Origin of the sequence: Teichococcus deserti (assembly GCF_001982615.1) — a bacterium.
Classification (GTDB): Bacteria; Pseudomonadota; Alphaproteobacteria; order Acetobacterales; family Acetobacteraceae; genus Pseudoroseomonas; species Pseudoroseomonas deserti.
In genome coordinates, this window is sequence record NZ_MLCO01000066.1 from 1 (window position 1) to 51,623 (window position 51,623).

The 51,623-nt window shown below is 71.7% G+C and carries 46 protein-coding genes and 1 pseudogene; 26 read left to right on the plus strand and 21 right to left on the minus strand.

Translation table 11 applies throughout. From position 1 onward, the window contains the following. Positions 1 to 1,439: penicillin-binding transpeptidase domain-containing protein (locus tag BKE38_RS08390; RefSeq protein WP_278247611.1), on the plus strand; the 1,439-nt coding region annotated here is incomplete at its 5' end. 51 nt (positions 1,440 to 1,490) lie between these two features. Here the strand turns inward: BKE38_RS08390 and BKE38_RS08395 are convergent. Together BKE38_RS08395 and BKE38_RS08400 are read right to left on the minus strand one after the other, a co-directional pair. Further along, entirely contained in the window at positions 1,491 to 3,680 is a 2,190-nt protein-coding gene (locus BKE38_RS08395; RefSeq protein ID WP_076956874.1) for a TonB-dependent siderophore receptor, read from the minus strand. Between the two features lie 304 nt (positions 3,681 to 3,984). Continuing rightward, positions 3,985 to 5,367 (minus strand): GDSL-type esterase/lipase family protein, encoded by a 1,383-nt coding sequence (locus BKE38_RS08400; RefSeq protein WP_207553530.1) that lies wholly within the window; start codon positions 5,365 to 5,367, stop codon positions 3,985 to 3,987. Positions 5,368 to 5,563: 196 nt separating this feature from the next. Between BKE38_RS08400 and BKE38_RS08405 the strand changes: the two genes are divergently transcribed. From BKE38_RS08405 to lon, 3 genes are all read left to right on the plus strand, one after another. Beyond that, positions 5,564 to 6,766, plus strand: coding sequence for an MFS transporter (locus BKE38_RS08405; protein ID WP_076956876.1), 1,203 nt, complete (start codon positions 5,564 to 5,566; stop codon positions 6,764 to 6,766). A 225-nt stretch (positions 6,767 to 6,991) separates the two neighbouring features. Beyond that, positions 6,992 to 7,381 (plus strand): Hsp20/alpha crystallin family protein, encoded by a 390-nt coding sequence (locus tag BKE38_RS08410; RefSeq protein WP_076956877.1) that lies wholly within the window; start codon positions 6,992 to 6,994, stop codon positions 7,379 to 7,381. Position 7,382: 1 nt separating this feature from the next. Continuing rightward, positions 7,383 to 9,740, plus strand: a complete 2,358-nt coding sequence (gene lon, locus BKE38_RS08415; protein ID WP_076956878.1) for an endopeptidase La — start codon at positions 7,383 to 7,385, stop codon at positions 9,738 to 9,740. A gap of 24 nt (positions 9,741 to 9,764) precedes the next feature. Here lon and BKE38_RS08420 read toward each other — a convergent pair whose 3' ends face one another. Both BKE38_RS08420 and BKE38_RS08425 read right to left on the minus strand, forming a co-directional pair. Then, positions 9,765 to 10,685: a heme-dependent oxidative N-demethylase family protein gene (locus BKE38_RS08420; RefSeq protein WP_076956879.1), complete on the minus strand. Its 921-nt coding sequence runs from the start codon at positions 10,683 to 10,685 to the stop codon at positions 9,765 to 9,767. Between the two features lie 65 nt (positions 10,686 to 10,750). Then, entirely contained in the window at positions 10,751 to 11,269 is a 519-nt protein-coding gene (locus tag BKE38_RS08425; protein ID WP_083747387.1) for a thermonuclease family protein, read from the minus strand. An 88-nt stretch (positions 11,270 to 11,357) separates the two neighbouring features. Between BKE38_RS08425 and BKE38_RS08430 the strand changes: the two genes are divergently transcribed. Next, positions 11,358 to 12,395, plus strand: coding sequence for a Bug family tripartite tricarboxylate transporter substrate binding protein (locus BKE38_RS08430; RefSeq protein ID WP_076956880.1), 1,038 nt, complete (start codon positions 11,358 to 11,360; stop codon positions 12,393 to 12,395). A 15-nt stretch (positions 12,396 to 12,410) separates the two neighbouring features. Here the strand turns inward: BKE38_RS08430 and BKE38_RS08435 are convergent, their stop codons facing one another. After that, complete coding sequence (locus BKE38_RS08435) at positions 12,411 to 13,133, minus strand: cupin domain-containing protein (RefSeq protein WP_076956881.1); 723 nt, start codon at positions 13,131 to 13,133, stop codon at positions 12,411 to 12,413. A 136-nt stretch (positions 13,134 to 13,269) separates the two neighbouring features. Here BKE38_RS08435 and BKE38_RS08440 point away from each other — a divergent pair, with 136 nt between their 5' ends. The 7 genes from BKE38_RS08440 (at position 13,270) to BKE38_RS08470 (ending at position 19,902) form a co-directional block, all read left to right on the plus strand. Next, the gene (locus BKE38_RS08440) at positions 13,270 to 14,007 is read left to right on the plus strand and encodes a GntR family transcriptional regulator (RefSeq protein WP_076956882.1); all 738 of its coding nucleotides are present in this window, start codon (positions 13,270 to 13,272) and stop codon (positions 14,005 to 14,007) included. Between the two features lie 14 nt (positions 14,008 to 14,021). Beyond that, on the plus strand, positions 14,022 to 14,933 hold the full coding sequence (locus BKE38_RS08445) for an NAD(P)-dependent oxidoreductase (RefSeq protein ID WP_076956883.1): 912 nt from the start codon (positions 14,022 to 14,024) through the stop codon (positions 14,931 to 14,933). Between the two features lie 65 nt (positions 14,934 to 14,998). Then, positions 14,999 to 15,349 carry a RidA family protein gene (locus tag BKE38_RS08450; RefSeq protein ID WP_076956884.1) on the plus strand — a complete coding sequence of 117 codons (351 nt, stop codon included), beginning with the start codon at positions 14,999 to 15,001 and terminating at the stop codon, positions 15,347 to 15,349. Then, a complete protein-coding gene (locus BKE38_RS08455) occupies positions 15,349 to 16,611 on the plus strand; it encodes an NAD(P)/FAD-dependent oxidoreductase (RefSeq protein ID WP_076956885.1) in 1,263 nt (420 codons plus the stop codon). The genes BKE38_RS08450 and BKE38_RS08455 overlap by 1 nt, the downstream gene beginning before the upstream one ends. A 93-nt stretch (positions 16,612 to 16,704) precedes the next feature. After that, positions 16,705 to 17,739 carry an amino acid ABC transporter substrate-binding protein gene (locus BKE38_RS08460; RefSeq protein WP_076956886.1) on the plus strand — a complete coding sequence of 345 codons (1,035 nt, stop codon included), beginning with the start codon at positions 16,705 to 16,707 and terminating at the stop codon, positions 17,737 to 17,739. 16 nt (positions 17,740 to 17,755) lie between these two features. Beyond that, complete coding sequence (locus BKE38_RS08465; RefSeq protein ID WP_076956887.1) at positions 17,756 to 18,493, plus strand: aspartate/glutamate racemase family protein; 738 nt, start codon at positions 17,756 to 17,758, stop codon at positions 18,491 to 18,493. A gap of 95 nt (positions 18,494 to 18,588) precedes the next feature. After that, positions 18,589 to 19,902, plus strand: a complete 1,314-nt coding sequence (locus BKE38_RS08470; protein WP_076956888.1) for a hemolysin family protein — start codon at positions 18,589 to 18,591, stop codon at positions 19,900 to 19,902. Positions 19,903 to 19,951: 49 nt separating this feature from the next. On the opposite strand, the gene BKE38_RS08475 is transcribed toward BKE38_RS08470, so the two are convergent. Both BKE38_RS08475 and BKE38_RS08480 read right to left on the minus strand, forming a co-directional pair. Further along, complete coding sequence (locus BKE38_RS08475; RefSeq protein WP_076956889.1) at positions 19,952 to 20,683, minus strand: carbonic anhydrase; 732 nt, start codon at positions 20,681 to 20,683, stop codon at positions 19,952 to 19,954. A gap of 146 nt (positions 20,684 to 20,829) precedes the next feature. Then, entirely contained in the window at positions 20,830 to 21,846 is a 1,017-nt protein-coding gene (locus tag BKE38_RS08480) for a magnesium and cobalt transport protein CorA (protein WP_076956890.1), read from the minus strand. 171 nt (positions 21,847 to 22,017) lie between these two features. Here BKE38_RS08480 and BKE38_RS08485 point away from each other — a divergent pair, with 171 nt between their 5' ends. Then, positions 22,018 to 22,794, plus strand: a complete 777-nt coding sequence (locus BKE38_RS08485) for a lytic transglycosylase domain-containing protein (RefSeq protein WP_076956891.1) — start codon at positions 22,018 to 22,020, stop codon at positions 22,792 to 22,794. A gap of 4 nt (positions 22,795 to 22,798) precedes the next feature. On the opposite strand, the gene BKE38_RS08490 is transcribed toward BKE38_RS08485, so the two are convergent. Beyond that, on the minus strand, positions 22,799 to 23,515 hold the full coding sequence (locus tag BKE38_RS08490; protein WP_131829519.1) for a DUF6683 family protein: 717 nt from the start codon (positions 23,513 to 23,515) through the stop codon (positions 22,799 to 22,801). A gap of 67 nt (positions 23,516 to 23,582) precedes the next feature. Then, positions 23,583 to 25,358 (minus strand): ABC transporter transmembrane domain-containing protein, encoded by a 1,776-nt coding sequence (locus tag BKE38_RS08495; RefSeq protein ID WP_076956893.1) that lies wholly within the window; start codon positions 25,356 to 25,358, stop codon positions 23,583 to 23,585. A gap of 117 nt (positions 25,359 to 25,475) precedes the next feature. Here BKE38_RS08495 and BKE38_RS08500 point away from each other — a divergent pair, with 117 nt between their 5' ends. After that, entirely contained in the window at positions 25,476 to 26,453 is a 978-nt protein-coding gene (locus tag BKE38_RS08500; RefSeq protein WP_076956894.1) for a Bug family tripartite tricarboxylate transporter substrate binding protein, read from the plus strand. A 3-nt stretch (positions 26,454 to 26,456) separates the two neighbouring features. Here the strand turns inward: BKE38_RS08500 and BKE38_RS08505 are convergent, their stop codons facing one another. Further along, positions 26,457 to 27,362, minus strand: coding sequence for a LysR family transcriptional regulator (locus BKE38_RS08505; RefSeq protein WP_076956895.1), 906 nt, complete (start codon positions 27,360 to 27,362; stop codon positions 26,457 to 26,459). 112 nt (positions 27,363 to 27,474) lie between these two features. Between BKE38_RS08505 and BKE38_RS08510 the strand changes: the two genes are divergently transcribed. From BKE38_RS08510 to BKE38_RS08535, 6 genes are all read left to right on the plus strand, one after another. Then, on the plus strand, positions 27,475 to 28,584 hold the full coding sequence (locus BKE38_RS08510) for a mandelate racemase/muconate lactonizing enzyme family protein (RefSeq protein ID WP_076956896.1): 1,110 nt from the start codon (positions 27,475 to 27,477) through the stop codon (positions 28,582 to 28,584). Beyond that, positions 28,584 to 29,663, plus strand: coding sequence for a mandelate racemase/muconate lactonizing enzyme family protein (locus BKE38_RS08515; protein ID WP_076956897.1), 1,080 nt, complete (start codon positions 28,584 to 28,586; stop codon positions 29,661 to 29,663). Before BKE38_RS08510 ends, BKE38_RS08515 begins: the two co-directional genes overlap by 1 nt. Positions 29,664 to 29,788: 125 nt before the next feature. Further along, positions 29,789 to 30,976 carry an ABC transporter substrate-binding protein gene (locus BKE38_RS08520; protein WP_083747390.1) on the plus strand — a complete coding sequence of 396 codons (1,188 nt, stop codon included), beginning with the start codon at positions 29,789 to 29,791 and terminating at the stop codon, positions 30,974 to 30,976. Positions 30,977 to 30,994: 18 nt separating this feature from the next. Beyond that, positions 30,995 to 31,858 carry a branched-chain amino acid ABC transporter permease gene (locus BKE38_RS08525; RefSeq protein ID WP_076956898.1) on the plus strand — a complete coding sequence of 288 codons (864 nt, stop codon included), beginning with the start codon at positions 30,995 to 30,997 and terminating at the stop codon, positions 31,856 to 31,858. Next, positions 31,858 to 33,663, plus strand: a complete 1,806-nt coding sequence (locus BKE38_RS08530) for a branched-chain amino acid ABC transporter ATP-binding protein/permease (RefSeq protein WP_083747391.1) — start codon at positions 31,858 to 31,860, stop codon at positions 33,661 to 33,663. The genes BKE38_RS08525 and BKE38_RS08530 overlap by 1 nt, the downstream gene beginning before the upstream one ends. Beyond that, positions 33,644 to 34,393, plus strand: a complete 750-nt coding sequence (locus BKE38_RS08535; protein WP_207553531.1) for an ABC transporter ATP-binding protein — start codon at positions 33,644 to 33,646, stop codon at positions 34,391 to 34,393. Before BKE38_RS08530 ends, BKE38_RS08535 begins: the two co-directional genes overlap by 20 nt. Here BKE38_RS08535 and BKE38_RS08540 read toward each other — a convergent pair. Next, positions 34,354 to 35,823: an MDR family MFS transporter gene (locus tag BKE38_RS08540; protein WP_207553532.1), complete on the minus strand. Its 1,470-nt coding sequence runs from the start codon at positions 35,821 to 35,823 to the stop codon at positions 34,354 to 34,356. The genes BKE38_RS08535 and BKE38_RS08540 overlap by 40 nt on opposite strands. A 177-nt stretch (positions 35,824 to 36,000) precedes the next feature. Between BKE38_RS08540 and BKE38_RS33165 the strand changes: the two are divergent. Further along, positions 36,001 to 36,903: pseudogene (locus tag BKE38_RS33165) on the plus strand (fatty acid desaturase). Between the two features lie 6 nt (positions 36,904 to 36,909). Here the strand turns inward: BKE38_RS33165 and BKE38_RS08550 are convergent. The 3 genes from BKE38_RS08550 to BKE38_RS08560 form a co-directional block, all read right to left on the minus strand. Further along, positions 36,910 to 37,701 carry a tellurite resistance TerB family protein gene (locus BKE38_RS08550; RefSeq protein ID WP_083747395.1) on the minus strand — a complete coding sequence of 264 codons (792 nt, stop codon included), beginning with the start codon at positions 37,699 to 37,701 and terminating at the stop codon, positions 36,910 to 36,912. Between the two features lie 96 nt (positions 37,702 to 37,797). Beyond that, the gene (locus BKE38_RS08555; RefSeq protein ID WP_076956900.1) at positions 37,798 to 39,948 is read right to left on the minus strand and encodes a PBP1A family penicillin-binding protein; all 2,151 of its coding nucleotides are present in this window, start codon (positions 39,946 to 39,948) and stop codon (positions 37,798 to 37,800) included. Between the two features lie 81 nt (positions 39,949 to 40,029). Then, positions 40,030 to 40,632, minus strand: coding sequence for a 2-hydroxychromene-2-carboxylate isomerase (locus tag BKE38_RS08560; protein WP_076956901.1), 603 nt, complete (start codon positions 40,630 to 40,632; stop codon positions 40,030 to 40,032). 99 nt (positions 40,633 to 40,731) lie between these two features. Between BKE38_RS08560 and BKE38_RS08565 the strand changes: the two genes are divergently transcribed. Continuing rightward, a complete protein-coding gene (locus BKE38_RS08565) occupies positions 40,732 to 41,037 on the plus strand; it encodes a putative quinol monooxygenase (protein WP_076956902.1) in 306 nt (101 codons plus the stop codon). A gap of 45 nt (positions 41,038 to 41,082) precedes the next feature. On the opposite strand, the gene BKE38_RS08570 is transcribed toward BKE38_RS08565, so the two are convergent. After that, the gene (locus BKE38_RS08570) at positions 41,083 to 41,502 is read right to left on the minus strand and encodes a VOC family protein (RefSeq protein WP_076956903.1); all 420 of its coding nucleotides are present in this window, start codon (positions 41,500 to 41,502) and stop codon (positions 41,083 to 41,085) included. 159 nt (positions 41,503 to 41,661) lie between these two features. Here BKE38_RS08570 and BKE38_RS08575 point away from each other — a divergent pair, with 159 nt between their 5' ends. Together BKE38_RS08575 and BKE38_RS08580 are read left to right on the plus strand one after the other, a co-directional pair. Then, a complete protein-coding gene (locus tag BKE38_RS08575; protein WP_076956904.1) occupies positions 41,662 to 42,534 on the plus strand; it encodes an alpha/beta fold hydrolase in 873 nt (290 codons plus the stop codon). A 36-nt stretch (positions 42,535 to 42,570) separates the two neighbouring features. Further along, positions 42,571 to 43,149, plus strand: coding sequence for a DUF4893 domain-containing protein (locus tag BKE38_RS08580; RefSeq protein WP_076956905.1), 579 nt, complete (start codon positions 42,571 to 42,573; stop codon positions 43,147 to 43,149). A gap of 113 nt (positions 43,150 to 43,262) precedes the next feature. Here the strand turns inward: BKE38_RS08580 and BKE38_RS08585 are convergent, their stop codons facing one another. Further along, positions 43,263 to 44,525, minus strand: coding sequence for a diguanylate cyclase (locus BKE38_RS08585; protein WP_083747396.1), 1,263 nt, complete (start codon positions 44,523 to 44,525; stop codon positions 43,263 to 43,265). Positions 44,526 to 44,913: 388 nt separating this feature from the next. Here BKE38_RS08585 and BKE38_RS08590 point away from each other — a divergent pair, with 388 nt between their 5' ends. Further along, the gene (locus BKE38_RS08590; protein WP_076956907.1) at positions 44,914 to 45,375 is read left to right on the plus strand and encodes a hypothetical protein; all 462 of its coding nucleotides are present in this window, start codon (positions 44,914 to 44,916) and stop codon (positions 45,373 to 45,375) included. Further along, positions 45,372 to 46,724 carry an FAD-containing oxidoreductase gene (locus BKE38_RS08595; protein ID WP_076956908.1) on the plus strand — a complete coding sequence of 451 codons (1,353 nt, stop codon included), beginning with the start codon at positions 45,372 to 45,374 and terminating at the stop codon, positions 46,722 to 46,724. Before BKE38_RS08590 ends, BKE38_RS08595 begins: the two co-directional genes overlap by 4 nt. Positions 46,725 to 46,776: 52 nt before the next feature. Here the strand turns inward: BKE38_RS08595 and BKE38_RS08600 are convergent, their stop codons facing one another. The 5 genes from BKE38_RS08600 to BKE38_RS08620 all read right to left on the minus strand — a co-directional run. After that, complete coding sequence (locus BKE38_RS08600; protein ID WP_076956909.1) at positions 46,777 to 48,378, minus strand: M20/M25/M40 family metallo-hydrolase; 1,602 nt, start codon at positions 48,376 to 48,378, stop codon at positions 46,777 to 46,779. Between the two features lie 120 nt (positions 48,379 to 48,498). After that, positions 48,499 to 48,738, minus strand: coding sequence for a zinc-ribbon domain-containing protein (locus BKE38_RS08605; protein ID WP_076956910.1), 240 nt, complete (start codon positions 48,736 to 48,738; stop codon positions 48,499 to 48,501). Positions 48,739 to 48,756: 18 nt separating this feature from the next. Then, on the minus strand, positions 48,757 to 49,410 hold the full coding sequence (locus BKE38_RS08610) for an OmpA family protein (RefSeq protein WP_076956911.1): 654 nt from the start codon (positions 49,408 to 49,410) through the stop codon (positions 48,757 to 48,759). Beyond that, positions 49,407 to 49,832: a hypothetical protein gene (locus tag BKE38_RS08615; protein WP_131829520.1), complete on the minus strand. Its 426-nt coding sequence runs from the start codon at positions 49,830 to 49,832 to the stop codon at positions 49,407 to 49,409. Before BKE38_RS08615 ends, BKE38_RS08610 begins: the two co-directional genes overlap by 4 nt. 209 nt (positions 49,833 to 50,041) lie before the next feature. Continuing rightward, positions 50,042 to 51,623: methyl-accepting chemotaxis protein (locus BKE38_RS08620; RefSeq protein WP_131829521.1), on the minus strand; the 1,582-nt coding region annotated here is incomplete at its 5' end.

Consider the following 51,623-nt stretch of genomic DNA (forward strand, 5'->3'; position numbering starts at 1 on the left):
CGGCGCCGCGCCGGCCAGAGGATCTCGGCCTGGTGCTGCGGCTGCAACGGACGCTCGCGGAAGAAGGCGCCGAAGGCCTCGACCCCGCCGAGCCGCGGCTGCGCGCCAGCATCGATCTTGGATTGCAGGCGCGGCTGCGGCGGCTGGTGGCGACCCACTGGCCGCCCTTGGCCGAGGCCGGCGCCGAGCAATTCGCGCTGATGGCCGTCAGCCGCGCCGACAACCGGGTGCGGGTGGCGATCACCTCGGCGGGCGCCGGCACGCCCGGGGGCGGCTTCGACTATACCGCGGCGCTGCGCTCGCCGGGCAGCACGCTGAAGCCGTTTCTCTTCGGGCTGGCGCTGCAACGCGGACAGCTGACACCCACAGAGATCATGGCCGACGTGCCGGATGGCGCCTCGGGCATCGGCAATGCCGACGGGCAGTTCCTGGGGCCGCTGCTCCCGCGCCAGGCCCTGGCCAATTCGCGCAACGTGCCGGCGGTGACCCTGCTGCGCCGGGTCGGGCTGGAGACGGCGCTCGACCATTTTCATACGCTGGGCCTGACCACTGAAAAGAATACGGGGGCGTATTATGGGCTGGCGCTGGCGATCGGCGGGCTACCGACGCGGATGGACCGGCTGATGAGCGCCTATGCGGCGCTGGCGGATGACGGGGTGATGCAGGGCCTGCGCTGGTATGACGGCCAGCCGCGGCCCCGCCCCCAGCGCATCCTGGCGGCCGATGCGGCGCGGCAGATCGGGCTGTTCCTCTCCGATCCCCAGGCGCGGCTGCCGAGCTTTCCGCGCTACGGCCACACGGAGTTTCCCTTCCCGGTGGCGCTGAAGACCGGGACGTCGCAGGGCTATCGCGACGGCTGGATGCTGGCCTGGTCGGCGGACTGGCTGGTCGGCGGCTGGGTCGGCCGTGCCGATGCCGGGCCGATGCAGGGGCTGGGCGGGGCCAATGGCGCCGGCCCCCTGGTGCAGGCGGCGATGCTGGCGCTGCACGCGGCGACGCCGGACGCCCTGGTCGCCGGCCACCTGCCGGCGCCGAAGGACAGCGCGCCGTCTTCCCTCTGCGCCGAGAGCGGGGCGCCCGACGAGGGGCAATGCCGCCAGGTGCTGGTGGAATGGCTGGCGCCGGGGGCGACGCCACCGGTGATCCGGGCCAGCGCGCCGGCGGCGGCGGTGCCGTCGAGCCTCGCCATCCTGTCGCCCGAGAACAACAGCCGGATCTGGCGCAACCCGGAGACGCCGCCGGCCCTCGCCCGGCTGCGGCTGCGGGCCAGCGCGCCGCCGGGGACCCAGCAGGTGCTCTGGCTGGTCGATGGCGAGCCCTTCGCCACCGCGGCCCCCGGCGAGACCGTCTGGTGGCCGCTGCGCCCGGGGCGCCACCGCATCGAGCTGCGGCTGCCCTTCGCCGAAAGCGGCCGCAGCATCAGCGTCAGCGTCGAATGAAAAAGGCCCGGGGGATCGCTCCCCCGGGCCTGTTCTGGAAAGGCGTCCCGCTTACCAGCGGTAGGCCAGGCTCGCCAGCACGTTCAGGCGGTTGCCGTAGAAGCAGCCATTCACGCCCGAGCAGCGGCCGACATAGCGGGTGTCGGCCAGGTTGCTGCCGGTCAGCGAGAACTCGAAGCCCTTCATGGTCTCCGAGAAATGCGACAGGTCGTAGCGCAGCCCGGCATCGAACAGCGTGGTCGAGGGCACGACGCGGCCGTTGACGTTGTCGGTCGCGGTGTTGCCCAGGTAGCGGAAGCCGGCGCCGATGGTCAGGCCCGACAGCGGCTTCGCGAAGTGGACGAAGGTGTATTCGGCATAGAGGCCGGCATTCAGCTTCGACACGCCGGCCGGGCGGTTGCCCACCTCGCCCGTGGTGTTGCTCTTGGTGATCTCCGGATCGAGCATCGAGGCCTGGCCGATGACGCTGACGCCATTGCCGAGCTCGGCGACGCCGTCGAGCTCGACGCCGCGCACCCGGATCTCGCCCACCGCCACCTGCTGGAAGGCGAAGCTTGGATCGGCGGTCAGGGTGTTCGCCTGGGTCAGGTGGAAGGCGGCCAGCTGGACGAAGCTACGCATGCCGGTCGGCTGCAGCTTGATGCCCACCTCATACTGCTCGCCCTCCAGCGGCTTCCAGGCATTGCCGGCGCCGTCGGTGCCGATCTGCGGCTGGAAGGAGCGGGCATAGGAGGCATAAGGGGCGAGGCCGTTGTCGAAGAGGTAGAGCGCGCCCAGCCGCCAGGTGAAGGCGTCGTCGTTCTGGTAGCGGCGGGCGCCGCCGGCGTCGCGGTCCTCGATGTCGGAATAGGCCCAGTCCTGGCGGATGCCGGCCAGCAGCACCAGGCGGTCGAGGCGCATCTGGTCCTGCAGGTAGAGCCCGTACTGGCTGTTCACCTGGCGGACATTGTCATAGGGCGTCGGCAGCGCGCCGACCGGGGCGCCATAGACCGGGCGGAAGACGTCGAGCCCGGTGCCGTTCGAGAACTGCTGCGCGTTGCGGTAGTTGATCTGGCTGTAGTCGAAGCCGGCCAGCACCGTGTGGCGCAGCGCGCCGGTGGTGAACTCGGCCTTGACCTGGTTGTCCACCTGGATCGCGTTGGTGTCGATATTGGCGCGGTAGTTGAAGCGGTTCAGCGTGCGCTGGTCGGCCTGCAGCCCGCCGCCATAGACCTGGTCCCAGTTGATGCTGGCGCGCGAGTAGCGCAGGTTCTGCTGCACCGACCAGACATTGTCGAAGCGGTGCGAGAATTCGTAGCCGACGCCCACCTGGGTGCGGTTGAAGCGATCGAAGTTCGGCTCGCCGGTGAAGCGGTCGCGGGCGATGCGGCCGTTGATGGTCGGCACCACCGTGCCCTCATAGGGGAGGAACTGGTTCCCCGAGGTGCGGTCGCGCTGGTAGTAGGTCATCACCGTCAGCTGGGTGTTGTCGGTCGGGCGGAAGGTCAGCGACGGCGCCACGAAGATGCGGTCGTCCTTGACCTGGTCCACCGCCGTGTCGCTGTCGCGCACCAGGCCGGTGATGCCGTAGAGCCACTGCCCGTCCGGCGTCAGCGCGCCGGTCGCCGTGCCCTGGGCCTGCAGCCGGCCATGGCTGCCGGTGGTCAGGCGGACCTCGCCGGCGGGGACGTCGCTCGGCCGGCGCTGCACCATGTTGACCAGGCCGCCCGGGGCGATCTGGCCATAGAGGACGGAGGTCGGGCCGCGCATCACCTCGTAGCGCTCGAGCCCGTAGGTCTCGAAGGCGGTGCCGGCATAGCCGGTGTTGTAGCGCAGGCCGTTCAGGAAGATGCCGTTGTCCTGGGCGTTGAAGCCGCGGATCTGGAACCAGTCGGTGCGGCTGTCGGTGCCGTAGTTCTCGCCGCGGACGCCGGCGGTGTAGCGCAGCGCCTCGCCCAGCGTCTGCGCCTGGCGGGCGTCGATCTGGTCGCGCGGCACCACCGAGATCGACTGCGGGTTCTCGATCAGCGGCGTGTCGGTCTTGCTGCCGGTGATCTCCTGGCGGGCGACGAAGCCGCGCACCGGGTCGAGCGCGCGCTCGGCCTGGGTGGAGACGTCGACATCGGGCAGGATCATCTGGGCGGGAGCTTGCGCCGGCGCCTGCGCGAAGGCCGCGACCGGCGACAGCGCCGTGGCGGCGAGCAGGCCGAGCAGGCGCCGGCGGCCGCGGCGGGCGTCTGATCCGGAGGAGAGCGACAGCATCCCAGTTTCTCCTGGCGGGTCCTGGATCAGGAAGCCAAGGGGCTTCCCGGATGGCCCGGTGGGTGACATGCCGCCGCATAACTAAGAATGACTATCAGATGCAATGAATGTTTCCGGCGGAGGTGCAGAAATGTCACGCGCTGTGGCGCCGGCGCCGCATCCGTGCCGCAAGGTCATGAAAAACCGGGACGAAACCCACGCTACAGCGTGGCGGGATCGCGGCGATCAGGCATCGGTCCCGGCACGCGGCCGCAAAAAGCCCCGGCCGAGGCCGGGGCTGCTAAGGCGTCGCCGTGTCGCTGGGTCAGCGCGGCGGCAGCACCGCGGCGGGGGCGATGGCGCTGCCCATGGCCAGGTAGCCGGCGCGGTTGGGATGCAGCTTGTCGCCGGCGGCGCCCGTGGTGGAATCCGGCACCATCTCTGGCCGCAGCCCGCCGCTGGCCGGATCGCGGGTGACGGCATCGAAGTCGACCACCGCGTCGAACAGGCCCGGGGAGGTCAGGAAGGCGTTCAGCCCGCGCCGCTTCTCGTCCTGCTCGGCATGGCCATGCGCCGGGCTGCTGCTGCCCAGCGCCGGGGTCACCGTCGCCGCCACCAGGCGGATGCCGGGGATGGCGTCGCGCAGCCGGCGCACCCCCTGGCGCATGCCGTCCTGCACCGCCTCCAGCGTCGCATTGCCGTTGCGGCTGAAGTCGTTGGTGCCCTCCAGCCAGATCAGCGTCCGCACCCCGGAGAGGCTGATAACGTCGCGCTCCAGCCGGGCCAGGGCCGAGGGGCCGCCGGGGAAAGGCTTCTCCACGGAATAGTCTGCCGGGCCCACCACCTGGTTGCCGCCGATGCCGGCATTGACCACGGCGACCCGGTTGCCGAGGCGGGCATGCAGCCGGCGCGACAGCACGTCCGGCCAGCGGTCGTCGCCGTTCATGGTGGAGGCGGTGCCGTCGGTGATGGAATCGCCGAAGCAGACGATGACCGGCGTGCCGGCGGGCGCCGTCATGTCGACCGCGTCCAGGAAGAACCAGGAGGCGGTGGAATAGGGGAAGCTTTCCTCCCCTTCCTCGGCGCCATGCGCGCCGCTGCCGGGGGGCGAGACATAGGAGGTCTGCAACGCCTTGGCGTGCCAGGTCATCGGACCGCTGCTGCCCTCGACGGCGAAGGAGACGGCCAGCTTGCGCCCGGCCAGCAGCGGGCTGTCGGGGTCCTGGGCGAAGGGCAGCTCGACCGCGTCCGACCACACCTGGCCGCCGGGCGCGATGGTCACGCCATTCTGGCCGCCGAAGCGCACCGCCCGGTTGGTGCCCGGCACCAGGGCGCCGCCGCCGAGCTGCAGCCCGGCATGGACGCCGCCGATGCGCAGCGGCCGCGAGCCGAAGGCGTTGGAGAAGCGCAGCCGGGCGCTGCGGCCCCAGAGGTCGGGGCGGACCACCAGGCGGAAGCTCTGGTCGCGGGCGCCCTGGGCAGGGTCGGGGAAGGCGAAGGACTGGTTCGGCTGGGCCGAGGGATTGCCGATCGGATAGGGACCCTGCACCGAGCCGGCCCAGGCGGTGACCCAGCCCTGGCCCGGCGGCAGAGCGGCCCCCATGGCGGCGTTGGTGACGGCGTTGCCTTGGGCAACGGCGGCGCCGCCCGCGGTGGTGGCGGCGGTGGAGGCCAGCAGCATCAATCGGGAAAAATTCCTGCGCTTCATGGCGGCGTTTCCTCTCTGCACCCCGGCTCTGCGTCCGGCGGCGGAAGAGTTCCACGCTTCCGCGTCCCGGCAAAGCCGCATCCCGCGATCCAGCCGCCCCGCCGGACGCGGCCGTCATGGCAGCGATGTCGCGCCGCCGTCTGGTCGGGGCCGCGGCCGGGGCCTAGGCTCACGCCAAAAGCGAGGAAAGCCAGGAATGGATCGGCACGAGCGCCTGCTACTCACCAAGATCTCCGGCGCGCATCTGGTCAGCCACCTGCATATCCTGATCCTGCCGCCGCTCTTCCCCCTGCTGCGCGACAGCATGGGGGTGAGCTTCGTCGAGCTCGGCCTGGCGCTGACCATCTTCAACGTGGTCTCGGCGCTGACCCAGACGCCGGTCGGCTTCCTGGTCGACCGGGTCGGGCCGCGGCGGCTGTTGGTGGGCGGGCTGTGCCTCGGCTCCTTCGCCTTCGTCTCGGTGGGGCTGTTCGGCAGCTACTACTGGCTGCTGGTGGCCGCCGCCCTGGCCGGCATGGCCAACAGCGTCTACCACCCGGCGGACTACGCGCTGCTGTCCAAGGGCATCGGCGAGGAGCGGATGGGGCGCGCCTTCTCGATCCACACCTTCGCCGGCTTCTTCGGCGGCGCCATCGCGCCGCCGCTGGTGCTCGGCCTGGCCGCCGGCTTCGGGCTGGAGACGGCGCTGGTGGTGGCCGGCGCCACCGGCTTCGTCGCCGCCCTGCCCCTGCTGCGCGCCGATCCGTCGGTGCAGCCGGCGGCGCCGAAGGTCGCCAGGGCCCGGGCCGCCGCTGCCGCCCCGGGCGCCGTGCTGTCGGGGGCGATCCTGGCGCTGACGCTGCTCTTCATGCTGCTCAGCCTGTCGAACGGCGCGATGCAGAATTTCTCGGTGGCCGCGCTGAGCGCCGGCTATGGCGTGGCGCTGGGCCCGGCCAATGTGGCGCTGACCGCCTATCTGCTGCTGAGCGCCTTCGGCGTGCTGGCCGGCGGCATCGTCGCCGACCGCACGCGGCACCACGGCGCGGTGGCGGCGCTGTCGCTGGGCGGCGCCGGGCTGCTGGTGCTGCTGGTGGCGCTGGTGCCCCTGCCGCCGCTGGTGCTGGTGCCGGTCTTCGGCCTGGCCGGCTTCCTGTCCGGGCTGATCACCCCGTCGCGCGACATGCTGGTGCGCGCCGCATCGCCCCCGGAGGCGGTGGGCCGCACCTTCGGCATCGTCTCGACCGGCTTCAACATCGGCGGCGCGGTGGGTCCGCTGATCTTCGGCTGGCTGCTGGACCACGGCCGCCCGGAGTGGGTGTTCCTGCTCGGCTTCGTCTTCATCGCCATGACCGTGATGGTGGCGCTGCTGACCGAACCCCGCGCCAAGAAGCGCCCCGCGCTGGAGCAGGGCGCCGACTGAAAGAAGAAGATGAGGGAGGCCTGGAGGGAGAATTCTTTCTCCCGCGAGCCTTTCTTTCCTTTACTTCGTTTGTTGCGCATGAACTTTCAAGATCGCGGTTTCGCGTTGCGGCCATGCTCCAGCCGGATGCTTGGCGTGCCCTGGGCTGCTTCCCATCTGCTCGCCTGAGTATCTTGCCCTTTAGGTCCGTGGCCGCCCAAGCGGCGGCATGGAGAGGCCGAGCCGATGTCGAGACCCCCCGCCCATCTGATGTGGGCCGATGCCCTTGCCCTGATGAGCCGTGCCGAGCAGCTGCGCCGCGGCTTCTTCCAGCCGGTCGCCGCCGGCTGGGAGCCGCCGGTCGACCTGCTGGAGACCGAGGGCGCGCTGGTGATCGTGGTGGCGCTGCCGGGCGTCGCGGCGAATGACGTGGAGCTGGTGGTGGGCGGCGGCGAGATCGCCATCCAGGGCCTGCGCCGCCTGCCGCCGGCGCTGCGCAGCGCGCGGGTGCACCGCATGGAGCTGCCGCAGGGCCGCTTCGAGCGGCGCGTCGCCCTGCCCCCCGGAACATTCGAATTGTCGCGGCGCGAGCTGGCCGATGGCTGCCTGACCATCGTGCTGCGGAAGGTGGCCTGACATGGACACGCATTCTTCTTCCTCGACCCCGAGCGACACGCTGATCCTGGTCGGGCTGCCCGATCTGGTGCTGTTTCCGGGCATGGTGGTGCCGGTCTCGGCGGACCAGGCGGGCAGCGCGGCTGCGCTGCAGGAGGCGGCGCGGCAGGGGCGGCCCCTGGCCGTGGCGCTGCAGCGCGAGGGCCGCAGCGGCCAGGCGCTGGAGGACCTGCACGGCATCGGCACCGAGGCGCGGCTGCTGCGCTATGTCACCTCGCCCGACGGCCGCACGCATACCGCGATCCTGCAGGGCGTGGGGCGCGTGCGCCTGCTCGCTGAAGCCGAGCCCGGCAGCGTCCGGGTCGAGCGGTTGCCGGATGCGGCGGCGTCCGCCAGCACCGAGCTCGCCGCGCGGATGCACCGCCTGCGCGAGCAGGCGCTGGAGGCGCTGCGGCTGATCGGCCAGGCGCCGCCCGAGCTGATCGCCTCGCTGCAGGGGCTGGAGGAGCCGGGGCCGCTCGCCGACACCGTCGCCGCGCTGATCGACGTCACCCTGCCGCAGAAGCAGGAGATCCTGGAGACGCTGGCGCTGCCGGCGCGGCTGGACCGGGTTCTGTGGCACCTGGCCTATCGGCTGGAGGTGCTGCGGCTGTCCGCCGATATCGGCCGGCAGACGCGCGAGACCATGGAAGGCCGCCAGCGCGAGTTCATGCTGCGCGAGCAGCTGAAGACCATCCAGAAGGAGCTCGGCGAGGGCGACGAGCAGGGGCCGGAGGTCGCCGCCCTGCGCGAGAAGCTGACCGCCGCCGGCATGCCGGAGGATGTCGAGAAGCAGGCGATGCGCGAGCTGCGCCGGCTCGAGCGGATGCCCGAGGGCAGCGGCGAGGCCGGCATGGTGCGCAGCTACCTGGAGACCCTGGCGGAGCTGCCCTGGACGCTCGGCGAGGCCGCGGCGATCGACATCGCCCGCGCCCGCGCCGTGCTTGAGGAGGAGCATCATGGGCTGGAGAAGATCAAGCGCCGCATTCTCGAGTTTCTTGCGGTGCGCAAGCTGAACCCGGAAGGGCGCAGCCCGATCCTGTGCTTCGTCGGCCCGCCCGGGGTTGGAAAAACCTCGCTCGGCCAGTCGATCGCGCATGCGCTGGACCGGCCTTTCGTGCGGGTGTCGCTGGGCGGCGTGCATGACGAGGCGGAGATCCGCGGCCACCGGCGCACCTATGTCGGCGCGCTGCCGGGCAACATCATCCAGGGCATCCGCCGCGCCGGGGCGCGCGACGGGGTGATGCTGCTGGATGAGATCGACAAGCTCGGCGGCGGCGGCTTCCAGGGCGACCCGGCCTCCGCGATGCTGGAGGTGCTCGACCCCGAGCAGAATTCGACCTTCCGCGACGCCTATCTGGGGGTGCCTTTCGACCTCAGCCGGGTGCTGTTCATCGCGACGGCCAACCAGCTGGACACCATCCCCGGGCCGCTGCGCGACCGCATGGAGATCGTCGAGCTGTCCGGCTACACCGCCGAGGAGAAGCAGGCCATCGCGCGGCGCTACCTGGTGCCGCGGCAGCTGAAGCAGAACGGGCTGGCGACGGACCAGGCGGCGCTGCCGGAAGACACGCTGACCCGCATCGTCGAGGATTATACGCGGGAGGCCGGGGTGCGCGGGCTGGAGCGGGAGATCGGCGCGGTGCTGCGGAGTGCCGCCATGCGCGTCGCCGAGGGCGAGGCCACGCCGATCCCGCTGCCGCCCGAGGCGCTGTCGTCCATCCTGGGGCCGAGCCGCTTCGACCCGGAAGTGGCGGGGCGGGAGGCGATGCCCGGGGTGGTGACGGGGCTGGCCTGGACGCCGGTCGGCGGCAGCATTCTGTTCGTCGAGAGCACGCGGGTGCCCGGCAGCGGTCGGCTGATCCTGACCGGCCAGCTGGGCGACGTGATGAAGGAAAGCGTCCAGGCGGCGCTGACCTTGGTGAAGGGGCGCGCGGACAAGCTGGGCATCGACCCCGCCGTCTTCGAGCGCAGCGACATCCACGTCCATGTCCCCGCCGGCGCCACGCCGAAGGACGGGCCCTCGGCCGGCGTCGCGATGTTCCTGTCGCTGTCGTCCCTGCTGCTGGGCCGGCCAGTGGAGCCCGCGGTCGCCATGACCGGCGAGGTCAGCCTGCGCGGGCTGGTGCTGCCGGTGGGCGGCATCCGCGAGAAGGTCACCGCCGCGGCGCGGGCCGGCATCACCACGGTGATGCTGCCGGCGCGGAACAAGCGGGACTGGGACGACATCCCGGCCAGCGTCAAGGCGAAGCTGCGCTTCGTCTGGCTGGAGACGGTGGACGACGCCCTGGCCGAGACCCTGCCGCCCGAGGCCCTGCCGCGCGCGGCGGTCCCGGCCTGACGATCGGCGCGCGGCGGCAGGGCTTCAGCCGCCGCGCGCCACCTCGGCCTCGAGGTAGTCGAGCAGCGCCGGGCGGAAGGGCAAGAGGCTCTTGTAGCGCTCCATCTCCGGCGGCAGGGCCAGCACGGCCTCGCGCAGCCGGGCGGCCTCGCCGGGCCGGGCGGTGACGGTCGCCAGCGGCGTCACATGCAGGCGGATGCCGAAGACCACCAGCCCGCTGTCGGGCAGCCGGCGGAAGGTCTGGCGCTCGACCCGCAGCACCAGGTCGCTTCCGGCATTCGCGGCGGTGATGGCGCTGTCGGGCTCGGCGCGGCCATGGCCGGTCGGCTGGAACAGCGCCGGGTCGTCGATCACCGACCAGTTCGACCGCACCGCCAGCCGCCCGGGCTTCAGCAGGCCGAGGAAGCGGTCCACCGGCCGCTCCAGCTTCTCGGCATAGAAGGGCACCGGGCGATGCACCGCCCCCAGCAGCCGGCCCATCTTCTCGGACAGCCGCCAGCGGCTGGGAAAGCAGAGCACGGCGCCGACCAGCCGGATGTCTTCGCCTTCCTGCTGCAGCAGGCAGAAATCCTCCTGGGCGAGGCGTCCGGCCTCGGCGAGCGGATCCTCGCTGCTCAGCGGATGCCGCGTGCCCAGGAGGTGGTTCTGCAGGCTCCCGCCCGCGGCCTCGAACCAGCCCGGATAACGCTGCGGCAGATGCGCGACGAGGATGGAAAAAAGCTCCTGCTGGGCGGCTTCGGTGCCGGGGACGGCCTCGATCACCTCGGCGCGGCGGGTGGCGATCAGCCGCGCCCGCTCGGCAAGCTGGTCAGGATACTCGGCGTCGATCTCCAGCCACTCGGCCTCCGGCGCCGATTGCAGGCCCAGCGCCATGCGGAAGGCGCCGGTCTCATAGGGCAGGTGCAGGACGGGCGGCGGCAGGGCCAGCAACTGGTCCGACGGCATGCAGGGTGCCTCACGCAGGGATGCGGCCCGATCCTGCCGAGCCCGCCTGCGCCGGCGCAAGAGGTTCAGTCGCGGCTGCCGGCCCCGCGCGGCCAGGTCCAGGGCGCCAGCCGCGCGCCGCCGGGCAGCGACCACAGCCCGCGCCCGGCGCGGCGCGCCTCGGCCTCGATCGAGAGCAGCACCGGATCCTCCGGCTGCCGCCGCGACACCCAGGCGGCGCCGAGCCGCAGCATGACCTGCCCGGCCTCGTAGCCGGCGACGAAGAGCTTGCCGCTCAGCTGCTGCTGCCCGTCGATGCCGATGACCAGGCCGGTGACCAGGCCGATGGCCTCCTGCTGCCAGGCGAGCGCGGTCAACGCCTGGCGGGCATGCTCGCCGAAGGGCTGGTCCGGCGCCGGCGTGTCGATATCGGCCAGCCGCATGCGCAGCCGCTGCTGGTTGGCCTGCAGCAGGGTCAGGCTGCTGCCGTCATGGACATGGATCACCCGGCCCGCCACCTCATGCGGGGCGGCGCGGGCAGGCCTGGCGCGGTCCTGGACGGCCAGGAGCAGGAAAAGGGCCGTGCGGCGGTGGAACGGCGGCATGCCGGCAGCATAGGCCGGTGGCCCTTAACCGGGCGTAAGACGGGAACGGTGCCTTCTTCGCCCCGGGCGCGGATGGCGGAGGAAAGGCGTGCGGCACGACAGGGCGGCGGGAAGCCAGGGCGGGTTGGCGCGGCGGCGGCTGCTGGCGGCCTGTTCCAGCGGCCTGCTGATGGGTGGCGGCGCCGGGCCGGTGCCAGGGACAGTGATGGGGACAGTGATGGGGACGGGGAGCGAGGCCGCCGGCGTCGTCCTGGTGGTGCCCACCGCCCCCGCCGGCACGACCGACTTCGCCGCCCGGCTGCTGGCGCCGCTGCTGGCGCGGCGGCTGGGCCAGCCGGTCACGGTGGAGAACCATGCCGGGGCCAATGGCGCCGCCGGCACCGCCGCCGTCGCCGCCGCCCGCCCCGACGGGCTGACCCTGCTGGTGCAGTACTCCGGCTACCATGTCGCCATCCCGGCGATGCTGCCGGCGATCGGCTACGACCCGCTGCGCGACTTCGTCCCCGTCGGCCTGCTGCTGGACAGCCCGCAGGTGCTGTTCGCGCATCCCTCGGTGCCGGTGGCCAATGCCGCCGAGCTCGCCGACTATGCCCGCGAGCGGCCGGGCGAGCTGCGCTTCGCCTCTTCCGGCCCCGGCTCGATCCAGCATCTGGGAATGGAGCTGTGGAAGCTGCGCGCCAGGGTCGATGTCCGCCACATGCCCTATCGCGGCACCGGCCAGGCGACGCAGGACCTGCTGACCGGCAGGGTGCAGCTGTTCATGACGACACCGCCGCCGCTGATGCCCTATGTCGCCGATGGCTCGCTGCAGGCGCTGGCCATCACCTCGGCCGAACGCCACCCGTCCCTGCCCGCGGTGCCGACGCTGGCGGAATCCGGCCTGCCGGGCTTCGTGCTGCTGGCCTGGTTCGCCGTCTTCGCCCCCGCTGCCACCCCGGCCCCGGTGCTGGCCCGGCTGCAGGCGGCGGTGGCCGCCGCGGTGCTCGACCCCGACTTCCGCCGGCGCGCCGAGGGCCAGGGGGCGGTGGTGCATGTCCTGTCCCCTGCCGCCATGACCGCCCGCGTCACCCGGGAGCTGGCGGAATGGCGGGAGGTGGTGCAGGCGGCGGGGATCCGGGGGGAGTGACCTCCCCCTCGCGCCTCAGGCCTCGGAGAAGCAGACAAAGACCTTCTTCACCGGCACCGTGTTCTCCCAGGCGCAGGGCGTGCCGCGCGGGATCAGGAAGCCCTCGCCCGCCCGGAAGGTCGAGGCGATGCCGTCGGGATCGGTGATGGTCACCGCGCCTTCCAGCAGGAACATCAGCTCGTCATGGCCAAAGGCGTTCGGCTTGCGGGCATAGGGGGTCGAGCCCCAGACGCCGATCTCGAACTGCTCGGTGCTGTCCTCGAAGCTCATCCGCTTGGCGCAGCGCGGCGCTGTGGTGGTCAGCAGCGCGGCCGAGGGCCCGCCGCAGGGCTCGAGCGGCGAGGTCAGGTCCGGCCGCACCGGTGCCGGCGCCGCGCCCTCGCCCGGCGCTTCGCCGACATAGGACATGACGACCAGCCGGGTGCCCGCGGCATTGTCCCAGGCGCCCGCGAAGCCACGCGGCAGCACGATGGTCTCGCCGGCCTCGACGGTCTCGCTGCCGACCGTGACGGCGCCCGCCTGGACCAGCAGGAAAACATGCTTGCCGAGCGGCGGCACCGTGCCGGCGAAAGCCGAAAGCTCCGCCTCCGCCACGGCATAGCCATGCTCCGGCTGGTCGCGCAGCATCCGGCCTTCGGCCAGGCCAGCGCCTGGCAGCCAGTCCAGTGCGGCCAGCGATGCGCCCGCGCGGGCCGGCTGGCGGAAATCGAGGAGCGAGGTGGTCAGGCTGGCGCTCACAGGCAGGGTTCCTTGGCGTTGCGCGGCATTTCCCGGCACCTTCCCTGAAATCGAGGTCCTGGGGAAGGGCGCCGCCGCGACGAGGCCGTCACCGGCTTGACACGTATTCAGAACTGTATTCACTTTTCCCTCCAGCATGACCGCTGACGACGCCGCTCCCGCCGCCGCCTCAACCCCGCCCGGCCGCTCCGCCGACCGGGTGCATGAGCAGGTCAAGGCCATGGCCGTCACCTACCGGCTGCGGCCGGGGGAGCGGGTCAACGAGGTCGAGCTCGCGCGCGCTCTCGGTGTCAGCCGCACCCCCCTGCGCGAGGCGCTGAACCGCCTGGCCGCCGAGGGTTTTCTCATCGCGACCGCCAACCGCGGCTACACCGTGCGGCCGCTGGACCCGAAGCGGGTGCTGACCCTCTACGAATACCGCGCCATGCTCGAGGTCGGCGCGCTGCGACTGGCCGCCGAGCGCGCGACCGATGCCGAGCTCGCCGCGCTCGAAGCCTTCGCCGAGCGCAGCCGCGACGAGCCCGACGACGATATCCAGGCGCTGCGCCTGCTGGCGCTGGACGAGCAGTTCCACGAGCGCCTGGCCCAGCTGTCCGCGAACGAGGAGATGGTGCGCTCGCTGCGGTCCCTGAACGAGCGCGTCCGCTTCATCCGCTGGATCGACATGCGCAAGGGCCGCCGCCCGACGACGCAGCAGGAGCATCTGCAGATCCTCCGCCATCTGCGCGCCCGCGACGCCGAGGCCGCAGCACAGCTGATGACCCGCCACATCACCCGCCGCCTGGAGGAGATCAGCGAGATGATCCGGGCCGGCTTCGCCGAGATCTACACCGACAATGCCCTGGCCGCCCAAGCCATGGGCGACGTCGCTTGAAGAGGAAAAGAACAATGCGCGCTGTCTTCGTCGATGCCAATGCCACCCTGGGCGCCGTCGCCCAGCGCCTGCACCGCGCGGAGGACATGCCGCTGCAGGTCAATATCCAGCCCGACATCACCTCGGACCAGCTGCCGGCGCTGCTGGGCGATGCCGAGATCGCCATCATCGACCACACCCACCTGCCCACCGACATCGCCAAGGCCTGCAAGGGTCTGAAGCATGTCGTCTTCCTCGGCACCGGCGCCCGCAGCTACATGAACCCCGAGGAGCTGGCGGCCATCGGCATCGAGGTGCATATCATCAAGGGCTATGGCGACACCGCCGTCGCCGAATGCGCCTTCGCCCTGATGTGGACCGCCGCCAAGGGCTTCGCCCGCATGGACCGCGGCATGCGCGCCGGCAACTGGCTGCGCAGCGACGGCGTCCAGCTGACCGGCAAGACCGTGGGCCTGATCGGCTATGGCGGCATCGCCTCGGAAATGGCCCGCCTCTGCCGCGGCGCCGGCATGAAGGTCCAGGCCTGGAACCGCTCGCCGAAGACCGCCGAGGGCGTCACCTTCACCGATCTCGACACCGTGCTGGCCACCAGCGACGTCCTCTCCGTCCACCTGCTGCTGAACGACGAGACCCGCGGCTTCCTCGGCGCCGACAAGCTCGCCAAGGTCAAGGACGGCGCCATCCTGATCAACACCGCCCGCGGCGCCGTGGTCGACGAAGCGGCGATGATCGCGGCGCTGGCCTCGGGCAAGCTCGCCCATGCCGGCCTCGACGTCTTCGATGTCGAGCCCCTGCCGGCCAACCATCCCCTGACCCAGGTCGAGAACGTCACCCTCTCGGCCCACTCGGCTTTCCGCACGCCGGAAGCGTCGGACAATCTCTTCGAGGCAGCGCTGCAGCATTGCCGTCGGATCGAAGGCAAGTAAGAAAGCGCTGGGGGGAAGTATCCCCCCAGGCCCCCTTCTATTTTTATCAGAAAGAAAAGCCAAAAATGACCGATATCAGCAGGCTCGATCAGAACGCCCGCCGCTCCCGCGCGGTCATCCACGGCGACACCATCTACCTCGCCGGCCACACCGCCGACGACCGCAGCCAGGACGTCACCGGCCAGACGAAGCAGGTGCTCGCCAAGATCGACGAAATGCTGGCAGCCAGCGGCAGCGACAAGTCGAAACTGCTGAACATCACCATCTGGCTCGCCGACATGGCCGACTTCGCCGCCATGAACGCCGTCTACGACGCCTGGGTCGTACAGGGCCACACCCCCGCCCGCTGCTGCGGCGAGGTGAAGCTGGCCCTGCCCGACATCCGCGTCGAGATCATGGCGATCGCGGCCCGCTGATGCGCCACGTCGCCGTCATCGGCGCCGGCATCGAGGGCGCCGCCAGCGCCCTCGAGCTGCTGCGCGCAGGGCACCAAGTGACCCTGCTCGACCCCGGCGAGCCGGGCGCCGACCAGGCGGCAAGCTTCGGCAATGCCGGCTGGCTTTCCACCATGTCGGTCATCCCGCCCAGCGGCCCGGGGCTGTGGAAGCAGGTCCCCGGCTTCCTGCGCGACCCGCTTGGGCCGCTGGCCATCCGCTGGTCCTACTTCCCCCGCGTCCTGCCCTGGCTGACCCGCTATCTCCTCGCGGGCTGGACCGAGCAGCGCGTGCTGAAGATCGCGCAGAACCTGCGCCCGCTGCTCAAGGATTCGCCGCAGCTGCACGCGACCCTCGCCGCCGAGGCCGGCGTTGCCCACCTGATCGAGCATCGCGGCCTGATGCACGCCTACCCCTCCCGCGCCGCCTTCGAGAAGGAAGCGATGGGGTGGCGCATTCGGAAACAGGTCGGCATCTCATGGACCGAGCTGGACGCCGAGGCGCTGCACGCCCTTGAGCCGCATCTCGACCCCTCCTACAAGTTCGGCATCCTGATCGAGGAAGCCGGCCGCTGCCTCGACCCCGGCCGCTATGTCGCCGCCCTCGTCGCCCAGGCCGAGCGCCAGGGCGCCACCCGCCGCCGCATCGCCGCGACCGGCTTCAAGGTCCATGCGCAAAGGCTGCAGGCGGTGGAGCTGGCCGATGGCACCACGCTCGCTTGCGACGCCGCGGTGATCTGCGCCGGCGCCCGCTCCAAGCCGCTGGCCGAGCGCGTCGGCGACTTCGTCCCGCTGGAGACCGAGCGCGGCTACCACGTCATGTTCCATGGCGCCAACGCCCTGCCCCGGCATTCGATCAACCTGTCGGCCGCCAAGATGGTGGTGAACCCGATGCAGGACGGGCTGCGCGCCGCCGGCCAGGTGGAGATTGCCGGGCTCGAGGCCGCGCCCAACTGGAAGCGCGCCGAAATCCTGCGCGACCATTTGCAGAAAAGCTTCCCCGGCCTGCCGAACCCCTATCCGGCGGATCGCGTCACCACCTGGCTCGGCCACCGGCCCAGCATGCCGGACGGCATGCCCTGCCTGGGCCCGGCCAGCGCCACGCCGGATGTCGTCCTTGCCTTCGGCCATGGCCATGTCGGCCTGGTCGCCGGCGCCCGCACCGGGCGGATCGTCGCGCAGCTGGTCTCCGGCCAGCCGACCGAGATCGCCATCGACGCCTTTTCCCCGCGCCGCTTCCGCTGAGGCCGCGCGGGCACCGACCAATCCGACCGCGCGAAGCGGCGAGCACCAGACACGGATACTGAGGTCCATCTCCAGCAGAGGTTCAGGATTTCCATGACGCGACGTTTTCTCTCCTTGCTCGCCAGTTGCGCTGGCCTGGCGCTCGCCGCCTTCGCGACGCCGGCCGCGGCGCAATCCACGGGCTCTGCGACGCTGGACGCCATCCGTGCCCGCGGCGCCCTGGTCTGCGGCACCTCGGCCGACCTGCCGGGCTTCGCCATGCTCGACCAGAAGGGCGAGTTCACCGGCCTCTACACCGATTTCTGCCGCGCCGTCGCCGCCGCCGCGCTGGGCGATGCCAGCAAGGTGCGCTTCGTGACCACCACCTATGCCAACCGGCTGACGGCGCTGCAGTCGGGCGAGATCGACATCCTCTCGTCCAACACCACCTGGACGCAGCCGCGCGAGGCGGCGCTCGGGCTGATGTTCACCGGCGTGCTGTTCTATGACGGCCAGGGCTTCCTGGTGTCGAAAAAGCTGGGCGTGAAGTCGATCCGCGAGCTCGATGGCGCCAGCGTCTGCGTCCAGCCCGGCACGACGACCGAGAAGAACCTGGCCGACTTCTTCCGCGCCAGCAACATGCGCCTCAACCCCGTCGTCATCGAGAGCGTCGAGGAGATCCGCAACGCCATGATCGCCGGGCGCTGCGACGCCTTCACCGTCGGCACCTCGACGCTGGCGGCCTTCCGCGCCGGGCTCGGGGCGCGCGCCGACGACTTCGTGGTCCTGCCGGAGCTGATCAGCAAGGAGCCGCTGGGCCCCGTGGTGCGCAAGGGCGACGACCGTTTCTTCGACCTGGTGCGCTGGACGCAGTATGCCATGACGCTGGCCGAGGAATTCGGCATCGCCAGCAAGAACATCGCCCAGCGCATGGACGACCCGCAGCCCGACGTGCAGCGCCTGCTGGGCCGCGCCGGCGACTTCGGCAAGGACATGGGCGTCAACGCCGCCTGGGCCGCCAATATCATCCGCCAGGTCGGCAACTACGCCGAAATCTGGGACCGCAACGTGGCGCCGATGGGTCTGCCGCGCGGCCGCAACGCGCTCTACACCCAGGGCGGGCTGCATTACGCGCCCCCCATCCGCTGAGACTGGACCTGTGACGATGCAGAACTCCCCGCGCCGCGGCATGGCCCGTGGCGGCAAGGCGATCTATGGCGCGCCGCTCGGCATCCTGATGCTGGAGGCCCGCTTCCCGCGCATCGCCGGCGACATGGGCAACGGCACCACCTGGCCCTTCCCGGTGCTGTACCGGGTGGTGCGCGGCGCCAGCCCGGAGAAGGTCGTCCTCAACGGCGCCAACGGCCTGCTGCAGGATTTTCTCGACGCCGCCAAGGACCTGGTCAGCCAGGGCGCCGAGGCGATCACCACGAACTGCGGTTTTCTTTCCCTGTTCCAGAAGGAGCTGGCGGCGCATGTCGGCGTGCCGGTGGCGACCAGCAGCATGATGCAGGTGCCCTGGGTGCAGTCGATGTTGCCGCCGGGCAAGCGGGTCGGGCTGCTGACCGTGTCGGGTTCCACCATGACCCCGCGCCACCTGGAGGCGGCGGGTGTGCCGCAGGACATCCCGATCGAGGGCACCGAGCGTGGCCAGGAGTTCTTCCGCGTCCTGATCAAGGCCGAGAAGGAGGACATGGATGTCGACCTGGCCGAGCAGGACATCCTGGAGGCCGGCAAGCGGCTGGTGGCGCGTCACCCCGAAGTTGGCGCGATCGTGCTCGAATGCACCAACATGCCGCCTTACGCGGCGGCCTTGCAGCGTGAGCTTGGGATACCGGTCTACGACATCTATTCGATGATCACGTATTTCCACGCCGGCATTCGCCCGCGCGATTTCGGATAGAAATAGAAGGGGGATTCGGGGGAATACTTTCCCCCGATCTTGCTTTCTTCTTGCCCTAGCGTAGCGCGCAGCTTTCCCGCTATGCTGGCGGAATCATGCTCGAAATCGTCATCGTTGTGGCGCTGATTCTCCTGAACGGCATCTTTGCCTTGTCGGAGCTATCGGTGGTGTCGTCGCGTCCGCGGCGTTTGCAGATCCTGGCCGAGGAGGGTCGTCCGGGCGCCAAGGCCGCGCTCGCCTTGCTCGAGGAGCCGGGGCGCTTCCTCTCCACCGTGCAGATCGGCATCACGCTGGTCGGCATCCTGGCCGGCGCCTTTTCCGGCGAGGCGCTGGGTGGCCGCCTGACCGCCTGGCTGCAGGAGCAGGGCATGTCCCCTGGCCTGGCCGGCCCCCTGGGCTTCGGCCTGGTGATCGTCATCATCACCTATCTGTCCATCGTCATCGGCGAGCTGGTGCCGAAGCGCTTCGCGCTGCGCAGCCCGGAGACGCTGGCCTGCCTGGTCGCCCCGGGCATGCGGCTGCTGGCGCGCATCGGCACCCCGGTCGCCTGGCTGCTGGACGCCTCGGTCAAGCTGGTCTTCCGCCTGCTGGGCGTGGGGCCGGAGCAGGCCGCCGTGGTCACCGACGAGGAGATCCGCTCGGTCGTCGCCGAGGCCGAGGGCTCGGGCACCATCGAGGCCGCCGAGCGCCACCTGATCGCCGGTGTCATGCGGCTGGGCGACCGCCCGGTGCGCGGCGTCATGACGCCCCGCACCGAGGTCGACTGGCTGGACCTGGCGGCCGGCGAGGAGCGCATCCGCGAGACGCTGATGACCACCCAGCATTCCCGCCTGCCGGTCGGCGAGGGCAGCACCGACGCCATGCTGGGCGTGGTGCAGACCCGCCAGCTGCTGGCCCAGGTGCTGGCCGGCCACAAGCTCGACGTCCGGCAGCATGTGCAGCCGGCCCCCGTCATCCCCGACACCGCCGATGCGCTGGACGCGCTGTCGGTGCTGCGCGAGGCCGCCGTGCCGATGGCGCTGGTGCATGACGAATACGGCCATTTCGAAGGCGTGGTCACCCCGGCCGACCTGCTGGAGACCATCGCCGGCGCCTTCCGTGCCGATGCCGACACCGACGAGCCCGCCGCCGTGCAGCGCGAGGACGGCTCCTGGCTGCTGGCCGGCTGGCTGGCCGCCGACGAAATGGCCGAGCACCTGTCGATCCGCCTGCCGCTGGAGCGCGACTATCAGACCCTGGCCGGCTATCTGCTGCAGGCCTTCGGGCGGCTGCCGCGCACCGGCGAGCATATCGAGCGCGACGAATGGCGCTTCGAGGTGGTCGACCTGGACGGGCACCGCATCGACAAGGTGCTGGCGCAGCCGGCCCAGGCCTCGATCGGGCTGCACCGGGTGGCGCGCGGCAGCTGATCGTCCTGCAGGTCAGCCGGGCCGCCGGCCCGGCTGGGGACGCCCCGGCTCAGACATCCTCGAACCAGGCGACGTCGCCATCATCGAGGTCGTAGCGGGCCGCCACCACCTTCACCCGCCCCTGCCCCAGCAGCCCCTGGATCACCGGGCTCTGGGTGCGCAGCCGCAGCGCGACGCGGCGGGCATTGGCGATGACCGCCTCGTCCAGCGCGATGGCGCCCGTGGGCTGCCGCACGGAGAGCACCGCCGGCAGGATCGGCTGCACCATTTCGCCGATCACCCCGGGGAAGCGGGCATTGTTCTGCACCACATCGAGCGCGGCGGCGACGGCGCCGCAATTCTCATGGCCCAGCACCACGATCAGCGGGCAGCCCAGCACGCCGACCCCGTACTCGATGCTGCCCAGCGCCGCGGTGTCCACCGTGTTGCCGGCGTTGCGGACGATGAACAGCTCGCCCAGGCCACGGCCGAAGAGCAGCTCGGGCGAGACCCGGCTGTCGGAGCAGCCGACCAGCACGCAGAAGGGCGCCTGGCCGCGCGCCAGCTCCACCCGGCGCTCGCGGCCGATGGCGGCGTGGTAGGGCGCCTCGGCGCGGAACTCGTCATTGCCCTGCTTCAGCAGGGCCAGCGCCTGGTCCGGGGTCAGGGCGCTGTGCGGCACCGGGTCGGCGGCGCGGGCCAGGCCGGCCGAGGCGGCCAGCGCCAGCGCGCCGCCCAGCAGGGCGCGGCGGCCCTGGCGGGGGGCAAGGCCGCTGCAGCAGCGGCAGGGAGCGGCGGACATGGGCAGGCCTCCGTCTTGGCCCCCGTGCCGGGGACCGCGGCAGGTTGCGCTGCCTCGCGGAGGGCGCGGCCACCCGCGCCTCCGCCCCGCCCGATAGCGAAAAGGGATCGGTTACGCAATGACAACGCGACTGTCTTCGCGGCGCCTCACAGCCAGCCCGCCTTCTTGAAGCGCCGGTAGAGGATGAGGATGGCGCCGCCGATGACGGCCAGCACGGCCGGATAGCCGTAGCGCCACTTCAGCTCCGGCATGTTCTCGAAGTTCATGCCGTAGAGGCCGGCGATGGCGGTGGGCACGGCCAGGATGGCGGCCCAGGCGGCCAGTTTCCGGGTGGTGTCGTTCTGCTGCATCTGGCCGATCATCAGCCCGGCCTCGAAGGCGAAGGCCAGGCTTTCGCGCAGCGCCGCGAACCACTCGACCAGCCGCTGCATGCGGTCGGCATCCTCGCCGAAATAGGGCCGCGCCTGGGCGTCGATCGAGGGGCTTTCCACCCGCGACAGCCGCCGGCAGATCTCGGCCAGCGGCGAGATCGCATTGTGGATGCGCAGCAGGTCGCGCCGCATCCGGTACAGCCGGCGGATGTCGAGCTGGGTCGCGCCATGCAGCACCAGGCGCTGCTCCATCTGCTCGACGCCTTCTTCCATGGCGGCGGCGACGGCGACGAACTGGTCGGCCAGGAAGTCCAGCAGCTCGGTGGCGACGAAATCCGGGCCGCGGGCCAGCAGCTCCGGCGCCGCCTCCAGCCGCTCGCGCAGCGGCTTGTAGGCGCAGAGCGGCCCCCGCCGCAGGGTCAGCAGGAAGTCCTCGCCGATGATCAGGGTCAGCTCGCCGAATTGCGGCAGGTGGTCCTCGATGCCGATGGTGATGGCGGCGACCAGCATCATCCCTTCATATTCGATCACCTTGGGGCGGCGATGGGCGAAGGCCAGCTCCTCCACCACCTTGCGGTCCAGGCCGAGCTGGTCGGCCACCTGCTGCAGCAGCGCCGCATCCGGGTCGCGCATGCCGACCCAGGTCAGCATGCCGGGCTCGCCCAGCCGGCTGCCCAGCGCGTCCGGCGCCAGCTCCGCCAGGCGGTGGCCGGCGCGATAGGCGACGGCGGCGGTAATCCCCGGGGGAGGCAAGGGCGGCGGCACGACGGCGGGAGCGACGGGGAGATCCATGGGCGGCAGCCTGCTCGGGGGCGATGGGCCCGTGCCATGGCAGCGGCCGGCCCGGGCGGTCAACGCCGCGGCGATGACAGGGCTGCGGCATGGCGGCGAATTTAGCCGCGCCGATCACAATCTGCCCTGGAAGCGGCTTCGGCCATGGATTGGTCAGGGATCCCGGGCCAGATGGGCGCCATGCCCCGCCGCCTGCTCGCCGCGCTCCCCCTGCTGGCCCTGTGCTTCGCGACACCCGCCCAGGCGCAAAGCGCCGAGGACTGGCCGCGCTGCACCCGCGCCATCGCCGCCGCCGAGCCCGGCTCCGGCGTGCCGCCCGGGCTGCTCGGCGCCATCGCCCTGGTCGAAAGCGGGCAGCGCAACCCCGCCACCGGCGCGCCGACCCCCTGGCCCTGGTCCTACAACGTCAATGGCGAAAGCCATTCGCCGCCGAGCAAGGCTGCGGCGGTGGCCGAGGTGGCGGCGCTGCAGGCGCGGGGCATCCGCTCGATCGATGTCGGCTGCATGCAGGTCAACCTGCTGCACCACCCGACCGCCTTCGCCAATCTGGAGGAGGCCTTCGACCCGCCGGCCAACCTTCGCTACGCCATCCGCTTCCTGAAGGAGCTGCAGGGGCGGACCGGCGACTGGGGCGCGGCCATCGCCCGCTACCATTCCGGCGAGGCCGAGCGCGGCGCCGCCTATCAGCGCCGCGTCACCCTGGCGCGGATGGGGGCGGCCTGGAACAGCGGTGGCGGCGTGCCGCTTCCGGCCAATCTGGCGCGCGACATCTGCGCCCCCGGCCTGACGCCGACGCTGCTGATCGGCGGCCGGGCGGAGGCGCGCCGCTTCATGACCGCCGAGGCCCGCCGCGCCGGGCGGCCGCCACCCTTCGTGCGCGCCGCGGCCGCGCGACCGCGGGTCGCCTGCCTGCGCCCGACCGGCCGCGGAACGGCGGTGCGGCGCTAGGTTTTCAGCGGGCGGCGAAGCCCGCCTCGGTCACCGCCAGGCGGCGAAGCTCCAGCCGGGCTTCGGCGCGGAAGCGGGTGGCGGCGGCCTCGGCCAGGCGGGCCAGGGCAGCCTGGTCATTGGCGTTGCGCGCGTTGACATAGGCCATGGCCTGCATGGTGCCGTTCAGGATCAGCACCTCGGCCATCTCCTGGCGCTGCGCCTCGGTCAGCCGCGGCGTGCCGGCGTTCCCGGCGATGATCCCGGCCAGCTGCGCCCGCACCGCCTGGGTCTGGGCGCGGCTGGTGTCGCCATGGCCGTTGGCGATGATCCAGTTGATCAGGAAGTAGCTGGCCTGGGCGTCGACCAGGTCGCCGGCGCGCAGCCCGTCGCCGCCCCAGATCTTTCGCCACACACCGGGCAGGTCGGCCTGGCGCAGCTGGGCCTCCATCGCCGCGACATCGCTGGTGTTGTTCTGCCGGGCGACGAAGGCGGAGAATTGCCACATCACCCGCGCCGAGACGGCAGGGTCGGCGCGGTAGGTGGTGACGACATGCGGCACGGGCGCGGCGGGGGTGGCCCCCTCGCGGTCGCGGCGCTCGGCCTCGCGGCGCAGCGGCTCCAGCATCAGGTTGGTCATGGCCATCTGCCCGGCCAGGCCCTCGAACATCGCCGTGCCCTGGGCAAGCGCGGGGGGCGCCAGCAGCATCGCCCCCAGGCCCAGCATCGCCATCCGTCGCATCCGCGGCCTCCTTCCGATCGCGCGCCTCATCCTGCCGCGGAAGCGGGCGAAAGGAAGGCGCGCGGCATCACCCTTCCGCGAATTGCAGCGCCGCCAGCCGGGCATAGAGGCCGCCCTCGGCGATCAGCGCCTCGTGCCGGCCGGTGGCGACGATGCGGCCCTGGTCGAGCACCACGATGCGGTCGGCATTACGGACGGTGGCCAGCCGATGCGCCACCACCAGCGTGGTGCGGCCGCGCGACAGGTCGGACAAGGCGGTCTGCACCAGCTGCTCCGACTGGGCGTCGAGGGCGCTGGTGGCCTCGTCCAGCAGCAGCAGCGCCGGGTCGCGCAGGATGGCGCGGGCGATGGCGATGCGCTGCCGCTGCCCGCCCGACAGGGTGACGCCCTTCGCCCCCAGATGCGTGGCCATGCCCCGCGGCAGGGCGTCGATGAAGTCTTCCGCCGCCGCGGCTCGGGCGGCGGCGCGGATTTCTTCTGGGCTCGCCTCGGGGCGGCCGAAGGCGATGTTGGTGGCGACATCGGCGCTGAAGATCACCGGATCCTGCGGCACCAGCCCGATCCGCGCGCGCAAGGCCAGCGGGTCCAGCCGCGTGATGTCGACCCCGTCGAAGAGGATCCGGCCCGACTGAGGATCATGAAACCGCAACAGCAATTGAAAGATCGTGGTCTTGCCGGCGCCGGAGGGGCCGACGAAGGCCACCGTCTCGCCCGGCGCGATCGCCAGGTCGATCCCGTCCAGCGCCGACTGCCCCGGCCGTGTCGGATAATGGAAGGAAAGCTTTTCGAACTGCACCCGGCCCTCGGCGCGGGCGGGCAGCGCCAAGGGCTGCGCCGGCGCCGCGATATCCGGCTGCACCGCCAGGATCTCTGTCAATCGGTCAGCCGCGGCGGCGGCGCGCTGCACCTCGCCCCACAACTCGCTGACCGCGGCGCCGGAAGAGGCCAGCATCACCGCGTAGAAGACGAATGCAGACAGCTCGCCGCCGGTCATGCGGCCGGCGACCACGTCATGGCCGCCGACCCAGAGGCTCAGCGTGATCGCGCCGAAGCCCAGAAGGATCACCACAAGGATCAGCGCCGAGCGGCTGAGGATGCGCTTGCGGGCGGCGGCGACCGAGGCCTCGGCGGCGGCGGCGAAGCGCGCCTCGGTTGCCCGTTCCTGGGTGAAGGCCTGCAGGGTGCGCAGACCGTTCAGGCTTTCCTCGGCCATGGCGCCGAGATCGGCGACGCGCTCCTGCGCCAGCTTCGACAGCGCGCGTTCCCGCCGGCCGAACAGGATCAGCGGCCCGACCACCAGCGGCACCACCACGGCGACGAGCGCCGCCAGCTTCGGGCTGGTCGCCACCAGCAGGGCGAAGGCGCCGACCGCGGTCAGCGCCGAGCGCAGCCCCATCGAGATGGCGCTGCCGATCAGCGATTGCAGCAGGGCGATGTCGGCGGTCAGGCGGGACAGCAGGTCGCCGGTGCGCGCCGTCTCGTACCAGCCGGGCGACAGCCCCAGCAGATGGTTGAAGACGGCGCTGCGCAGATCGGCCGAGACGCGCTCGCCCAGCCAGGTGACCAGGTAGAAGCGCGCGGCGGTGGCCAGGGCCAGGCCGACGATGACGGCGAAGATGGCCAGCGCCGCCTGGTCCAGCACCGCCGCCCCGCCGCCGCCGAAGCCGCCATCGATCAGGTGGCGCAGCCCCTGGCCGAGGCCGAGCGTCAGCCCCGCCGCCGTCAGCAGCGCCGCCGCGGCGCCGAGCGCCCGGGTGCGGTAGGGCCGCAGGAAGGGCAGCAGCAGCCCCAGCGACAACAGCCCGGCGACCGGGCGCGCGGGGGTACTCGAAGGATCGGACACGGGAAGCAGCACTCCGGCGGGCGCGACAAGAGGCTTGGTATCTGGGGCAGGCTTGGCCATGCTGCCAGCCATCCCCGCCTGAAAAGGGGTCCATAAGAAACCGCCGAGGAAGCTTCCATGACCGACCTCCCCCGCCGCGCCCTGGCGCCGCTGGCCGCCGGCCTGCTGGCCGTCCCTGCCCTGGCGCGCGCCGACACCTATCCCGGCAAGCCGATCCGCATCGTCGTGCCCTATGCCCCCGGCGGCACCACCGACATCTCGGCCCGGCTGCTGGGCGAGCAATTGGGAAAACGCCTGGGCCAGTCGGTGGTGATCGAGAACAAGCCCGGCGCCAACAGCATCATCGGCGCCGGCAGCGTCGCCAGCAGCCCGGCCGACGGCTATGCCCTGGTCATGGTGATCGGGGCGCATGCGGCCAATGCAACGCTCTTCGCCGGGCGGCTGCCCTTCGATCCGGTGAAGGACTTTTCTCCGATATCGCATGTGGTCTCGGCGCCGCTGATCCTGGCCGGCAGCGGCAAGTCGCCGGCGAAGTCGGTCACCGAGCTGCTCGACGCTGCGCGAAAGAATCCGGGCGGGCTGAATTATGGCTCCAGCGGCGTCGGCGCCGCGGCGCATCTGACCATGGAGGACCTGCAGGCCCGCACCGGCGCGCGCATGACGCATGTGCCCTATCGCGGCACCCAGCCGGCGCTGCAGGACCTGCTGGCCGGCAATATCGCCGCCATGTTCGACACCTATTCGACGCTGAAGCCGCAGATCGACGCCGGCAGCATCCGCGCGCTCGGCATTTCCAGCGCCAGCCGCGCCCGCTTCGCCCCCGAGATCCCGACCTTCGCCGAGGCCGGCATTCCCGACTTCGTCTCCTCCACCTGGTGCCTGCTGCTGGCGCCCGCGGCGACGCCGGCGCCGATCGTGCAGCGCCTGTCGAAGGAAAGTGCCGAGATCGTCCGCGAGCCCGCCATGGCCGCCCGGCTGGAGGCCATGGGCTTCGAGGTGGTCGGCAGCGACCCGGAGCAGGCGGCGAGCTTCCTCAACGCCGAGGTGGAGCGCTGGGGCAAGGTGATCCGCGCCGCCAATGTCCAGGTCGAGTAGGCGCTAGGCCGGGAATTCCGGCAGCGACCGCGCCAGCCGCCGCAGCGCCGCCAGCAGCAGCAAAGCGGCGCGCGGCGGCTGCGCCTGGCGTGGCAGCAGGGCGAGCGCGGTCACCATCGGCGCCGGCCGCAGCGCCAGCCGCGCCACCCCGTGGTCGCGGGCGTCCAACAGAAGAAAGGGATCGGTCACCGCGACGCCGATGCCGGCCCGCGCCATGGCGGCGGCCAGCGAGGATTGCGTCACCTCCAGCGCGATGCGCCGGGGCACGCCGGCCTCGCGGAAGGCCTGCTCGACCAGGTTGCCCAGCGGCAGGCTGCGGCTGAAGGAAATCAGCGGAAAATCGGCCAGGTCCCGCGGGCTGACCACGCCGCGCCCGGCCAGCGGATGGTCGCGCGCCACGACGGCGATCAGCGGGCCGCGGGTCAGCTCGATGCGGCGCAGCTCGGGCTCGCCGACCGGGGTCAGGGCCAGGCCGAAATCCACCCGCTCGCGCTGCACCGCGTCGATCACCCCGGGATTGTCCATGGTGTGCACCACCAGCTGCAGCCGCGGCCGGGCGCGGCGCAGCAGGGCCAGCGCCGGCGGCAGCAGGTTGTCGGCCAGCGTCGGGGTGGCGGCGATCTGCACCGAGCCGACGCTGCTGTCGCGCAGGTCTTCCACCAGCCGGTTCAGCCGCTCGACCCCTTCAAAGACGCGGTCGAGGTCGCCCAGCAGCAGCCGGGTCTCCGGCGTCGGCTGCAGCCGCCCCTGCCGCCGGCGGAACAGCGGGAAGCCGGCGAGCGCGGCGCCGTCGCGCAGCAGCATGCTGACCGCCGGCTGGGAAATGCCCAGCTGCGTCGCCGCCAGCGTCACCGAGCCGTGCCGGCTGACGGCGCGGATAACCTCGAGCTGGCGGAAGGAAAGTGGCATCAGCTGAGCTTATACAGAAATAAGCCTGACACAATTGAGCTTATCTTTTCCCCTGAATAGCCTTGCCGCAGCGCGCCGCAGAGCGCGTCGCCACAGGGGGAGCGCCAGGGGCATGAAGATCACCGCCATCGAGAGCCAGGTCGTGTCGTTGCCCTTCGACATGGGCGGCCCCTATCAGCGCTTCGCCGGGCAGCTCTGGGACCGGATGCAGATCCTGCTGGTGCGGGTTGAGACCGAGGACGGGCTGGTCGGCTGGGGCGAGGCCTTCGGCCATGCCGCCATCCCGGCGACGCGGGCGGCGCTCGATTCCATCGTGGCGCCGATGATGCTGGGGCGCGATGCCGGCGACATCCAGCGGGCGCGGCGGGAGGTGCTGCACGGCACGCATTTGCTGGGGCGCAACGGGCCCTTCACCTATGCCTTCTCCGGCGTCGAGATCGCGCTGTGGGACATTTTGGGCAAGCGCTGCGGCCAGCCGGTCTGGCGGCTGCTGGGCGGCTCGGCGCCGGAGCAGCTGCCGGCCTATGCCTCGCTGCTGCATTACGGCGACGACGATCTGGTCGCGAAGAACTGCGCCGCCGCCGCGGCCGCCGGCTACCGCTCGCTGAAGCTGCACGAGGTCACCCGCACCTCGGTGCTGGCGGCGCAGAAGGCGGCGCCCGGGGCGGCCATCATGCTCGACGTCAACTGCGCCTGGACGCCGCAGCCGGCCGAGCGCATGGCGCGGTCGCTGGCCGATGACGGGCTGCGCTGGCTGGAGGAACCGGTCTGGCCGCCGGAAGATGCCCATGGCCTGGCGCGCCTGCGGCAATTCGGCATCCCGCTGGCGGCGGGGGAAAACGTCGCCGGCCTCTTCGGCTTCAAGGCTCTGGTCGAGGCCGATGCCATCGATGTCGCCCAGCCCAGCGTCACCAAGCTGGGCGGCATCGGCGAGATGCTGGACGTCATCCGCCTCTGCCGCGCCGAGGGAGTCGAGCTGGTGCCGCACAGCCCCTATTTCGGCCCGGGCTTCATCGCGACCCTGCATGTCGCCGCGGCGATGCTGGAGGAGCCGATGATCGAGGTCCTCTGGCTGGAGATGGAGGCCAATCCTTTCGATCCCTGGGTGCGGGTGAAGGACGGCATGGTCTCGGTGCCGCGCGGCCCGGGCCTGGGCTGCGACCCCGATCCGGCGGTGCTGGCGCGCTATGCCGATGGCGCCGCGGTGCGGAGGGCGCTGTGATGAAGGTCACCTCGGTCGAGACCCGCGTCGTCCAGCTGCCGCTGGACAAGCCGATCGGCAGCGCGCTGGGAGAAATCCGCGGCTTCGGCTGCATCCTGGTGACGGTCCGCACCGACCAGGGCATCACCGGCGAGAACCTGATCTTCACGCTGAACGACCGGCGCACGGCGGTGCTGCGCGCCATGGTCGACGCCCTGGTCGATGCGATCGTCGGCCACGACGCCGGCATGATCGCCGAGTTCTGGGCGCGCGCCTGGAAGGACATCAATTTCCTCGGCCATAAGGGTGTCAGCGTCGTCGGCATCTCGGCGATCGACGGCGCGCTGTGGGATGCGGCGGGCAAGGCCGCGAACCTGCCGATCCACCGCATGCTGGGCGGCGCGCAATCCCGCGTGCCGGCCTATCACAGCGGCGGGCTGTGGCTGTCGCGCTCCATCCCCGAGCTGGTCGCCGAGGCCGAGAGCTATTTGAAAGCCGGCTTCACCGCGATGAAGATGCGGCTGGGGCTCGGGCTGGAAGAGGACCTGAAGCGGGTGAAGGCGGTGCGCGCCGCCATCGGGCCACAGATAAAACTGATGGCCGACGCCAATCAGGGCATGACCGAGGCCGCCGCCATCCGCCTGGGCCGGGGCCTGGAAGAGCACCAGCTGACCTGGTTCGAGGAGCCGCTGCCGGCCTGGGACGTCGAGGGCCTGGCCCGCGTCGCCGCCGCGCTGGACACCCCCATCGCCAGCGGCGAGACCGACTACACCCGCTACGGCTTCCGCCGGATGATCGAGCTGCGCTCGGCCGATGTGCTGATGCCCGACCTGCAGCGCGTCGGCGGCGTCACCGAATTCATCCGCGTCGGCCACATGGCCGAGGCGCATGACATCCCAGTCTCCAGCCATCTCTTCCCGGAGACCAGCGCGCAGCTGCTGGGGGCGCTGAGCAATGCCAGCTTCCTCGAATACATGCCCTGGTTCTCGCCGCTCTACCACGAGCGGCTGGAATTCCGCGACGGCGCCGTCGTCGTGCCGGACCGTCCAGGCTGGGGCTTCACCTTCGACGAAGGCTTCATCGCCAGCCTGCAGCGCTGACGCGGCCGGGCGTGTCGGCGATTTCATTGACGCCTGGGGCAGCGCTTCTGCCTTAATGCCGGAACTGAAACGTTTCCCCAGGCACCCGCGGCAAGACGGGGCCGGGACTTCTGGGAGGATCAAGGATGCGCATCACCCGTCGCGACCTGTCGCGCGCCACGCTGGCCGGCCTCGCCGCCGCCCCCCTCGCCCGCCCTGCTCTGGCGCAGACCGAGGCGGTCCGCATCGGGTGGCTGGCGGCCATGACCGGGCCGAGCTCGGCCCCGGCCATCGGCTTCAACCGCGGCGTGCTCTTCGCTGCCAATGCCCTGAACGCCGATGGCGGGGTCAAGGGCCGCAAGATCGAGATCATCACCCGCGACACCCAGGGCGACCCCACCAAGGCGGTGAACGCCACGCAGGAGATGATCAGCCAGGCCAAGGTGCATGCCATCTGGGGTCCGACCAATTCGGGTGAATCCCTGGCGGTGACGGCAATCATGGCGCGCGCCAAGATGCCCAACATCCATCCCTGCGTCGTCGACCAGCTGATCGACACCCGCCGCTACCCCAACGCCTTCCGCACCGCGCCCTCCAACGGGCAGTGGGACGACGCGGTGCGCGCCTATTGCCTGAACGTGCTGAAGGTCCGGAAGGTCGCCGTCATCGGCGACACCACCGGCTATGGCGTCAGCGCGGTGAAGGCCTCCGTCGCCGCCTTCCAGAAGGACGGGGCGGAGGTGGTCTACCAGGCCAATATCGACGCCACCCAGCCCGACATGACCCCCGACATGCTGCGCGCCCGCAACGCGGGCACGGAGGCGATCATCATCTGGAGCGTCTCCACCGGCATGGAGGCGCGGCTGTTCAACACCCGCGGCAACATGGGCTGGGACGTGCCCTTCGTCGGCCATCCCTCGATGGCCTCCGGCGAGATCGGCGGGCTGCTCAGCCGGCCGGCCAATTGGGAGAAGGTCTTCGCCATCGGCTACAAGAGCTGCAGCTACGGCGCCGACGGCAACCTCCCGGCGAAAAGCCAGGAGCTGGTCAGCCGGCTGCAGGGCAAGGTGGCGCTGGACGACACGCTGCTCTGGTGGGTCGCGGCGGGCGTCGACGCGGTCAACCTGATCGCCGGCGCGGTGGAGGCGACCGGCTCCTCCTCCAACGAGGCCATCATCCGTCACTGGAATTCGCTCACGAAGCACGCCGGATATTTCGGCACCTACAGCTTCACCCCCGACGAGCACAACGGCTATCCGACCGAGGAAGTCGTGATGTCGGCGGCGAACACGGCGAAGCACGGCGCCTTCGCCCTCGCCCCCGGCTACGGCTGAGCAAGGGGGCGCGGGCGCATGCTGGCTTCCATCCTGGCCTCGGGCCTGGCGGTCGGCGCGATCTACGCGCTGATCGGCATCACCTACAACACCATGTTCGCCACCTCCCGGGTGATGAGCTTCACCGCCGGGCAGCTCGGCATGCTGGGCGGCGTCTTCGGCTCGCTCTTCATCCTGCAGTTCCAGCTGCCGGTGCTGCCCGGGCTGGCGCTGACCCTGCTGGCGGCGGCGGCGATCGGCGTGGTCACGGAATTCGTCGCCGTCCGGCCGGTGCTGAAAAGCCTGGACCAGCATCTCTACGTGCTCTCGACGCTGGCGCTGGCCCTGATGATCCAGCAGGTCACCGCCATCGAATGGAGCACCGAGCCCCGCCCCTTCCCGCGCCTGCTGGAGCTCACCACCGCGCATGGGCCCTGGGACCAGAAATACTGGCTGCCGGTGGTCGCCTGCGCGGTGACCATCCTGGGCCTCGAATATCTCTACAAGCGCACGCTGGTCGGCCGCGCCTTCGTCGCCGTGGCCGAGGACAATTTCGCCGCCCGCGCGCTCGGCCTGCCGGAGCGGAATCTCCGCGTCGCCAGCTATGCGCTGGCGGGCGCCATCGGGGCTCTCGCCGGCTTCTCCGGCGGCCAGCTTCTCTTGGCCTTCTTCGCCAACGGGCCGCTGCTGAATTTCTACGGCTTCATCCCCGTCGCGCTCGGCGGGCTGGGCAACAACCGCGGCGCCGTCATCGGCGGGCTGGCGCTGGGGCTGTTCCAGCAGGCGGCCAACTTCACGGTGGGCGGCATCTTCTCCAGCGTGGCGGTCTTCACCCTTTTCATCATCATCCTGCTGGCGGCGCCGCAAGGCCTGTTCGGCGCGGCCCCGCAGCGGAGGGTGTGATGGACAGCGCCAAGCCCGCCACCGTTTTCGAGCCGCCCCTGACCCCACGCGCCGGCCTGCTGCCCCGCGCCGTGCTGCCGTTTCTCGGCATCCTGGCGCTGGCTCTGCTGCTGCCCTTCTCGGGCAACGACTACTGGGCGCTGATCGCGACGCGCGCCGCCATCTACTGGATCCTGATCGCCGGGCTGAACCTGGTGGTGGGCTTCGCCGGACAGCTGGCGATCGGCTATGTCGCGCTGCTGACGCTCGGCGCCTACACCGCCAGCGTGCTGGCCAGCGGCACGGTGACGCCGGAGGTTCCCGCCTTCCTGGCGCTGGCCGCCGCGGCCGGCATCGGCGCCGTCTTCGGCCTGGTGGTCGGCCTGCCGGCGCTCAGGCTGCGCACCTTCTACTTCGCCATGACCACGCTGGGCTTCGCCACCATCGTGACGCAAGTGGCGCTGGCCTGGCAGGACGTGACCGGCGGCGGCATCGGCATCACCGGCCCCGCCATGCCACCCCCCTTCGACACCGCCTGGTCTTTTTTCTACCTGTGCCTCGGGCTGGCGGCTGTCGTGACCTGGATGACGGGCAACATCGCGCGCAGCCGCTTCGGGCGGGGCCTCATCGCCCTGCGCGACGCGGAAGTGGCCGCGGAGGCCAGCGGCATCTCGAAACCCGCTCTGCTGGTCAGCACCTTCCTCTTCGCCGGCGCTTGCGCGGGCTTCGCCGGCGGGCTCTTCGCCGGGCTGCAGACCTATATCACCCCGGACGCCTTCACCTTCGAGCTGTCGCTGCTGTTCTTCATCGCCGTGCTGATCGGCGGCCGCGGCTCGATCCTGGGGCCGATGCTGGGCACCATCCTGCTGACCCTGCTGCCGGAGATCGCCGCACCCCTCGCCGCCTGGTCCACCTTCCTCTACGCCTTCCTGCTGCTGGTCATCGTGCTGGCCATGCCGGGGGGCATCGCATCCCTGCTCGACTTCGCCGGGCGGCGGCCGCTGCCGGCGCATCGCGCCATCCTGCCGCGCGCCGCGGCGCTCGAGGCGCTGCTGCCGGCGCGCCCCGAGGCGGCGCCGCTGAACCTCGCCGGCATCGAGCTGCGCTTCGGCGGCGTGCGCGCCATCGACGGCGTCGATCTCGAGGTCCGGCCCGGCCAGGTGCATGGGCTGATCGGGCCGAACGGCTCGGGCAAGACCACGACGCTCAACGTCATCTGCGGCTATTACGAGCCGCAGCAGGGCCGGATGGCGCTGGGCGCCGCGCCGCTGCCGGCTGGAATGCCGCAGAAGCGGGCCGGGCTCGGCATCGCCCGCACCTTCCAGACGCCGCGCATCATCGGCGAGGCGACGGTGCTGCAGAACGTCATGGTCGGCGGCAGCATCCAGGGTTCGTCCAGTTTCTTCGCGACCCTGCTCGCGCTGCCGAGGCCGCGCGCCGAGGAAAAGACGATCGAGGCCCAGGCGCGGCTTGCCCTGGCCGCGGTCGGGCTGGAAGGCCTGGCGGAAGCCCGCGCCGACCGGCTGCAGCACAGCGAGCTGCGCTTCGTCGAGATCGCCCGCGCGCTGATGCTGCGTCCCGCTTTTCTTCTCCTCGACGAGCCGGCGGCAGGCCTGTCGGCGGAAGAAATCCGCAGGCTCGGCGCGCTGATCCAGGCGGTGGCGCGCCAGGGCACCGGCGTGCTGCTGGTGGAGCACCATGCCGACCTGATCTTCGACATCTGCGACCATGTCACCGTGCTCAACCTGGGCCGCGTGCTGGCCAGCGGGACGCCGGCCGATATCCGCAGCCACAAGGAGGTGGTCAGTGCCTATCTCGGCGCCTGAATCCCTGCTGGTCGTCGACCGGCTCGAGGCCGGCTACGGCAAGATCGGCGTGCTGCATGGCGTCGAGCTGACCATCGCCGAGGGCGAGGTGATCGCGCTGCTCGGCCCCAACGGCGCCGGCAAGACCAGCCTGCTGCGCGCGCTGTCCGGGCTGCTGCCCTGGTCGGGGGGTGGCGCCTCCTTCGCCGGGCGCGACCTGCGCGGCCTCGGGCCACGCGAGGCGGCGCGGCTCGGGCTGGTGCATGTCATCGAGGGGCATCGCGTCTTCACCCAGGTCTCGGTTGCCGACAACCTGCTGCTGGCCGGCTACGACCTGCCGCGGGCCGACCGGATGCGGCGCGTGGAAGAGGCATTTTCCTTCTTTCCCGAGATCGCGGAGAAACGCGCGGAGAAAGGTGGCGCGTTGTCCGGCGGGCAGCAGCAGATGCTGGCCGTGGCGCAGGGGCTGGTGCGGCAGCCGCGGCTGCTGATGCTGGACGAGCCCTCGGCCGGGCTGTCGCCGGTGCTGGTCGACCGGGTTCTGGGCGTGGTGCGCGCCCTGCAGGCCCGCGGCACCGCCGTGCTGCTGGTCGAGCAGCTGATCGAGAAGGCGCTGTCGGTCGCCGACCGCGTCTATGCCCTGGCCCAGGGCCGCATCGTGCTGCAGGCCGGCGCGCGGGAGGCCGATCTGCCGCACCGGCTGGAGCGCGCCTATTTCGGCGCCGATGCCCGGGCGCCGCTCGACGCCTGATGGGGAACCCGCGTCGCCGCCAGCAGGGCGGCGACGGCGATGAGGAAGATGCCCCAGAAGGTCCAGTGCAGCGCGCCGGACAGCGCCGCCGTCACCGCCGGCTCGGCGCGCGCCAGGTCGGGCCGGTCGAGCATCTCGCGGATCCGCTCGAAGGAGACGGCGCTGCCGGCGAGGCCGAGATTCAGCACGCCGCCCAGCACCGTCGCCCCCAGCGTGCTGCCCAGGTTGCGCGAGAAGACGCTGGAGGCGGTGGCGGCGCCCCGCTCCGCCCAGCCGACGCTGCCCTGGATCAGCACGATGGCCGAGGTGGTCAGGAAGCCCATGCCCAGCCCGATCACCAGCGAGCCGCTGCCGGCCAGCAGCGGCGAGCTCGCCGGCGTCAGCAGCAGGAAGGGCACGGCGCCGAGCGGCAGCAGCGCCGCGCCGAACAGCAGGGTGCGGCGCAGGCCGAAGCGCGGGAAGACGCGGCTGGCGACGGTGGCGCCGATCGGCCAGCCCAGCACCATCACCGTCAGCGCGAAGCCGGCGACCAGCGCCGAGCGGCCCATCACGCCCTGCACATACATCGGCAGGAAGGTGGAGAGGCCGATGACGCTCATGCCGCTCAGCAGGGTCGCCAGATTGGCCGTCGCGATCGGCCGCCGCCGCCACAGCGCGAAGGAGATGATCGGGTCGCGCGCCCGCCGCTGCTGGACAGCGAAGGCGGCCGCGGCGGCGGCGAAGACCGCGGCCGCCAGCAGCATCGGCGCCACCGCGCCGTTGCCGAGCTCGGTGACGGCGACCATCAGGGCTGCGATGCCGATGGCGAAGAGGGTGGCGCCGGCGATGTCGACATGGCGCTGGGCAGTGGCCACCCGCTCGTGCAGGAAGGCGACGAAGAGCGCCGCCGAGACCAGGCCGACCGGGATGTTGATCCAGAAGATCCAGGCCCAGCTCATGTGCTGGATGATCAGCCCGCCCGCCAGCGGCCCCACGACCGAGGAAAAACCCCAGACGCTGGCGAGGTAGCCCTGCACCTTGGCGCGCTCGGCGCCCGGGTAGAGGTCGCCGACCACGGTCAGGCAGACCGGCTGGATGGCGCCGGCGCCCACCCCCTGCAGCAGGCGGAAGCCGATCAGCGCCGGGATCGACCAGGCCAGGCCGCAGAGCGCCGAGCCGATCAGGAAGATGCCGATGCCCACCAGCAGGACGGGCTTGCGGCCGAACAGATCGGCGAGCTTGCCGAAGACCATGGTCATGGCCGTCTGGCTCAGCAGGAAACCGGCAAAAACCCAGGAATAGAGATGCAGGTCGCCCAGCTGCGCCGCGATCTGCGGCATGGCGGTCGAGACGATGGTGGCCTCGACGGCGATCATGAACATGGCGGCGCAGACGGCGGCCAGGATGAGGGGGCGCCGCAGGGCAGGCCGCGCCGGCAATGTCTCGGACATTCCAGACCGTTAACGGCTTTCGGGGCGGTGGGGAACCGGGCGGCGCCTTGCTTCTGCGCAATCTTTGCGCGCGATTTGGGCAAACCCGGCGCCGCGCCTGGCAATTGCAATTAATTCAGGCTGGACGCCATCCTGTCCGGCTCGAGAGACTGGGCCAGGACAAGCCAGGAGCCGCGCATGAGCCAAGCCCCGCCCCGCCTGCTTTCCGGCGCCGAGCTGAAGGCGCTGTCGCAGCGCTCCGACCTCTGCGGCACGATCCGCCTGGGCGCGCATCTGGCGCTGATCCTGGGCGCCGGCTGGCTGGTCGCGGCCAGCGGCCCCTGGACGCTGCTGCCGGCCATGCTGCTGCTGGGCGTGGCCCAGGCCGCGCTCTTCGCGCCGATCCACGAGACCATGCATCTGACCGCCTTCGCCAGCCGGCGCGCCAATGCCGTGGTGGGCTGGCTGGCCGCCTGCCCCTCGCTGCTCAACTGGCACTTCTACATGGCTTTCCACCTGGCGCATCACCGCCACACCCAGGATCCGGAGCACGACCCGGAGCTGATCGCCCCGGCGCCCTCCAGCCTGGATGCCTATCTGTGGCGGGTGGCGGCGCTGCCCTACTGGCGCACGCGGCTGCTCAACCTGCGCGACGCCTGGCGCGGCGACCTGTCAGGCCATCCCTATGTCCCGCCGCGGGCTGCGGCGAAGATCATCCGCTCGATGCGATGGATGACGCTGTTCGTCGCCGGCTGCGCCGGCCTGTAGATGCTGCTGGTTGGCTGGTGGGCGCCGCTGGTGTTCTGGATCGGGCCGCAGCTGCTCGGCCAGCCGATGCTGCGGCTCTACCTGCTGACCGAGCACACGCTCTGCACGCATGGCGCCAACGGGCTGACCAACACGCGCACCACCCTGACCAACGCGGCGGTGCGGCTGCTGATGTGGAACATGAGCTACCACACCGAGCACCACCTCTACCCCTCGATCCCCTTCCACCGCCTGCCCGAGGCGCATGGCGCGCTGCGCGACCGGCTGGCGGTGCTGCAGGACGGCTACTGGCGCTGGCATGCCGGCTTCATCCGGCTGCTGCGCCAGCAGTAGCGATCCTCAGGCGGCCTCGATCTGGCGGTCCAGATGGGCGGCCAGGCCGTCCGGCAGCCGCAGCTTGCCGGCCAGCGCCTCCAGCCAGGCGCGCTCCTCGGGCTGGGTGACGTCCACCGCCAGGCGCGAGGCCAGGTAGATCTCCGACGCCTGCTCCGGCGTCGCCGCCAGCGCCGCGATCTCGGAGACGCCGGCATTCCCCGCCAGGGCGTCGAAGACGAAGGCCTTGCCCTCGGCATCCAGCCCCATCTGGCCGACGCGCTCGAAGATCAGCCGGCGCTCCTCCTCGTCGATATGGCCGTCGGCCTTGGCGGCGGCGATCATGGCGCGGATCAGCGACAGCTCGAAGGGCTGGCCGTCGGAGCCGGCCGCCGCGGCGGGCAGGAACTTCTGCGGGACGCGCTCGGCCTCCTGAGGGGCGGCCACCGGCGCCTGGGCCGGCGCCTTGCCCTGCTGCCAGTTCTCATAGGCGCGCGAGGCCAGGGCGCCCAGCATGGCGGCACCACCATGACTCAGCGCGCCGCCGAGCTTTCCCTTCTTCTTGCCGCCGACCAGCAGGCCCAGCAGGCTGCCGGCGGCGCCGCCCATCGCCAGGCTGCCGACGCCGCCCTGGCCGCCGAGGGCGCGCTTCGCTGCCTCCGCCATGCCGCCGCCGGCGGCGCCGGCCGGGTTCAGCCAGGGCGATGCGGCGGGGGATGCCCCGGCGCCGCCGCCCGAGAATTTCTCCAGCGCCGACGCGGCCCCGCCGGGGCCGAGGAAGCGGTCGAGCAGATGCTTGGCATTGATCATGGTCGACATGTCGGAAGCCTCTCGCCCGGCCGCAAGATGGACAGTTTTTCACATGCTGAGTTTTCGGCCTGCTTCTTCAATGCGCGGAACCGGCGCCGCGTTGCGTCAGCGGCCATTCTCCCAGACGCCCAGCCGCTGCCGCCGCGCGGTAGCCTCGGCCCGCTTGAGCTCCGGCGCCGCCTCGGCGGTCGCGCGGCCGCCGCCATTGGACAGCACCAGCTCGGACAGGTCGCGGCCCTCGACGCGGCAGCGCCAGCTGGCATCGGCCTCGGCCCGGCACTGCGCTGACCGCCCGGCGATCCATTGTGCCATCGGCTGCAGGAAGTCGCCCGCCGAGCCGGCGACGCCGGACAGCCGCACCAGGCGTCCCTCGATCACCAGCGTGCCGGTGTCGACCAGGCCGGGCACCCCCTCGATGCGCTCGGCCGGCGTCGCGGCTGCCTCCGGTGGGGCGGTGGCGGCCGAGGGGGCGGCCGTGGTGCGCAGCTTGTCGGCCTCGGCCATGAAGTCGTGCCAGATGGCCGCCGGCAGCCCGCCGCCCGAGACATCGGCCATCGGGCTGTTGTCGTCATTGCCGACCCAGACGCCGACCACGGCATCCGCGGTCATGCCGATGAACCAGGCGTCGCGGCTGTCCTGGGTGGTGCCGGTCTTGCCCGCCACCGGCCGGTCCAGCCGCGCCGCGCGGCCGGTGCCGTCGCGGACGGCGGCCAGCATCATGTCGAGCAGTCCCTGCTGCACCGCCGCCGGCACCGGCGGCGTGGCTTCGCGCGCCGTCGGGCGGGTGTAGAGGGCGCGGTCGCGGGCGCGCACCTCCTGCACCAGCCAGGGCTCCAGCCGCTGGCCGAAGCCGATGCTGCCATAGGCCGCGGTCATCTCCGCCAGTGTCGCGCCGCTGGTGCCCAGCGCCATGCTCGGGTGCAGCCCGATCTCGCCGGTGACGCCCAGGCGATGCGCGATCGCCGCGACCTGGGGGCGGCCGGCGGCCTCCTGCAGCTGCACGGCGACGGTGTTGATGGATTGGGCGAAAGCCTCGCGCAGGGTCACGGAACCGCGGAACCGGCCATTGGCATTGCCCGGCGACCAGTCGCCGATGGTCACCGGCTGGTCCTGCACCACCTGGTCCGGACGGAACCCGGCTTCCAGCGCGGCGGCGTAGACGAACAGCTTGAACAGCGACCCGGGCTGGCGTCGCGCCTGGGTAATGCGGCTGAACTGGCTGGCGGCATAGTCGCGCCCGCCCACCGCCGCCAGCACCGCGCCATCCGGGGCCAGCGCCAGCAGCGCCGCCTGGCCGGCCTTCAGCCGGGCGCCGTCGCGGTCGAGGCGGGTGGCGATGACCCGCTCCGCCAGGTCCTGCAGCTTCGGGTCCAGCGTGGTGCGCACCATCAGGTCGACCGGCGCGGGGCCGACCAGGCGGCGCGCCTCCGCCTCGGCCCAGTCGGCGAAATAGCCGCGGCCGGGCAGCATCTCGGGCGGGGCCTGCAGCGCCACGGGCGCGGCGCGGGCGGCGGCGACGGCCTCGGGCGCGGCGCTGCCGGTCTCCTGCATCGCGCCCAGCACCAGGGACGCGCGGGCCTCGGCGCCCTCGCGGTTGCGGATCGGCGACAGGGCGGAAGGCGCGCGCAGCAGCCCGGCCAGCAGGGCGGCCTCGGCCAGCGAGACCTCGCCGGCGGGCTTGCCGAAGTAGCGCCGCGCAGCCGCATCGGCGCCGACCGCGCCGGCGCCGAAATAGGCGGCGTTCAGGTAGCGGGCGAGGATGTCTTCCTTCGGCAGCTGCCGCTCCAGCCAGACCGACAGCAGCGCCTCCTGCAGCTTGCGGGTCAGGCTGCGCTCCTGGCTCAGCCAGCTCATGCGCGCCAGCTGCTGGGTGATGGTGCTGGCCCCTTCCGGCCGGCGGTCGCCGGTGGCGTTGCGCCAGGCGGCCCGGGCGATGCCGCGCAGGTCGATGCCGCCATGCTCCAGGAAGCGGCGGTCCTCGATGGCGATCACCGCGCTGGCCAGCGGCTGCGGCAGGCTGGCGGCCTGCACCGGGTCACCGCGCAGCGTGCCGCGGGCGGCGAAGCCCACGCCATCGCGCGCCTCCAGCACCAGCGAGGCGGGGGCGCCGGCGGCCACCACCACCGGCGGCACCGGGATGCGCAGCAGCGCCCAGCCCGCGAAGCCCAGCACCATCAGGCCCATCCCGGCGGTCACCGCCAGCAGGGGCCAGGGGCGCAGCACCCGTCGTGCCGCCGCCCTCACGCGCGCCTTCATCGTCACTCGAAAACCATCCCCGCAGCCCGGACTATGGCTGCGTCAACGCTCGGCGCGGCGGGGCGGTTGCGGCGCAGCAGGTCAGCGGGCGAGCGCGGCGTCGAGGAAGTCGAGCCGGTCCTGGCCCCAGAAGATCTCGTCGCCGAGCACATAGCTCGGCGCGCCGAAGACGCCGCGCGAAAGAGCCTCGGCGCTGTCGGCGGCGCGCCGCTCGGCCCAGCGCGGCTCCTCCGCCAGCGCCAGCAGCGACGCCGCATCGAGGCCGAGGCCCGTCGCCAGCTCCGCCAGGACAGACGCCTCGCCGGTGTCGCGCTCCTCCTGCCACAGCGCCTTCAGAATGGCATGTGCGAGCGCCAGCGCCGGCGCCTGGCCCAGCGTCTCGCGCACGGCGATGACCAGCTGCGCCGGCAGCGGCTCGCGCGCCGGGAAGAATGCCGGCTGCAGCTGGATCGGGATGCCCAGCCGGTCACGCCAGCGGCGCAGCTCCATCATCCGGTAGGCCTGGCGCTGCGGCGAGCGCTTCGGCAGCGGCAGCCCGCCGGAGCCGGCGAAGATGGTGCCGAAATCGACCGGGAAGATGCGGATCACCGCGCCGTGGCGCGCCGCCATCTGCTCCAGCCGGGCGGCGCCCAGATGGGTCCAGGGCGAGTTCAGCGAGACATAGTAGTCGATGATCTTCGGCATGGCGTTCCTCCGCGACGGCGCAGTCTGGGCGGCGGGGCGGCTTGGCACAAGCCGGGGCCCGGCCTAGCCTCGGCGGCTCACGGGAAGGACCTCCGCGCCATGATCCATGTCATCGCCATCATCACCGCCAAGCCCGGCCAGCGCGAGGCGGTGCTGCGCGAGTTCCGCGCCAACATGCCCGCCGTGCTGGCGGAAGACGGCTGCATCGAATACGGCCCGGCGGTCGATGCCGAGGGCCTGGGCAATGCGCAGTTCGGCGCCGACAGCTTCGTCGTCGTCGAGAAATGGGCCAGCCCCGAGGCGCTGGCCGCGCATGCCGCCGCACCGCATATGAAGGCCTATGGCGAGCGCACCAGGGAGATGGTGGCGGCCCGCGCCATCCACGTCCTCAAGCCCGCCGCATAGCGTCCACAAGGTTGCCCGGCGCTGTCGGCGCCGGGCGCGCCGCGCTCAGGGCGTGCAATCCTCCGGCGACAGGTTGACCATCCAGGGGATGCCGAAGCGGTCGGTCAGCATGCCGAAGCGCTCGGCCCAGAAGGTCTTCTGCAGCGGCATGGTGATCGTGGCGCCCTCGGACAGGCCGGCGAAGACACGCTCCGCCTCCTCGACCGAGCGCATCATCAGGTTGACCGAGAAGCCCTGCGGCTGCTCGAACCGGCCGGGCGGCGCGTCGGAGCCCATGATGTGCAGGCCGTCCACCTCCAGGCAGGCATGCAGGATCTTGTCTTTCCATGCGACGGGGACCTGCTCCTCCGCCGGGCTGCCGGCATGGCGCATCATCGCCATGACATGCCCTCCCAGCACCTCCTGGTAGCGGGTGAAGGCGGCCTCGCAGTCGCCGTTGAAGAAGAGATACGGGGTGACACGCATGGGGATGCTCCCTGAGCGCCGGGCGGTTGCGGCGCGTCCTAGGTTGATATCAACCTAACGCGGTGCCGCCTAGCCAGGGCCGCGTGACAATCGCGTGGCCTCGACAGCCAGGGCAAAGCGCCGCAGGCTTGGCGCTCCGCGCCTCTGGAGCCGCCGCCGATGTCTCCCTCCCCGTCCCTCGGCCCTGCCCCCCGCCAAAAGGGCTTCCTGCAGCGGCCGGATTGCCGGATCTACTACGAGGTCACCGGCCGGGGCCCGGCGCTGGTCTTCGCGCATGGGCTGGGCGGCAACCACCTGTCCTGGTGGCAGCAGATCGCCGCCTTCTGCGACCGCTACAGCTGCATCAGCTTCAGCCATCGCGGCTTCTTCCCCTCCGACGCGCCGGCAGGCGGGCCGGACCCGGCGGATTACGCCGGCGACCTGACGGCGCTGCTGGCGCATCTGGGCGTCGAGGATGTCTGCATCATCGGCCAATCGATGGGCGGCTGGACCGCGCTGGACCATGCCCTGGCACATGCCCGCAGTGGCGGCGCCCGGCTGCGCGCCATGGTGCTGGCGGCGACCAGCGGCCCGGTCGATCCGGCGCAGAGCGAGGCCGCCGAGGCCTTCGCCGCCTGGCAGGCCGGCGCCGCCCCGGCCCTGGCCGCGGGCCGCGCCAAGGGTGTGCACCCGGCGCTCGGCACCCGCGGCGCGGCAGAGCAGCCGGCGGCGCATTTCCTCTACCGCGCCATCGACGAGCTCAGCGCCACGCTGGACAAGGAGGCGCTGCGCGGCCGGCTGATGCGCGGCCGCACGCTGCCCGCCAGCGCGCTGGCCGGGCTCGCCGTGCCGACGCTGTGGCTGACCGGCGCCGAGGACATCGTCTTTCCCTCCCCGGTCGCGCCGGCGCTGGCCGCCGCCATGCCGGTGGCGCGGCATGTCGAATTCGCCGAGACCGGCCACTCTGCCTATTTCGAGCGCCCCAGCGCCTTCAACGCGGCCCTGGACGACTTCCTGCAGGACTTCTTCCCCGGGCGGGACGCGCAGGCGTGACCGAACAGCCTGCCCGCGCCTGCTAGGCTGGTTCCGATGAAAACCTTCTTCCTGATCTCCGCTCTGGCTTCGGCTCTGGCCGCCGCGCCGGCGCTGGCCGATGGCCGCTTCCCCAACGGGCTGACGCCGATCGACCAGGCCCGCCTCGCCCGCTTCGAGACCTCGCGCCAGGCCGCCATCGGCATCGCCCGCAGCGGTGGCGATGCCGGCGACGTCGCCGTGCTGGACCAGGTGCTGCAGGGTGAGGCCACGGCGCAGCCCCCGGCGGCGCTCGCCGGCGACTGGCGCTGCCGGCTGATCAAGCTGGGCGGCATCCTGCCGCTGACCCTCTATGGCGACTTCCGCTGCCGCATCACCGACGATGCGGCAGGCCTGCGGATCCAGAAGGTCTCCGGCTCGCAGCGGCTGGCGGGGACGCTGTTCGACACCGGCAGCGCCCGGCTGGGCTATGCCGGGGCGGGGGTCGCGGGCGCCGGCCAGCCGCCGCGCTACGGCGCCGAGCAGGAGAGCAACCAGGTCGGCTACCTGGTGCCGCTCGGCCCGCAGCGGCTGCGGCTGGAGATGCCGGCGCCGGCGCGGGAATCCGATTTCGACATCCTGGAACTGCGGCGCTAGAGCAAGATGGCTCGAGGCGGGATCGCCGAGACCCGTCATCCCGCGATCGACCAGGGGGCTCGAGCGGACTGCCTGCCTCCTTCCGCAGGCAATCCGCGCGATCGACCAGGGCCTCAGCTGGCGCGCCGCGCCAGGTCGGCCGCCACCTCGGCGCGGCGCAGCCCGGTCTCGGCGGGGCGCAGCGCGGCCTGGGCGGCGGCCAGCTGGCTGGCCATCCAGGCACGGTTGCGGCCTGCGGCCTTGGCGGCGTAGAGCGCGTGGTCGGCGGCCGCCACCAGGGCCTCGCCCTTGCCCGAGAGCAGCGCCGGCGGCAGGGCGGCGGTGCCGATGCTGACGGTCACCTTCCCCTGCGGACTGCCGGCATGCGGCAGGGCGAGTTCCCGCATCCGGGCATGGATCAGCTCGGCGACCACCATGGCGCCTTCCTCCTCGGCCCGCGGCAGCAGCACGGCGAATTCCTCGCCGCCATAGCGCACGGCGACGTCGCCGGGCCGGCGCGCCGCGCCATGGATGGCGCCGGCGATGGCGCGCAGGCAATCGTCACCCGCCTGATGGCCGTAGACGTCGTTGAAGGCCTTGAAGTGGTCGACGTCGATCATCAGCAGCGCCAGCGGCATGTCGTCGCGCTGGCCGAGCTCGGTCTCGCGCGCCAGCGCCAGGTCGAACTGCCGCCGGTTGCCGATGCCGGTCAGGCCGTCGAGCAGCGTCAGCTCGCGCAGCCGGGAGACCGAGCGGTGCTGCGCCCGCTCCTTGGCCAGGGCCAGGAACATGAAGGCCATGCCGAGGGTGTGCAGCAGCGCCTCCAGCATCATCAGCAGCATGACCTCGCGCTCGGTCAGCCAGACCGTCTCGGTCATCAGCAGCAGGCCGAGGGCGCGGCCCAGGTAGAAGGCGGCATGCAGCGCCAGCAGCAGGATGGCGCCGTGGCGGCTGCGGCCGGGCATGGGGTCGAGGCGCGACAGCTCCCAGGCGGTGGCCAGGGTGTAGGTGGCGCCGGTGACGCAGGCCAGGAAGAGCAGCGCCTGCGGGCTGCCGGGCCCGAGCAGCAGCGAGGCCGCCAGCCACAGCCCCGGCCCGGCGGCGATCAGGGCGAAGAGCGGCGGCCGCCCGCCGAACAGCCGCGCCGCCGTCCAGGCGCAGGCGGTGCCGGCCAGGATGGTGACGTTGCCCGCGCGATGGGCGGTCTCGCCCAGCGCAGCCTCGACTGCGAGAAGCGTGATTCCAGCGGCGCCCAGCAGCATGGCCAGGCCCCAGAGTGCCATGGAGGCGGAGTCGTTGTCCCTTCCGCGCGCCGCCACCAGCACAAGGCCGGAGAAGGCGATGACAATCGCGGTGACGATGAACAAAGTCGGCGGATGCAGCGCGGCGAGTATCATCAAATAATCTCAAACACCCTCGAGGGTGGCAGCCGCCCATCCCCCACGCGGCGGAGAGATAAGGATTGCCTCTGCCGCGGTGCGGAATTGCCCCGAGCATAAGCGTAACCTGATGAATCGCGCGAAGGCTGCGCCGCTTCACTAAACAAGCTGGTGAGGGATCGGCCCGCAAACGCAACTTCCAGGCCGGTTTCCGTCTCCTGATCCTGCTCCCGGACGGCTTTCATCCGGCGTAAGTGATTGCGATAAATGAAAACATGCAGCCTCGTCCCGATGGCGCGCCGGGCGCCCGGATCAACCCGCGCGCGAAAAGTTGAAACGAAACCGAATCGGTGTTGCGGCGGCGGCGGGCCGGGCGGAAGCTCGCCGAACGTCGCCGGAGGCTGCCATGACCCCTCTCCTGCTTGCCCTGCTCGCCGGCTGCATCGCCGGTCTGCGCAGCATCATGCCCCTGGCAGCGCTGGCGCTGGCGGCCCTGGCCGGCTGGCTGGCGCTGACCGGCTGGACCGCCTGGCTCGCCGCCGCGCCGGTGGCCTGGCTGCTGGCGGCGCTGGCGCTGGGCGAGCTGGTCACCGACAAGCTGCCCTCCACCCCCAGCCGCAAGGTGCCGCTGCAATTCGGCGGCCGGCTGCTGTCGGGGGCGCTGTGCGGCATGATGCTCGGAATGCCGGCGGGGGTGCCGGGCATGGGGGCGATGCTGGGCGCCGCCGGGGCGGTGATCGGCACGCTGGGCAGCGCCGCGGCGCGTGGTCGGCTGGCGGCGCGGCTGCGGCACGACTGGCCAGCGGCCTTGATCGAGGACGCCGCCGCGCTGATCCTCACCCTCCTGCTGGTGGGACGTCTCGCATGACCGCTTTCGACTCCATCGTGGTGGGAGCCGGCCAGGCCGGGCCCTCGCTCGCCGTGCGCCTGGCCGAGGCCGGGAAGAAGGTCGCGCTGGTGGAGCGCAGCCTGCTGGGCGGCACCTGCGTCAACCGCGGCTGCATGCCGACCAAGGCGCTGGTGGCCAGCGCCCGCGCCGCCCATGTGGCGCGCCGCGCAGCAGACTGGGGCATCGCCGTCGGCGGCCCCGTCACCGCCGAGATGCCGCGCATCACCGCCCGTGCGCAGAAGGTGGCCAGCGACGCCCGCGGCAACCTGCAGCGCTGGCTGGAGGGCGTCGAAGGTGTGGCGCTGGTGCAGGGCCATGCCCGCTTCACCGCCCCCTTCACGCTGCAGGTCGGCCAGGAGGTGCTGACCGCGCCGCAAATTTTTTTGAATGTCGGCGCGCGGGCGGTGGTGCCGGACGGGTTCGAGGGCGTGCCCTTCCTGACCAGCAGCAGCATCCTGCAGATCACCCATCTGCCGCGGCATCTGGTGATTCTGGGGGGCAGCTATATCGGGCTGGAATTCGCCCAGGCCTATCGCCGCTTCGGGTCCGCGGTCACCGTGCTGGAGCGCGGGCCGAAGCTGTTGCCGCGCGAGGATGCCGACATCTCCGACGAGATTCGTTCCATCCTGGAAGCCGAGGGGATCTCTGTTCGCTGTGGGGTCGGCGATGTTGCGGCCTCGGCGGATGCGGGCGGCGTCACCCTGGGCTTCGGCGAGGGGCAGAGCGTCAGCGGGTCCGACCTGCTGATCGCGGTAGGGCGGCGGCCGAACACGGATGAGCTGGGCCTGGCCATGGCGGGGATCGCGGTGGATCCGCGCGGCTTCATCACCGTCGACGAGCGGCTGCAGACCAATGTTCCCGGCGTCTATGCGCTGGGCGACTGCAACGGGCGCGGCGCCTTCACCCACACCGCCTACAATGATTTCGAGATCGTCGCGGCGAACCTGCTGGATGGCGAGGACCGGCGGGTCAGCGAACGGGTGTCCGGCTATGCGCTCTATATCGATCCGCCTCTGGGGCGGGTGGGCATGACCGAGGCGGCAGCGCGGGGCAGCGGCCTCGATGTACAGGTCTCGACGCGGCCGATGTCACGCGTCGGCCGCGCTGTCGAGAAGGGCGAGACCGCCGGCTTCATGAAAGTGGTGGCCGAGCGCGACACGGGCCGCATCCTGGGGGCCGCCATCCTGGGCGTGGAGGGCGACGAGGCGATCCACGGGTTGCTGGACGCGATGCATGCCGGGGTGCCGCAGCAGGTGCTGCGCTGGGCCGTGCCGATCCACCCGACGGTGTCCGAGCTGATCCCGACCCTGCTGCAGGGCCTGCGCTGACCCTGCAGCCCCGGATGACGGTGGCGCGGCGCCGACTTCGCCGCGCCCGCCGTCAACGAATCTCCTCGCCGCCGCCGTGGCCGTGCCGCGCGGTCGGAATGCACCACTCTTCCCCGCGCTCGGTGCGGATGTATTCCGGCCAGCGCAGATCGGTCGGAGGGTCGAAATCCGCCGGCAGCAGCGGTGCGACCCATTTCGCAGCGCCGACGCCGCCGCCAGTGCGCTCGCGGAACTCCGCCTGCGCCGCCTCGAGGGTTTCCGGACGGGTCGCCAGGTCGACATAGGTGAGCGCCATGGTGCGGGCCGCGACGAACATGCCCGGATCGACCGCCGCCGGCAGCCCGCCCAGCGCGTTGTAGGCCCAGCTCGGATAGTCGTGGCCGCCCTGCGGCGCGCGCATCCGCGGCCGGCCCGCCAGCAGCCGGACCGTCGGCGCGTGCCAGGAATAATCGACATAGTCGTCGGCGCTCAGATGCTGCTGCCAGGGCGGCAGCGCATGGCGCAGCGTCGCCTCGAACTCCGCCGGCGGCATCAGGCGGGAGACATTGGCGATGAAAGGATCCTCCATCGGCGTGAGGCCGAGATTCTTCTGGATCTCGCGGCCGAATGCCTTGGCGTCCTCGCCATAGACCGGCGCGCCGACCTCCTGCAGATTGGCCCAGGTCAGCGCGGTCAGCGCCATGTTGGGCAGGCCGACGCGGGTCTTGGTCACCCAGCGGACGAAGGCGCGGCAGCCGCTGACCGCCGCGGCATGGCGGGCATTCTGCGCCAGCACCCGCCAGATCTGCTCCTGGATGGCGAGCGACGAGGCGCGCCAGGAATACTGGATCTGGCTGAAGCGCGGCGCCAGGTTGTCCGAGGTCGCGCCGCCATCGCCCAGGATGAACTCGTTCAGCGTCCAGGAGCCGCTATGGGGGAACATTGCCTCCTTGGTGTATTTCGTCGTCGTGTACATCAGGCACATGGCGTCATTGGCGCCGGGGGCGCGGGCGACGGCATGGCTCATGTCGATCGGCATCAGCGACTTGTCGACCCAGCGCTCCGGCGCCTCGGCCTCGAAGCTGATGACGGCGCTCCAATAGGCGCCGAAATGGGTTTCCGCCGTCACCGTGTTGGCCGGCCAGGGATGCCAGCAGACCACGGCGTCCAGATCGTCGAAATAGCCCTTGGCGGCATGGATCGGCTTGGAGCCGCAGACCTTCTCGGCCGGCTCCCCGAACAGCTTCAGCCGCGCCTTCACCCCATGCTGCCGGAAGGCCGCGCGGGTCGCCAGCATCGCCGCCAGCGAGGCCGTGCCCAGCATCGAATGCGGATCGGTATGGCCGGCGGCATAGGGGTGCAGCCCCTCCCGCGGCGCCGCATAGGGCACCACCTGCTGCGAATTGCCCGGCACCGCGTCGTATTCGGAGAAGCCGGCCAGCACCGGGCCTTCATCGCCCCAGCGGGCGCAGAAGGCGGTGGGCATCGCGCCCGAGCCGAGCTCGACCTCGAAGCCTTCTTCCTCCAGGATGTCCGCATAGGCGGCGACCGACTTGTATTCGCGCCAGGCGGGCTCGGCGAAGGACCAGATGCGCGCGTTGAAGGCCGAGAGCCGTGCCTGGTTGGCGTCCAGCCAGGCCTGCGCGCTGGCGCGGATGGCGGCGGTGTCGGTCATGCGGTGTCCCCCTGCTGCCCGCCGATGGTGGACCTGGGGAGAGGCCGCGGCAAGCCGGCCCCTGGTGAAAGACCCAGGCGCCGACACAGGAAAAGACGTTGCGCTATCGCGTGGCGATATCTAGCGGTTGACCAGGATCAGCGTGATCAGCACCGCGGCGATGCCTCCGAAGAAGACGATGGCGATGACGATGTTCTCCAGCGCCGAGACCGACAGCCAGGTGCCGGCGACGCGCCCGACGACATGGGCCACGCCGCCGCGCGGCGCCCCGTCGCCAGCAATGGGATAGCCGCAGGACGGGCAGGCCAGCGCCTTGTCGGAGACGCGGTGGCTGCATTCCGGACAGGTCATCAGGGCCATCGGGGCCTCCTTTCGTGCTTATCCCGGCGGTGCAGGGTGAATGATGAACTCCACCCGCCGGTTGCGCTGCCGCCCTTGCGGGTCGTCGCGGCCATCGGCCTGCTCGTTCGGCGCAACCGGGCGGCTTTCGCCGTAGCCGATGGTGCGCAGCCGCGACGGCGCCACGCCCTGGCGCTGCAGCCAGAGCTGCACCGAGGCGGCGCGCCGCTCCGACAGCGCCTGGTTGTAGTCGTCGCTGCCGCGGGAATCGGTATGCCCCTGGATCTCCACCGGCGACCGCGCATAGGCGCGCAGCACCTCGGTCAGCCGCGCCAGCTCGGGGCGGGCATCGGCGCGGATCTCGGCGCGGTCGAAATCGAACAGGACGTCGCCGGGCAGCGAGATGCGGATCGAATCCCCGGATTTCTCCGCGCGCAGGGCGGTCAGCAGCTGCTCGGTGCGCGGGCGCAGCCGGCTGTCCACCTCGCGCAGGCGGAAGCTGGAAGCCGCCGGCGCCGGCGCCAGCCGGCTGTCCGCGGCGCGCGGGGCGAAGCGGGTCTCCGGCATGGCATAGGGCCGCCAGACCGGCGCCGGCAGCGTGGCCGGGCGCAGGGTGCTCGGCCGTTCCGCCAGAGGCTGCGCCACGGCGACCGCCGGCAGCAGCAGCAGGGCGGCAACCCGGAAGACCGTCACGGCGCGGCGGGCAGCGGGATCCGCAGCGACAGGCCGGGCGCCGAGATGTCGCTGGCATCCTGGCCCTCGTTGAAGTCCAGCGTCACCTCGCGCGTCTCCGGCGGCAGGAAGCCGGGGAAGACCAGCTGGCCTTCCATGCTCTCGCCGTTGCGGATGCGCAGGTCGCGGTTCTCCGAAGGCTGGCGCAGCGCCAGGCGCTGGTCCTCGCCGTAGCGCAGGAAGGTGGGCTCGTTGGCCAGCATCACCGAATTGGTCGCGCGGCTGTCGAAAGAGGCGATGACCGTGACCACCACCGCATCCTCGCCGCGCTCCAGCGACTTGGCGACGATGGTGACGCCGAGCGGAATGTTGGCCTGGGCGCGCACCGGCACCGCGGCCGGGGCCGCCGCCGGCGCCGGCGTCAACGTTGGCGGCTGGGCCATCACCGGAGGTCCAGACAAGAGGCCGCACAGGGCCAGCGCCGTCCCGAGGACGATCGGTCGTGTCACTGCATTCTCTCCCATCGCCGCGGCGGGCGCGGCCGTATGGTCAACAGAAAGCAGCGTCGCGGGCGACTGGCCAGGGGCCCCGCCCGGCATCTCGCGCGCTTGTCATGCCGGCGGACCGGTCACGCGGGAATGTGACGGCGGCCCTATCCGGCGCGGCGGCCGGCGACATCCTCGACGGCGCCGCGGGTGTCGGCGGCCAGGCGCGAGAGGTCGATCATGGTCACCGTGATCTCCTCGGCGGCGGTGGCGTTGGACTGGCCGATGCGGGTCAGCACGGCGACGCGCTCGTTGATCTGGCCGACCATGGCCTGCTGCTGCTCCATGGCGATGGCGGTGGCGCCCGACAGCCGCGTGCTCTCGTCGACCAGCCGCTCGAGCTCGTCCATCGCCGCGCCGACCGCGGCCGCGGTGCCGCTGCCCTGGCGCGAGCGGCGGCCGGCCAGCAGCACCACCTCGGAAATCTCCTGCGCCAGCCCCTCGCTGCTGACGGCGAGCTGGCGCACTTCTTCCGCGACCACGGCCAGGCCGCGGCCATGCTCGCCGGCGCGCGCCGCCTCGATCGCCGCGTTGATCGCCAGGATATTCGTCTGCGTCGCCAGCTTGCCGATGGTGCCGGCGATGCGGGTGACGCGCTCGGTGTCGTCGCTGACGGCGTCGACCAGCATGATCAGGTTCTGCACCTTCTCCAGGCTTTCGCCCAGCAGCGCCTTGGCGCGCTCCATCCGGTCATGGCTGTCCTGGATCGCGCCATTGACCTCGCCGATGGCGCCCGTGCTCTGCGACAGGGCTTCCGCCACCTGCTGCAGCTCGCCCAGCTGGGTCATGCTGCCCTCGGAGACCTGGCCGATGGCGCCCGAGGCCTGCTCGGTGGAGACGGCGGTGCGCCGCGCCCCTTCCAGCGCCTGCTCGACCAGCCGCATGGTGCCCTGCAGGTTCTCCCGGAAGACCAGCACGGCGCGGGCCATCTCGCCCACCTGGTCGGCGCGGGTGGCCTCGGGCACCGGCGTCCCGACCTCGCCGCGGGCCAGCCGCTCCATGGCGGCGGCGACGCGGCCGAGCGGGCGCGCGGTCAGGCGCACCAGCACCAGCCAGGTCAGGCCGAGCCCGGCCAGGCCGAAGACGAAGCCGCCCAGCGTCATGCGCTGCGACCAGGCCGAGACCTGGATCGCGCGGGCCAGGTTGCGGTCGGCATCCAGATGGCCGATGCGCCGCGCCTCGGCCGCCAGCCGGTCGAGCGGCACCGAATGGTCGATCCAGGCGGCGTGCAGGGTGGTGAAGCGGTCGCGCTCATTCGCCCGCAGCGCGTCATGCACCTGGCGGGCGAAATCCGGCAGGCCCTGCATGACGTCGCGGGCGCCGCCCAGCAGCAGCGGATCGACCCGCGCGCCATAGACGGCGACCAGCCGGCCATAGGCCTGGGTGGCGATCTCGCTGTTGCGCAGGATGCGGCGGGCGATGGTGGACGGCGGGTCGACGCCGGCGACGGCGCTGGCGAAGGCCCCGCCCATGCGGGCGACGACGGTGGCGAATTCATCCACCGCGTCGGTCGCCGCCCGGTCGGACACGGCCAGGTCGTTGATGATCTCGTCCTGCAGCCGGTCGATCAGCAGGGCGCCACCGGCCAGCACCGCCAGCACGGTGAACATCAGCGCGACGATGGCCATGGCGCGGGTGCGGATGCGCCCGGTCCAGCCGCGCAGCCCGGCCAGGCGGCCGCGCGTAGCC

Coding starts and splice junctions, on each gene's coding strand:
- BKE38_RS08395 (WP_076956874.1), bottom strand. CDS start 3,680: ATGCTGTCGCTCTCCTCCGGATCAGACGCCCGCCGCGGCCGCCGGCGC.
- BKE38_RS08400 (WP_207553530.1), bottom strand. CDS start 5,367: ATGAAGCGCAGGAATTTTTCCCGATTGATGCTGCTGGCCTCCACCGCC.
- BKE38_RS08405 (WP_076956876.1), top strand. CDS start 5,564: ATGGATCGGCACGAGCGCCTGCTACTCACCAAGATCTCCGGCGCGCAT.
- BKE38_RS08410 (WP_076956877.1), top strand. CDS start 6,992: ATGTCGAGACCCCCCGCCCATCTGATGTGGGCCGATGCCCTTGCCCTG.
- lon (WP_076956878.1), top strand. CDS start 7,383: ATGGACACGCATTCTTCTTCCTCGACCCCGAGCGACACGCTGATCCTG.
- BKE38_RS08420 (WP_076956879.1), bottom strand. CDS start 10,685: ATGCCGTCGGACCAGTTGCTGGCCCTGCCGCCGCCCGTCCTGCACCTG.
- BKE38_RS08425 (WP_083747387.1), bottom strand. CDS start 11,269: ATGCCGCCGTTCCACCGCCGCACGGCCCTTTTCCTGCTCCTGGCCGTC.
- BKE38_RS08440 (WP_076956882.1), top strand. CDS start 13,270: ATGACCGCTGACGACGCCGCTCCCGCCGCCGCCTCAACCCCGCCCGGC.
- BKE38_RS08445 (WP_076956883.1), top strand. CDS start 14,022: ATGCGCGCTGTCTTCGTCGATGCCAATGCCACCCTGGGCGCCGTCGCC.
- BKE38_RS08450 (WP_076956884.1), top strand. CDS start 14,999: ATGACCGATATCAGCAGGCTCGATCAGAACGCCCGCCGCTCCCGCGCG.
- BKE38_RS08455 (WP_076956885.1), top strand. CDS start 15,349: ATGCGCCACGTCGCCGTCATCGGCGCCGGCATCGAGGGCGCCGCCAGC.
- BKE38_RS08460 (WP_076956886.1), top strand. CDS start 16,705: ATGACGCGACGTTTTCTCTCCTTGCTCGCCAGTTGCGCTGGCCTGGCG.
- BKE38_RS08465 (WP_076956887.1), top strand. CDS start 17,756: ATGCAGAACTCCCCGCGCCGCGGCATGGCCCGTGGCGGCAAGGCGATC.
- BKE38_RS08470 (WP_076956888.1), top strand. CDS start 18,589: ATGCTCGAAATCGTCATCGTTGTGGCGCTGATTCTCCTGAACGGCATC.
- BKE38_RS08475 (WP_076956889.1), bottom strand. CDS start 20,683: ATGTCCGCCGCTCCCTGCCGCTGCTGCAGCGGCCTTGCCCCCCGCCAG.
- BKE38_RS08480 (WP_076956890.1), bottom strand. CDS start 21,846: ATGGATCTCCCCGTCGCTCCCGCCGTCGTGCCGCCGCCCTTGCCTCCC.
- BKE38_RS08485 (WP_076956891.1), top strand. CDS start 22,018: ATGGGCGCCATGCCCCGCCGCCTGCTCGCCGCGCTCCCCCTGCTGGCC.
- BKE38_RS08490 (WP_131829519.1), bottom strand. CDS start 23,515: ATGCGACGGATGGCGATGCTGGGCCTGGGGGCGATGCTGCTGGCGCCC.
- BKE38_RS08500 (WP_076956894.1), top strand. CDS start 25,476: ATGACCGACCTCCCCCGCCGCGCCCTGGCGCCGCTGGCCGCCGGCCTG.
- BKE38_RS08505 (WP_076956895.1), bottom strand. CDS start 27,362: ATGCCACTTTCCTTCCGCCAGCTCGAGGTTATCCGCGCCGTCAGCCGG.
- BKE38_RS08510 (WP_076956896.1), top strand. CDS start 27,475: ATGAAGATCACCGCCATCGAGAGCCAGGTCGTGTCGTTGCCCTTCGAC.
- BKE38_RS08515 (WP_076956897.1), top strand. CDS start 28,584: ATGAAGGTCACCTCGGTCGAGACCCGCGTCGTCCAGCTGCCGCTGGAC.
- BKE38_RS08520 (WP_083747390.1), top strand. CDS start 29,789: ATGCGCATCACCCGTCGCGACCTGTCGCGCGCCACGCTGGCCGGCCTC.
- BKE38_RS08525 (WP_076956898.1), top strand. CDS start 30,995: ATGCTGGCTTCCATCCTGGCCTCGGGCCTGGCGGTCGGCGCGATCTAC.
- BKE38_RS08530 (WP_083747391.1), top strand. CDS start 31,858: ATGGACAGCGCCAAGCCCGCCACCGTTTTCGAGCCGCCCCTGACCCCA.
- BKE38_RS08540 (WP_207553532.1), bottom strand. CDS start 35,823: ATGTCCGAGACATTGCCGGCGCGGCCTGCCCTGCGGCGCCCCCTCATC.
- BKE38_RS08550 (WP_083747395.1), bottom strand. CDS start 37,701: ATGTCGACCATGATCAATGCCAAGCATCTGCTCGACCGCTTCCTCGGC.
- BKE38_RS08555 (WP_076956900.1), bottom strand. CDS start 39,948: ATGAAGGCGCGCGTGAGGGCGGCGGCACGACGGGTGCTGCGCCCCTGG.
- BKE38_RS08560 (WP_076956901.1), bottom strand. CDS start 40,632: ATGCCGAAGATCATCGACTACTATGTCTCGCTGAACTCGCCCTGGACC.
- BKE38_RS08565 (WP_076956902.1), top strand. CDS start 40,732: ATGATCCATGTCATCGCCATCATCACCGCCAAGCCCGGCCAGCGCGAG.
- BKE38_RS08570 (WP_076956903.1), bottom strand. CDS start 41,502: ATGCGTGTCACCCCGTATCTCTTCTTCAACGGCGACTGCGAGGCCGCC.
- BKE38_RS08575 (WP_076956904.1), top strand. CDS start 41,662: ATGTCTCCCTCCCCGTCCCTCGGCCCTGCCCCCCGCCAAAAGGGCTTC.
- BKE38_RS08580 (WP_076956905.1), top strand. CDS start 42,571: ATGAAAACCTTCTTCCTGATCTCCGCTCTGGCTTCGGCTCTGGCCGCC.
- BKE38_RS08585 (WP_083747396.1), bottom strand. CDS start 44,525: ATGATACTCGCCGCGCTGCATCCGCCGACTTTGTTCATCGTCACCGCG.
- BKE38_RS08590 (WP_076956907.1), top strand. CDS start 44,914: ATGACCCCTCTCCTGCTTGCCCTGCTCGCCGGCTGCATCGCCGGTCTG.
- BKE38_RS08595 (WP_076956908.1), top strand. CDS start 45,372: ATGACCGCTTTCGACTCCATCGTGGTGGGAGCCGGCCAGGCCGGGCCC.
- BKE38_RS08600 (WP_076956909.1), bottom strand. CDS start 48,378: ATGACCGACACCGCCGCCATCCGCGCCAGCGCGCAGGCCTGGCTGGAC.
- BKE38_RS08605 (WP_076956910.1), bottom strand. CDS start 48,738: ATGGCCCTGATGACCTGTCCGGAATGCAGCCACCGCGTCTCCGACAAG.
- BKE38_RS08615 (WP_131829520.1), bottom strand. CDS start 49,832: ATGGCCCAGCCGCCAACGTTGACGCCGGCGCCGGCGGCGGCCCCGGCC.